General features: G+C 68.2%; 56 protein-coding genes (2 of these 56 running past the window's edge). 36 read left to right on the forward strand and 20 right to left on the reverse strand.

All coding sequences use genetic code 11. From position 1 onward, the window contains the following. A protein-coding gene (mazG, locus tag BW990_RS11940) for a nucleoside triphosphate pyrophosphohydrolase (protein WP_076448269.1) crosses the window boundary here: on the reverse strand, positions 1-172 show its start. Its footprint begins 638 nt before the window's first position; only the first 172 of its 810 coding nucleotides appear in the window; its start codon is at positions 170-172; its stop codon lies beyond the left edge, outside the window. Positions 173-236: 64 nt separating this feature from the next. On the opposite strand from mazG, the gene BW990_RS11945 reads away from it, so the two are divergent. The 3 genes from BW990_RS11945 to BW990_RS11955 all read left to right on the forward strand — a co-directional run bounded on the left by BW990_RS11945 (position 237) and on the right by BW990_RS11955 (position 2,934). Continuing rightward, positions 237-1,418, forward strand: a complete 1,182-nt coding sequence (locus BW990_RS11945) for a M20 aminoacylase family protein (RefSeq protein WP_076448270.1) — start codon at positions 237-239, stop codon at positions 1,416-1,418. Between the two features lie 90 nt (positions 1,419-1,508). Further along, the gene (gene speB / locus BW990_RS11950) at positions 1,509-2,474 is read left to right on the forward strand and encodes an agmatinase (protein WP_076448271.1); all 966 of its coding nucleotides are present in this window, start codon (positions 1,509-1,511) and stop codon (positions 2,472-2,474) included. A gap of 46 nt (positions 2,475-2,520) precedes the next feature. Beyond that, positions 2,521-2,934 (forward strand): DUF1499 domain-containing protein, encoded by a 414-nt coding sequence (locus BW990_RS11955; RefSeq protein ID WP_327214039.1) that lies wholly within the window; start codon positions 2,521-2,523, stop codon positions 2,932-2,934. 71 nt (positions 2,935-3,005) lie between these two features. On the opposite strand, the gene BW990_RS11960 is transcribed toward BW990_RS11955, so the two are convergent. Continuing rightward, a complete protein-coding gene (locus BW990_RS11960; RefSeq protein ID WP_076448272.1) occupies positions 3,006-3,311 on the reverse strand; it encodes a hypothetical protein in 306 nt (101 codons plus the stop codon). A gap of 108 nt (positions 3,312-3,419) precedes the next feature. Here BW990_RS11960 and prfA point away from each other — a divergent pair, with 108 nt between their 5' ends. The 4 genes from prfA (at position 3,420) to BW990_RS11980 (ending at position 7,173) form a co-directional block, all read left to right on the forward strand. Next, complete coding sequence (gene prfA, locus BW990_RS11965) at positions 3,420-4,469, forward strand: peptide chain release factor 1 (protein WP_076448273.1); 1,050 nt, start codon at positions 3,420-3,422, stop codon at positions 4,467-4,469. Next, positions 4,466-5,311, forward strand: a complete 846-nt coding sequence (gene prmC, locus BW990_RS11970; RefSeq protein ID WP_076448274.1) for a peptide chain release factor N(5)-glutamine methyltransferase — start codon at positions 4,466-4,468, stop codon at positions 5,309-5,311. The genes prfA and prmC overlap by 4 nt, the downstream gene beginning before the upstream one ends. 12 nt (positions 5,312-5,323) lie before the next feature. Then, a complete protein-coding gene (locus BW990_RS11975) occupies positions 5,324-6,181 on the forward strand; it encodes an EamA family transporter (RefSeq protein WP_076448275.1) in 858 nt (285 codons plus the stop codon). Between the two features lie 257 nt (positions 6,182-6,438). Then, positions 6,439-7,173, forward strand: coding sequence for a DUF4167 domain-containing protein (locus BW990_RS11980; protein WP_076448276.1), 735 nt, complete (start codon positions 6,439-6,441; stop codon positions 7,171-7,173). A gap of 88 nt (positions 7,174-7,261) precedes the next feature. Here BW990_RS11980 and rsmA read toward each other — a convergent pair whose 3' ends face one another. The 6 genes from rsmA to BW990_RS12010 all read right to left on the reverse strand — a co-directional run bounded on the left by rsmA (position 7,262) and on the right by BW990_RS12010 (position 14,986). After that, the gene (gene rsmA, locus BW990_RS11985; RefSeq protein ID WP_076448277.1) at positions 7,262-8,116 is read right to left on the reverse strand and encodes a 16S rRNA (adenine(1518)-N(6)/adenine(1519)-N(6))-dimethyltransferase RsmA; all 855 of its coding nucleotides are present in this window, start codon (positions 8,114-8,116) and stop codon (positions 7,262-7,264) included. 175 nt (positions 8,117-8,291) lie between these two features. Next, positions 8,292-9,284, reverse strand: a complete 993-nt coding sequence (pdxA, locus tag BW990_RS11990; RefSeq protein ID WP_076448278.1) for a 4-hydroxythreonine-4-phosphate dehydrogenase PdxA — start codon at positions 9,282-9,284, stop codon at positions 8,292-8,294. Next, positions 9,281-10,525, reverse strand: coding sequence for a peptidylprolyl isomerase (locus BW990_RS11995; protein ID WP_076448279.1), 1,245 nt, complete (start codon positions 10,523-10,525; stop codon positions 9,281-9,283). The genes pdxA and BW990_RS11995 overlap by 4 nt, the downstream gene beginning before the upstream one ends. Next, a complete protein-coding gene (locus BW990_RS12000; protein ID WP_083950578.1) occupies positions 10,510-12,756 on the reverse strand; it encodes an LPS-assembly protein LptD in 2,247 nt (748 codons plus the stop codon). The genes BW990_RS11995 and BW990_RS12000 overlap by 16 nt, the downstream gene beginning before the upstream one ends. Then, entirely contained in the window at positions 12,753-13,850 is a 1,098-nt protein-coding gene (gene lptG / locus BW990_RS12005) for an LPS export ABC transporter permease LptG (RefSeq protein ID WP_076448280.1), read from the reverse strand. Before lptG ends, BW990_RS12000 begins: the two co-directional genes overlap by 4 nt. After that, positions 13,847-14,986 carry an LptF/LptG family permease gene (locus BW990_RS12010; RefSeq protein WP_083950579.1) on the reverse strand — a complete coding sequence of 380 codons (1,140 nt, stop codon included), beginning with the start codon at positions 14,984-14,986 and terminating at the stop codon, positions 13,847-13,849. The genes lptG and BW990_RS12010 overlap by 4 nt, the downstream gene beginning before the upstream one ends. 132 nt (positions 14,987-15,118) lie before the next feature. Here BW990_RS12010 and BW990_RS12015 point away from each other — a divergent pair, with 132 nt between their 5' ends. Further along, on the forward strand, positions 15,119-16,588 hold the full coding sequence (locus BW990_RS12015; protein WP_076448281.1) for a leucyl aminopeptidase: 1,470 nt from the start codon (positions 15,119-15,121) through the stop codon (positions 16,586-16,588). Between the two features lie 4 nt (positions 16,589-16,592). After that, positions 16,593-17,051 carry a DNA polymerase III subunit chi gene (locus tag BW990_RS12020; RefSeq protein WP_076448282.1) on the forward strand — a complete coding sequence of 153 codons (459 nt, stop codon included), beginning with the start codon at positions 16,593-16,595 and terminating at the stop codon, positions 17,049-17,051. A gap of 83 nt (positions 17,052-17,134) precedes the next feature. On the opposite strand, the gene BW990_RS12025 is transcribed toward BW990_RS12020, so the two are convergent. The 3 genes from BW990_RS12025 to BW990_RS12035 form a co-directional block, all read right to left on the reverse strand. After that, positions 17,135-17,716 carry a retropepsin-like aspartic protease family protein gene (locus BW990_RS12025; protein ID WP_076448283.1) on the reverse strand — a complete coding sequence of 194 codons (582 nt, stop codon included), beginning with the start codon at positions 17,714-17,716 and terminating at the stop codon, positions 17,135-17,137. A 39-nt stretch (positions 17,717-17,755) separates the two neighbouring features. Next, entirely contained in the window at positions 17,756-18,388 is a 633-nt protein-coding gene (locus tag BW990_RS12030; RefSeq protein ID WP_076448284.1) for a MarC family protein, read from the reverse strand. Positions 18,389-18,738: 350 nt separating this feature from the next. Beyond that, positions 18,739-20,595 carry an ABC-F family ATP-binding cassette domain-containing protein gene (locus tag BW990_RS12035; protein ID WP_076448350.1) on the reverse strand — a complete coding sequence of 619 codons (1,857 nt, stop codon included), beginning with the start codon at positions 20,593-20,595 and terminating at the stop codon, positions 18,739-18,741. A gap of 211 nt (positions 20,596-20,806) precedes the next feature. Here BW990_RS12035 and ndk point away from each other — a divergent pair, with 211 nt between their 5' ends. Next, positions 20,807-21,229, forward strand: coding sequence for a nucleoside-diphosphate kinase (ndk, locus tag BW990_RS12040; RefSeq protein ID WP_076448285.1), 423 nt, complete (start codon positions 20,807-20,809; stop codon positions 21,227-21,229). 152 nt (positions 21,230-21,381) lie between these two features. Here ndk and BW990_RS12045 read toward each other — a convergent pair whose 3' ends face one another. Beyond that, a complete protein-coding gene (locus tag BW990_RS12045; protein ID WP_076448286.1) occupies positions 21,382-21,717 on the reverse strand; it encodes a TfoX/Sxy family protein in 336 nt (111 codons plus the stop codon). Beyond that, positions 21,714-22,910, reverse strand: coding sequence for a pyridoxal phosphate-dependent aminotransferase (locus tag BW990_RS12050; RefSeq protein ID WP_076448287.1), 1,197 nt, complete (start codon positions 22,908-22,910; stop codon positions 21,714-21,716). The genes BW990_RS12045 and BW990_RS12050 overlap by 4 nt, the downstream gene beginning before the upstream one ends. 243 nt (positions 22,911-23,153) lie before the next feature. On the opposite strand from BW990_RS12050, the gene cysS reads away from it, so the two are divergent. From cysS to BW990_RS12065, 3 genes are all read left to right on the forward strand, one after another. Continuing rightward, positions 23,154-24,596 carry a cysteine--tRNA ligase gene (gene cysS, locus BW990_RS12055; RefSeq protein WP_076448288.1) on the forward strand — a complete coding sequence of 481 codons (1,443 nt, stop codon included), beginning with the start codon at positions 23,154-23,156 and terminating at the stop codon, positions 24,594-24,596. Between the two features lie 244 nt (positions 24,597-24,840). Next, positions 24,841-26,481: a citramalate synthase gene (gene cimA, locus BW990_RS12060; RefSeq protein WP_076448289.1), complete on the forward strand. Its 1,641-nt coding sequence runs from the start codon at positions 24,841-24,843 to the stop codon at positions 26,479-26,481. Between the two features lie 10 nt (positions 26,482-26,491). Then, entirely contained in the window at positions 26,492-27,268 is a 777-nt protein-coding gene (locus BW990_RS12065; RefSeq protein ID WP_076448351.1) for a squalene/phytoene synthase family protein, read from the forward strand. 32 nt (positions 27,269-27,300) lie between these two features. Here the strand turns inward: BW990_RS12065 and BW990_RS12070 are convergent, their stop codons facing one another. After that, positions 27,301-28,506: an MFS transporter gene (locus BW990_RS12070; protein ID WP_076448290.1), complete on the reverse strand. Its 1,206-nt coding sequence runs from the start codon at positions 28,504-28,506 to the stop codon at positions 27,301-27,303. Positions 28,507-28,598: 92 nt separating this feature from the next. Between BW990_RS12070 and BW990_RS12075 the strand changes: the two genes are divergently transcribed. The 4 genes from BW990_RS12075 (at position 28,599) to BW990_RS12090 (ending at position 31,301) form a co-directional block, all read left to right on the forward strand. Next, a complete protein-coding gene (locus tag BW990_RS12075; RefSeq protein ID WP_076448291.1) occupies positions 28,599-29,264 on the forward strand; it encodes a precorrin-6A/cobalt-precorrin-6A reductase in 666 nt (221 codons plus the stop codon). Next, positions 29,240-29,875 (forward strand): DNA-3-methyladenine glycosylase family protein, encoded by a 636-nt coding sequence (locus BW990_RS12080; protein WP_076448292.1) that lies wholly within the window; start codon positions 29,240-29,242, stop codon positions 29,873-29,875. The genes BW990_RS12075 and BW990_RS12080 overlap by 25 nt, the downstream gene beginning before the upstream one ends. Beyond that, positions 29,872-30,537: an alpha/beta hydrolase gene (locus tag BW990_RS12085; RefSeq protein WP_076448293.1), complete on the forward strand. Its 666-nt coding sequence runs from the start codon at positions 29,872-29,874 to the stop codon at positions 30,535-30,537. The genes BW990_RS12080 and BW990_RS12085 overlap by 4 nt, the downstream gene beginning before the upstream one ends. Before the next feature lie 179 nt (positions 30,538-30,716). Then, positions 30,717-31,301 (forward strand): HNH endonuclease, encoded by a 585-nt coding sequence (locus BW990_RS12090; protein ID WP_076448294.1) that lies wholly within the window; start codon positions 30,717-30,719, stop codon positions 31,299-31,301. A 289-nt stretch (positions 31,302-31,590) separates the two neighbouring features. Here BW990_RS12090 and BW990_RS12095 read toward each other — a convergent pair whose 3' ends face one another. The 4 genes from BW990_RS12095 to BW990_RS12110 form a co-directional block, all read right to left on the reverse strand. Then, positions 31,591-32,118, reverse strand: a complete 528-nt coding sequence (locus tag BW990_RS12095) for a bactofilin family protein (RefSeq protein ID WP_076448295.1) — start codon at positions 32,116-32,118, stop codon at positions 31,591-31,593. Further along, on the reverse strand, positions 32,108-33,418 hold the full coding sequence (locus tag BW990_RS12100) for a M23 family metallopeptidase (protein WP_076448296.1): 1,311 nt from the start codon (positions 33,416-33,418) through the stop codon (positions 32,108-32,110). Before BW990_RS12100 ends, BW990_RS12095 begins: the two co-directional genes overlap by 11 nt. Before the next feature lie 179 nt (positions 33,419-33,597). Continuing rightward, the gene (locus BW990_RS12105; protein WP_076448297.1) at positions 33,598-34,428 is read right to left on the reverse strand and encodes a ferritin-like domain-containing protein; all 831 of its coding nucleotides are present in this window, start codon (positions 34,426-34,428) and stop codon (positions 33,598-33,600) included. Positions 34,429-34,458: 30 nt separating this feature from the next. Next, positions 34,459-34,923, reverse strand: coding sequence for a peroxiredoxin (locus BW990_RS12110; RefSeq protein ID WP_076448352.1), 465 nt, complete (start codon positions 34,921-34,923; stop codon positions 34,459-34,461). Positions 34,924-35,028: 105 nt separating this feature from the next. Between BW990_RS12110 and BW990_RS12115 the strand changes: the two genes are divergently transcribed. The 4 genes from BW990_RS12115 to BW990_RS12130 all read left to right on the forward strand — a co-directional run bounded on the left by BW990_RS12115 (position 35,029) and on the right by BW990_RS12130 (position 41,492). Next, on the forward strand, positions 35,029-38,343 hold the full coding sequence (locus BW990_RS12115) for a YhdP family protein (protein WP_143526165.1): 3,315 nt from the start codon (positions 35,029-35,031) through the stop codon (positions 38,341-38,343). A gap of 35 nt (positions 38,344-38,378) precedes the next feature. Then, complete coding sequence (queA, locus tag BW990_RS12120) at positions 38,379-39,437, forward strand: tRNA preQ1(34) S-adenosylmethionine ribosyltransferase-isomerase QueA (RefSeq protein WP_076448299.1); 1,059 nt, start codon at positions 38,379-38,381, stop codon at positions 39,435-39,437. 97 nt (positions 39,438-39,534) lie between these two features. After that, a complete protein-coding gene (locus BW990_RS12125; protein WP_076448300.1) occupies positions 39,535-40,803 on the forward strand; it encodes an MFS transporter in 1,269 nt (422 codons plus the stop codon). A gap of 110 nt (positions 40,804-40,913) precedes the next feature. Further along, on the forward strand, positions 40,914-41,492 hold the full coding sequence (locus tag BW990_RS12130; RefSeq protein ID WP_076448301.1) for a DUF924 family protein: 579 nt from the start codon (positions 40,914-40,916) through the stop codon (positions 41,490-41,492). A gap of 253 nt (positions 41,493-41,745) precedes the next feature. On the opposite strand, the gene BW990_RS12135 is transcribed toward BW990_RS12130, so the two are convergent. Beyond that, positions 41,746-41,994, reverse strand: coding sequence for a hypothetical protein (locus BW990_RS12135; protein WP_076448302.1), 249 nt, complete (start codon positions 41,992-41,994; stop codon positions 41,746-41,748). 12 nt (positions 41,995-42,006) lie between these two features. Next, positions 42,007-42,660 (reverse strand): alpha/beta hydrolase, encoded by a 654-nt coding sequence (locus tag BW990_RS12140; RefSeq protein WP_076448303.1) that lies wholly within the window; start codon positions 42,658-42,660, stop codon positions 42,007-42,009. A 180-nt stretch (positions 42,661-42,840) separates the two neighbouring features. Here BW990_RS12140 and iscR point away from each other — a divergent pair, with 180 nt between their 5' ends. The 15 genes from iscR to BW990_RS12210 all read left to right on the forward strand — a co-directional run. Continuing rightward, on the forward strand, positions 42,841-43,302 hold the full coding sequence (gene iscR, locus BW990_RS12145; RefSeq protein ID WP_076448304.1) for a Fe-S cluster assembly transcriptional regulator IscR: 462 nt from the start codon (positions 42,841-42,843) through the stop codon (positions 43,300-43,302). A gap of 121 nt (positions 43,303-43,423) precedes the next feature. Beyond that, the gene (locus BW990_RS12150) at positions 43,424-44,467 is read left to right on the forward strand and encodes a cysteine desulfurase family protein (protein WP_076448305.1); all 1,044 of its coding nucleotides are present in this window, start codon (positions 43,424-43,426) and stop codon (positions 44,465-44,467) included. 45 nt (positions 44,468-44,512) lie between these two features. Then, positions 44,513-46,036, forward strand: a complete 1,524-nt coding sequence (gene sufB, locus BW990_RS12155) for a Fe-S cluster assembly protein SufB (RefSeq protein WP_076448306.1) — start codon at positions 44,513-44,515, stop codon at positions 46,034-46,036. A 29-nt stretch (positions 46,037-46,065) separates the two neighbouring features. Further along, on the forward strand, positions 46,066-46,839 hold the full coding sequence (locus BW990_RS12160; protein ID WP_076448307.1) for an FkbM family methyltransferase: 774 nt from the start codon (positions 46,066-46,068) through the stop codon (positions 46,837-46,839). Beyond that, on the forward strand, positions 46,836-47,012 hold the full coding sequence (locus tag BW990_RS21860; RefSeq protein WP_159441644.1) for a hypothetical protein: 177 nt from the start codon (positions 46,836-46,838) through the stop codon (positions 47,010-47,012). The genes BW990_RS12160 and BW990_RS21860 overlap by 4 nt, the downstream gene beginning before the upstream one ends. After that, positions 47,009-47,221, forward strand: coding sequence for a hypothetical protein (locus tag BW990_RS12165; protein WP_234990241.1), 213 nt, complete (start codon positions 47,009-47,011; stop codon positions 47,219-47,221). Before BW990_RS21860 ends, BW990_RS12165 begins: the two co-directional genes overlap by 4 nt. Continuing rightward, a complete protein-coding gene (locus BW990_RS12170) occupies positions 47,218-47,541 on the forward strand; it encodes a heavy metal-binding domain-containing protein (RefSeq protein ID WP_076448308.1) in 324 nt (107 codons plus the stop codon). Before BW990_RS12165 ends, BW990_RS12170 begins: the two co-directional genes overlap by 4 nt. Next, positions 47,538-48,431 carry an FkbM family methyltransferase gene (locus BW990_RS12175; protein ID WP_076448309.1) on the forward strand — a complete coding sequence of 298 codons (894 nt, stop codon included), beginning with the start codon at positions 47,538-47,540 and terminating at the stop codon, positions 48,429-48,431. Before BW990_RS12170 ends, BW990_RS12175 begins: the two co-directional genes overlap by 4 nt. After that, entirely contained in the window at positions 48,428-49,030 is a 603-nt protein-coding gene (locus BW990_RS12180; protein WP_076448310.1) for a hypothetical protein, read from the forward strand. Before BW990_RS12175 ends, BW990_RS12180 begins: the two co-directional genes overlap by 4 nt. Positions 49,031-49,062: 32 nt before the next feature. Continuing rightward, complete coding sequence (gene sufC / locus BW990_RS12185) at positions 49,063-49,818, forward strand: Fe-S cluster assembly ATPase SufC (RefSeq protein ID WP_076448311.1); 756 nt, start codon at positions 49,063-49,065, stop codon at positions 49,816-49,818. Next, the gene (locus BW990_RS12190) at positions 49,818-51,101 is read left to right on the forward strand and encodes a SufB/SufD family protein (protein ID WP_076448312.1); all 1,284 of its coding nucleotides are present in this window, start codon (positions 49,818-49,820) and stop codon (positions 51,099-51,101) included. Before sufC ends, BW990_RS12190 begins: the two co-directional genes overlap by 1 nt. Positions 51,102-51,105: 4 nt before the next feature. Then, positions 51,106-51,594, forward strand: a complete 489-nt coding sequence (locus BW990_RS12195) for a YIP1 family protein (protein WP_076448313.1) — start codon at positions 51,106-51,108, stop codon at positions 51,592-51,594. Continuing rightward, positions 51,591-52,181 carry a YIP1 family protein gene (locus BW990_RS12200; protein WP_076448314.1) on the forward strand — a complete coding sequence of 197 codons (591 nt, stop codon included), beginning with the start codon at positions 51,591-51,593 and terminating at the stop codon, positions 52,179-52,181. The genes BW990_RS12195 and BW990_RS12200 overlap by 4 nt, the downstream gene beginning before the upstream one ends. Then, positions 52,174-53,394, forward strand: a complete 1,221-nt coding sequence (locus BW990_RS12205) for a cysteine desulfurase (protein WP_076448315.1) — start codon at positions 52,174-52,176, stop codon at positions 53,392-53,394. The genes BW990_RS12200 and BW990_RS12205 overlap by 8 nt, the downstream gene beginning before the upstream one ends. Before the next feature lie 90 nt (positions 53,395-53,484). Next, a protein-coding gene (locus BW990_RS12210) for a methyltransferase (protein ID WP_076448316.1) crosses the window boundary here: on the forward strand, positions 53,485-54,308 show its 5' portion. It continues 196 nt past the right edge of the window; 824 of the gene's 1,020 nt are visible here — the first part of the coding sequence; its start codon is at positions 53,485-53,487; its stop codon lies beyond the right edge, outside the window.

Below are 54,308 nucleotides of genomic sequence, written 5' to 3' on the forward strand. Positions count from 1 at the left end.
GTTCGATCACGTCGGCGACCTCGAAGGCCTCCTCGATCGTGTAGGGGGCGATGGTGGCGAAGCTCTGCTCCAGGTCCCAGGGACAGCCGCGGTCGGGATCGCGCAGCGCGGCCATGATCGCCAGAAGCCGTGGCATCCCGCCTTGCGGATCGTGGATCAGCGCGTCATCCATGGGGCATCCCTTCGGTCGTGTCTCGTCGAGAGGGATGGCCGAAGCCCCAGGAGGAGTCCAGCACATGCCGCCCGTCAACCGCATCGCCGAGTTCGCCCCGGACATGAAGACCTGGCGCCGCCACCTGCACGCCCATCCCGAGCTGGGCCTCGACTGCGTCGAGACCGCGGCCTTCGTGGCCGCGCGGCTGCGCGAGTTCGGCGTCGACGCGGTGCATGAGGGCATCGCGCGGACCGGCGTGGTCGCCGTTATCGAGGGGCAACAGCCGGGGCCCGTCACCGGGCTGCGCGCCGACATGGACGCGCTGCCGATGAGCGAGGAGACCGGCGCCGAACATGCCTCGACCAATCCGGGCCGGATGCATGCCTGCGGCCATGACGGGCATACCGCGATGCTGCTGGGCGCCGCGCGCTACCTTGCGGAGACGCGCAACTTCGCGGGCCGCGTCGTCCTGCTGTTCCAGCCCGCCGAAGAGACGATCGGCGGCGCGCGGATCATGGTCGAGGAGGGCGTGATGGACCGCTTCGGCATCGAGGAGGTCTACGCGCTTCACACCAACCCGTCGCTGCCCGAGGGCGCCTTCGCCACGCGGCCCGGCCCGATCATGGCCGCGGTGGACGATTTCACCATCACCCTGAGGGGGAAGGGCGGGCACGCGGCGCGGCCGCATATGTGCACCGATCCGATCCCGGCGGCGATGGGCCTCGGTCTGGCCATGCAGACCATCGCGTCGCGCAACACCGACCCGCTGGGGCAGATCGTGGTGTCGATCACCCAGGTCCATGCGGGCTCCGCCTGGAACGTCATCCCCGAGACGGCGATGATCGCGGGCACCGTGCGCACCTTCGATGCCGAGGTGCGGGACATGGCCGAGGCGCGCATCCGCAAGCTCGCCGAGACCCATGCGGCGGGCGCCGATCTGAGCGTCGAGATCACCTATGACCGCTCCTACCCCGCGACGGTGAACCACACCGCCCAGACCGCCTTCGCGGCAGAGATCGCGCGCGAGATCGCGGGTGCGGAGGCGGTGGATACGGACGCGCCGCCGGTCATGGGGGCGGAGGATTTTTCCTACATGCTGGAGGCGCGGCCCGGCGCCTATCTCAAGCTGGGCCAGGGGGTGGGTCCGGGCGTGCATCACCCGAAATTCGATTTCAACGACGCGGTGGCGCCCCTCGGGGCCTCGTTCTTCGTCCGGTTGATCGAGCGGCGGCACGCGCTGGCGCATGCGCGGGCGGCGGAGTGACGCGCCGCCCCTGACCCTTCACCTTTCCGAAAAAACGCAAAAGCGACGCCGGCAGAGGCGCATCGCCCGGGGAAAAGGACAAAGCCCGCCATGGCGCTCGAAGATGCCAAGACCCAGATCGACCACGCCTTCACCCGCGGCGACCCGCGCGGCCTGTCCTATGAAAACGCCTTCGCGGGCGCCACGTCCTTCCTGCGGCGCCGCTACACCAAGGATCTCGCGGGCATCGACATCGCGGTGACCGGGCTGCCCTTCGACCAGGCGGTCACGAATCGTCCCGGCTGCCGTTTCGGACCGCGGGCGATCCGCGAGGCCTCCAGCCTGCAGACCTACGACCCGCCCTATGGCTGGGACGGCTTCGATCCCCTGAGCGCCTTCGCGGTCGCGGATTACGGCGACATGGCCTTCGATTACGCCAATGTGGCCGAGGTGCCGGGCCGGGTGGAGGCGCATATCGCCTCGATCCTCGATCAGGGCGCCGCGGCGCTGAGCCTCGGCGGCGATCACTTCCTGACGCTGCCGATCCTGCGCGCCCACGCGGCGAAATACGGGCCCCTCGCGCTCATTCAGTTCGACGCCCATTCCGACAGCTGGCAGGACGACGATCCCACCCGGATCGATCACGGCACCTTCGTCTACAAGGCGGTGCGCGAGGGGCTGATCGACCCCGCCCGCTCGGCGACCATCGGCATCCGCACGACCAATCCCGACATGCTGGGGATCGCCAATCTCGATGCGCGGTCGGTGCATGAGACCGGGCCCAATGCCACGGCGGCACGGGTGCGCGAGATCGTGGGGGATGCGCCCGCCTACCTGACCTTCGATATCGACTGCCTCGATCCGGCCTTCGCGCCGGGCACCGGCACGCCGGTCTGGGGCGGGCTCAGCTCGGGGCAGGCGGCGATCTGTCTGCGGGAACTTGCCGGTTTGAACGTCGTCGGCGGCGATGTGGTTGAGGTCAGCCCGCCATACGATACGACGGGCGCGACCGCCATCGCGGGCGCGCATGTGGCGACGGAAATTCTTTGTCTCTGGGGATGGACCCGGAGAAGATAACACCGCGTTCCGGAACGACGTGCTCCAATCACAAAGGCCTGTATCAGTGCTGAAATTCATCTTCTGGCTCATCATCCTGCTGATCGTCGCGGGCGTCGCCTATATCCGCTTCGCTCCCTCCGATCCGGAGGTCTGGCATGTCGATCCGCAGGTCACCGCCGATCAGGACCTCGCAGCGGGTGTGCGACGGCGCCTCGACGCGGGCGAGGACACGCTGGCCGATCTCGACCGCATCATCCTGTCGACCCCGCGCACGGAGCTGGTCGCGGGCAGCGTCGCAGAGGAGCGGATCACCTATGTCACCCGCTCCAAGTGGATGGGCTTTCCCGATTACACCACGGTGCAGCAGGTCGAGGACCGCATCGAGATTTATGCGCGCGCGCGGTTCGGCCAGTCCGATCTCGGCGTGAACAAGGCGCGCGTCGAGGGCTGGCTGGCGGAATTGCCGCAATCGGAGTGAGGGGCGCTGGCCTGTCATGACCTGCGCGATCCGGTGCCCCCTTCGACCTGGGGCGCGCGCGGGATCGGCGCCTAACCGGCGCGGTCCGGCGCCGGGCTCATCGGCGGCGCGGGCCCGGGCTCGGGGTCGAGCGCGCTCGACAGGCAGCCCTCGTTCAGTTCGCGCCACATCGGGTTGTTCAGCGACATCTGGCATTGCGCGTTGAAGCTGCGCCCGCCCACATGCAGGCAGATCACCTCACCGAGCTCCACCCGGTCGCCCTGCGTGTCGGTGCAATAGCAATCGATCGTGGTCCCGTCGGGGCGCAGCAGATCGGCCATCGCCGGCGTGGCGGAGAGACCTGCTGCCAGAAGCGCTATGGCGGCCCGATGCATCATGTCGGAAGGTTAGGCGGTCCGCCTCCGGTCGATCAAGGGCCTCGTTGCCGCGGCCGGGCCGCGCCGGTGCCCTTGACCGCGCCGCGGCGGGTCGGCAAGACCGCGTGCATGATCCCGAATGACCGCCTTTTGCAGATCACCGAACGGTTCGAGTATCTCGAGGCGCGCATGGCGACGGGCGACGGCGACATCGCCGCCCTGGGCCGCGAATATGCCGAACTGAAACCCGTGGTGGACGTGATCGCCGATTGGCGCGCGCTGACGGACGAGATCGCCGAGGCCGAGGCGATGCGCGCCGATCCCGAGATGCGGGAAATGGCGGAGGAGGAGCTGGGCACGCTGCGCGCGCGCCTGCCCGAGGCCGAACATGCGCTGCAACTGGCGCTGTTGCCGCGCGACGCCGCCGATGCGCGCCCGGCCATCCTCGAGATCCGGCCGGGCACGGGGGGCGAGGAGGCCGCGCTGTTCGCGGGCGATCTGCTGCGCATGTATCAGCGCTACGCCGAGGCGCGGGGCTGGCGCGTGGAGATCATCGAGGAGCAGACGACCGAGCTGGGCGGGATCAAGGAGGTCACCGCGCGGATCGAGGGCGACGGCGTCTTCGCGCGGCTGAAATACGAATCGGGCGTGCACCGGGTGCAGCGGGTGCCAACGACGGAATCGGGTGGGCGCATCCACACCTCGGCGGCCACCGTCGCGGTGCTGCCCGAAGCCGCCGAGGTCGATATCGCCATCGACCAGAACGACATCCGCATCGACACGATGCGCGCCTCGGGCGCGGGCGGCCAACACGTCAACACCACCGATTCGGCGGTGCGGATCACCCATATCCCGAGCGGCATCGTCGTGACCTCGTCGGAAAAGAGCCAGCACCGCAACCGCGAGATCGCCATGCAGGTGCTGCGCACGCGGCTCTTCGATGCGGAGCGGCAGAAGGCGGCGTCGGAGCGTTCGGATCTGAGGCGCGCGCAGGTGGGCTCGGGCGACCGGTCCGAACGCATCCGCACCTACAACTTCCCGCAGGGGCGGCTGACCGATCACCGCATCAACCTCACGCTCTACAAGCTCGACCAGGTCATGGCCGGCGATCTCGACGACATCATCGACGCGCTGATCCAGGACGCGCAGGCGACGCTTCTGGCCGAGATGGGCGCGTGACCACCGGATCGGCGATCCTCGCCACGGCGACGCGGCGGCTTGCGGCGGCGGGCATCCCCGATCCGGGCCGCGACGCGCGGCGCCTCCTGGCGCATGTGCTGAAGGTGCCGCCCGGCCGCCTGACCCTGTTCCTGCCCGAGCCCGTCGCACCGGACCTGACGGTGATCTACAACGTCATGGTCGAACGCCGGGCGGAGCGGGTGCCGGTGTCGCACCTGACCGGGCGGCGGATGTTCTACGGGCGCGAATTCCTCGTCACCAAGGACGTGCTCGACCCCCGGCCCGAGACCGAGACGCTGATCGAGGCCGCTTTGGCCGGGCCGGTCACGCGGTTTCTCGATCTCGGCACCGGGTCGGGCGCCATCGCGCTGACGCTCGCCGCCGAACTGCCCGAGGCGACGGGCGTGGCCACGGACCTGTCGCGCGCGGCGCTGGAGGTGGCGTTCTGGAACCGCAACACCTTCGGGCTGACTGACCGGGTGGCGCTTCTGGAAGGGGCGTGGTTCGCGCCGCTGGCCCAGGGGCAGCGTTTCGACCTGATCGTGTCGAACCCGCCCTATATCGCGGCCTCGGAGATGGACGGGCTCGACCGGGACGTGGCCGAGTACGAACCGCGCATGGCGCTGACGGACGAGGCGGACGGTCTGAGCGCCTACCGCGCGATCGCAAAGGGGGCGGGGGCGCATCTGGCCCGGGGCGGGCGTGTTCTGGTCGAGATCGGCGCCGCGCAGGGCGCCGCGGTGTCGGAGCTTTTCGCCGCGGCGGGCTTTGCGGAGGTGCGCGTTCTGCCCGATCTCGACGGGCGCGACCGCGTCGTCGCCGCCGCCGACCCGGCGCCCTGAGCCGCGCCCGGGATGTCGCTTGCGGGATTTCTCCTCGTTCTCTCGGCCGCGATCTGCCACGCGACCTGGAACCTCTTCGTCAAGCGGCTGAACGCGGGCGCGGAGCTTGTCTGGCTGTTCTCGCTCGTCTCGGTGGTGATCTACGCGCCGCTCGGCCTCTGGATCGCGGCGGGCTGGGCGACCTTCGCGCTGACCGATCTGTGGTTCATCGCCGGCAGCACAATGCTGCATCTGGCGTATTTCCTGCTGCTGCAGAAAGCCTACAGCGTGGGCGACCTTTCGGTCGTCTATCCCACCGCGCGGGCCACGGGGCCGGTCCTGTCGGGCAGTTTCGCGGTGCTCGTCCTCGGCGAGGCGTTGAGCCCGCAGATGGCGGTGGGTGCGGGCATCATCGTCTTCGGGGTCTTCATGCTGACCGGCGGGCGGCGCAGCTTTTCCGGCGGGGCAGGGGCGACCTCGCTGCTGTTCGGGATGGCCACCGGCGCGCTGATCGGCGCCTACACGGTCTGGGATGCCTATGCGGTCACCGCGATCCTGATCCCGCCGCTTCTGCTGGAATATGCCTCGAACCTGTCGCGGCTGGTGCTGCTGACGCCGGTGGCCTGGCTGCGCCGGGCGCGGGTGGCGCGGCTCTGGCGCGAGGAGCGGCTGGGCGTGATGGTCATCGCGGTGCTGAGCCCCCTGGCCTATATCCTCGTGCTGATCGCGATGCGCTTCACCCCGGTGGTCTACGTAGCGCCGCTGCGCGAGGTGTCGGTGCTTCTGTCCGTGCTCGCGGGCAGCCTGATCCTCGGCGAGGGCGATCTGCGCCGCCGGCTGTCCTGGGCGGCGGTGATCCTGTGCGGCGTGATCCTGCTGGCCAGCGCCTGAGACGGCGCAAATCCGCAAAATCCGGGGGATTTTCGCCGCAAGACGCGGTTTTCCCGCGAATTTGCCGCTTTTTGCGCGATCAGGCCTTGTGAAACGCGGACAGCCATGTTTACTCAAGCGCACCGGGCAATGGTTCGGACGGGATATCCCGTCGCGCCCGGTACCAAGCCACAAAGCAACCGTGATCCTGTGAGGCGGGCGCAGAAAAGCGCCGGAGGATCACGAACCACAGTCAGATACAGGACTGAAACCGCGCTATGAGATCTTCCAAGTCACGGTCCCGTCCCAAGGGCAACCGCAACCGGAACACGATGGGCAACGTCGTCAACCGTGTATTCGACAGCTCCGGCCCGGACGGCAAGGTGCGCGGCACGCCGCAGCAAATCATCGACAAGTACAACCAGCTCGCCCGCGACGCGCAGCTCGGCAATGATCGCGTTGCCACGGAAAACTTCCAGCAGCACGCCGAGCATTACCAGCGCATGCTGAGCGAGGCGCAGCGCGAGCAGGACCAGAAGCGCGAACAGCAGGAGCGGGAAAACCGCGAACGCCAGGCGCAGCGGGACCGCGAACGCAACGACCGCGACGGCGACGACAAGAGCCAGCATGGCGGGCATGACAGCGGCGACGACCAGCGTGGCCATGACGGCAACGATCCGGGCCGCGCGCCCCAGCCCGAGACCGCTGGGAACGGCGATGGCGGCAATGGCAACGATGGCGGCCAGTCGAACAACGGCGGCAATGGCGGCGGCAACGGCAACCAGGGCGGCAGCAACCGCCGTCGCCGGGGCAAGTCCGCGGGCGGCGAGGGCGGCAGCCAGGACGCCGACGTGGTCGATCTGAACGCCGATGACGACGAGTCGCATCTCGTCGAGACGCCGGAGAATGCCGAGAAGCCGAAACCGAAGCGCAAGCCGCGCCGCAAGCCCGCGGAGGCCCAGGAAAGCGGCCAGACGCCGGCCCCGGCCGAGGATGCCGCCAACGAAGGCTAGGCCGCGCGCGCGACGATCATGGAATTGAGAAGGCCGGTCCCGGGACCGGCCTTTTTTCGTGGCGTGTCAGCCCGCGCGCGATCCGCGGCTAGCCCGCGGCACGGGCCGCGGCGATCGCGCGGGCCAGGGCGCAGAAGCCCTCGAGGGGAATTTGTTCGGCCCGCTCGGTGGGCGCGATCCCGGCCTCGCGCAGAAGCGTCTCGATCGCGGGATGCAGGCCCTTCAGGCTCGCGCGCAGCATCTTGCGGCGCTGGTTGAAGGCGCGGGCCACGACCTCTTCGAGGATTTTCGCGTCGGCCGGGAATCGCGGCTCGGGCAGGGCCGTCAGATGTACCACGGCCGAGGAGATCTTGGGTGGCGGGGTGAAGGCCTCGGGTGGCAGGGTCATGACGATGCGCGCCTCGCTGCGCCATTGCGCCAGGAGCGCCAGCCGCCCGTAGGTCTTGGAGCCGGGGGCCGCCACGATCCGCTCGGCCACCTCTTTCTGGAACATCAGCGTGAGGCTCTGCCAGAAGGGCGGCCAGTCTTTCGGCGTCAGCCAGCGCACGAGCAGTTCGGTGCCGATATTGTAGGGCAGGTTGGCCGCCACCGCGATGGGCGGGGTCAGATGCGCCAGCGGGTCCACGTTGAGCGCGTCGCCCTCGATCACCTCGAGCCGCCCGGGATAGGCTGCGGCGATCTCGGCCAGCGCGGGCAGGCAGCGGCTGTCCTTCTCGATGGCGAGAACGCGGCGCGCGCCGGAGGCCAGAAGCCCGCGGGTGAGCCCGCCGGGCCCGGGCCCGACCTCGAGCACGTCCATATTGCTCAGATCGCCCGCCGCGCGCGCGATCTTGGCGGTGAGGTTCAGGTCGAGCAGGAAATTCTGGCCAAGCGCCTTCTTGGCGCGCAGATCGTGGGTGGCGATCACCTCGCGCAGGGGCGGCAGCGTGTCGAGACCGCTCATGGCGCTTCATCCATTGCGTGAAGAGGGCGGTGCAACGCCTTGTTGCAGAATAACAAAAGTGCATACGAAGGGCGCGATGCGCGCCGCCTCTGCGCTTCATCTTTCCCGAAAAACGCAAACGCGCCATAACCGGATGCGCCGTATTCAGAATATCGCGCCCCGGTGCCGCCCCGCCTCATTCCGCGCCGCCCGCCATGCGCCAGGCGAGCCGCAGCGCCACCACGGTCGAGGACGGATTGGCCACACCCTGTCCCGCGATATCGAGCGCGGTGCCGTGATCGGGCGAGGTGCGGATGAAGGGCAGGCCCAGCGTCACGTTCACGCCCCGGTCGAAATCGAGCGTCTTGATCGGGATCAGCGCCTGGTCGTGATACATGGCGATCGCCACGTCGTAGCGCGCCCGGGCCGCGGCGTGGAACATGGTGTCGGCGGAAAGCGGGCCCGCGATCTCCATGCCCTCGCCGCGCAGGCGGTCGAGCACGGGGGTGATGACCTCGATCTCCTCGCGGCCCATCTTGCCGCCTTCGCCCGCATGGGGGTTCAGGCCCGCCACGGCGATGCGGGGGCGGGGGATGGCGAATTGCGCGATCATCGCGGCATGGGTGATGCGGATGCGGCGTTCCAGAAGCTCGGCGGTCAGCGCGGCGGGCACGTCGGACAGCGGGATGTGGATCGTCGCGGGCACGACGCGCAGCTGGTCCGAGGCGAGCATCATCACCACCTCGTCGGCCTCGGCCAGATGGGCGAGAAACTCGGTATGGCCGGGAAAGGCGAAGCCCGCGCCGTCGGCCAAAGCCTGTTTGTGGATGGGCAGCGTGCAGAGCGCCGAGGCCTTGCCGGTCGCCACGAGATGCACGCCGCGTTCGATGGCCGCGATCACCCCGCGGGCCTGCGCGGCCTGCGGGGTGCCCGGCGTGCGCGCGCCCGCCATCTCAAGCGGCAGGACCGGCAGCCCGTCGCGGGCGGCCTCGGCGGCATCCTGCGGCTGGGTGATCGCCACGATGGGCGCCATGTCGTCCGGCACATGGGCCGGATCGCCGATCAGGAAGAACGGCACCTCGGCGCCGAGGATGCGCCACGCGGCGGGCGCAAGCTCGGGTCCGATGCCCGCGGGCTCGCCGCAGGAGACCGCGATCGGGCCGGGGCGCGCATTCCGGGCAGGGCTCATTCTTCGACGATATAGGCGTCGGCGCGCAGCTGGGCGAGATAGCCGTCCGCCAGCGCGCTGAGGCGGCGGTTGCGCAGCCCGAGGGCGAGGTCCTCCCGGTCGCGGCCCTCGACCACGGCGCGCGTGCGCCCGCAGAGCATCAGCACCATGAGGTTGTCGCCGCGGGTCAGCGCGCTCGACACCTCGCCGGCATCGAGCTTCGACAGCTCGAAGGCGATGTCGGTGGGCAGGTCCGACGGCGGCAGGCTTTCGCGGTTGAGCCGGCTTTCGGGCTGGCCCTGCGCGATGCCGTAGAGGTCGTCGCAGCGGTCGGTCTGGCTGTCGATGACACGCGCCCGGGCGAGGTTCTCGGGCGTGCGCCCTCCGGGCAGGTAATAGGCGGCGTATTCGACGGCGGCATATTCGGGCGCGCTGTAGCCGGTCTCCTCGATGCCGCGCAGCTGGAAGAGGGCGATGGCGTTCGGGATCGGCAGCGGCTCGCTCACCTCGCCCGGGGACAGGCCGAGGATGATCGGGCGCAGCTGCGGAGGCAGGTCGGTCAGGTCCTGCCAGGGCAGGCGGCCGCCGGCATTGCGCGTGGCGGTCGCGGAATATTGCCGCGCGAAGGCCGAGAATTCCCCCTCGGAGGTCGATTGCGCGATCCGGTTGGCGCGCGCGCGCACCGCCTCGGCCTGCGGTGGCGGGGCGGGCATGATGATCTCCGACAGGAGCACGCGCACGTTGGAGCCGTCGGCACCGCCCGAGATCGCGCGGTCCACCTCGGTCTCCGAGACATTGGCGCGGCCCGCGAAGCGCTGCTGCACGAGAATGCGCCACGACAGGCCCGCGCGGACGAAATCGCGGAAGGTCTCCTCGGCCACACCGGCCTGGGCCAGCGCGCCGATGAATTCCTCGCGGGTGAGATTGGCGCGTCCGGCGAATTCGCCCTGCGCCGCGATGATGTCCTCGGACGAGGGATCGATGCCCGCCGCGCGCGCGGCCTGCAGCCGCAGCCGGTCCTCGATCAGCGCCTCGCGGGCGGCCTCTTCGGAATTGCCGGGCGCGTTAAGCGCCTGCAGCATCCGGGCGCGCTGGTCGATCTCGTAATTGGTGATGACCGCGTCGTTGACCCGGATCGCGGGGGCGAAGAGGTTCTGCGCGGGGGCCGCGGCAGGTGCCAGGGCCACCGTCAGCGCCACCAGCGCCACGGATACGATCGCGCCGATCTTGGGGGTCGGGATGCGGGTCAGAAGCTCGAGCATGTGCGGCGGTACTCCTTCGCGCTGCCGCCGGTGCTGAAGCCTTTCAGCAGGACGGTCAGGCCGATATCTGTGGACGGCTCAAGGTTAGTGGATGAGGCGAAGCGGCGCGAGACCGAAATCTCCGCCGAGACGCATTCGTTCTGCCAGGTCACGCCGAGCCCGGCGCGGTCCGAGCGGTTGTCGCCCAGATCGTAGCGCCAGAACCCGTCGGCGGACCATTGCGGCGTGAAGATGTAGGATCCGTCGACCGTCCATTCCGACTGGGTATCGCTGCGATCCTCGTCCGGATCGGCGCGCAGGAGCAGGTAGGCGGCCCCCAGGTCCATGCGCGTCGTCTCCCATTCGGCGCGGGCCTCGACCTTGGTCCAGGCGCGGTCGTCGATGTCGAGCAGCCCGCGCCCGGTGAAGAGGAACCCGCCCCGGGTTTCGAAATGCGAGGCGATCAGCAGATCCGAGGTGGAAAAACCCAGGCCCGAGGAGCGCGTGAAGGCAGCGTCGTCATCGGCGCGCCAGACCTGGCCCATGGTGAGCCCGGCCTGCCAGCCGATCGGGTTGCGGTGATGCCAGCGCAGGCCGAGCGCGGTGACCCGGCCGCGTTCGCGCCGGTCGGTCGCGGGAAAGCGCGACAGCGACAGAAGGTTGCCCTCGTCGAATTCCTGCCGCGTGCTTTCATCGGCGGCGGTGGTGGGCCGGTCGCCGCCCGACCAGGCGATCTGTGCCAGCGGCTCCACCAGCGTGGCGCTGCCGCCCGGGCCCCGGCGCAGCCAAGGCCAGCGCAGCTCCAGCGCGGCGGCGGGGGTCAGCACGTTGGCCTCGGGTTCTGAGAAGGCGTCCTGCTCGATGCGGATGTGATCGGCGCTGATCTGCCCCAGCAATCCTGCGCGCAGGCCCGCGGGCAGCGTGTAGCGGTCGCGCCAGGACAAGGTGGCGGACAGCCGGCTCACGTCGCGGCCATCGACCACGCTGTCGGCATCGTCGCCGTCGGTGTCGCGGTCGGAGGGACGGTAATGGGTATGCGCCTCGGTGCTGAGCCGCAGCTCGCCGCCGATCGCGCGGGGAAAGAAGCGCCGTTCGAAATCCACGTCGAGAATGGCCGAGGGCCGCGTCTCGGTCGTGTCTTCGTCGCGCAGGGATTCGTAGTAATCCACCCCGGCGGCGAAGGCGGTGTCGCGGCTGTAGCGGCTGACGGTGGCGAAATTGCGCAGCCGGTCGGCCGAGGAATAGCCGTAAAGGTCGAGATAGGCCTCGTCGGAGACCGATTGCAGGCCGAAATTCAGCTTGTAGTCGCGGGGCAGGTCGAAGCTGCCGTCGACGAAGGCATAGGCGCGGATCCCGTCGAAGAGCGAATCGCGGCTGGCGGCGGTGTTCACCTCGATGTCGCCGTAGCGGAAGGCGCGGCGGTAGCGCAGCTCAAGCGTGGAGCTTTCGGTCGAGAGATACGGCGTGACGGTGACGTCCTGATGGGCCCCCAGCGGGATGAAATACGGCACCTTGATCCCAAACCCCAGAAGCGAGGAGGTGCGGAACTCGGGCGGCAGGAAGCCGCGGGCGCGCGTCAGCGTCGGATCGGGAATGCGCAGCTGCGGGAAATAGAGCACCGGCACGTTGAGGACGTGGAAGGTCGCGTTGTCGAAATAGATCTGGCGGGCCTCTTCGTCATGCACGACCCGGGCGGCGCGGATCTGCCACAGCGGGGTCTGGTTGCGGCCGCAGACCTGGCAGGAGGTGACGGCGACCTTCGACAGCTGCGTGTAGCGTCCGCCGAGCCGCCGGGCCTCGACCGCGGCCAGTTGCAGCTGCTCGTCGAGCACGATGCGCGCGCCCGCGAGAATGCCGTTGCGGAACCCGTCATCGAGCGTCGCGGAGGTCGCGGTCAGCACGTCGCCATTGGGCTCGACGATGCGGATCGGCCCGTCGAGGCTCAGCGTGCCGGCCTCCTGGTCGAAGACGATCCGCTGGGCGGTCAGGCGGCGGCCCTGGTAGATCGCCTCCACGTTGCCTTCGGCGACGAGGATGCTGTCGGCCTCCACATAGACGATATCGGCCACCAGGAGCGCGGTGTCCTGCACCGTCGCGGCGCTGCCGGCAGAGGCGGGCGGCGGCAGGGTCTGGGCGTGGAGCGGCGTCACCGCAAGACAGGCGGCGAGCCACGCGGCGGCGATGCCGGCGGAAAACGCCGCCGGGCGCAGGCGCAGAGACTGGCGGAAACGACGAGACGGCACCGGTTTCATCCGTCCTCCCGCTGCAACAGGAACCCCAGCGCCAGCAGCAGCGAGGCCGCGGGCGGCACCCAGGCCGCCACGAGTGGCGCAAGCTGGCCGCTTTCGCCGAGGATCTGCGCGAAGTTGCGGATGTAGAACAGCCCGAAGCCGATGAGCACCGCCGAAAGCACCGCCACGCCCGTCCGCGCGATGCGGGCATGTTCCATGGTGAAGGCCGCCCCCACGAGAATGAGCGAGACGAGGAAGATGGGCCGCGCCAGTTCCATCTGGAACCAGACCGCGTGGCGCCGGGCGGAAAAGCCCGCCTGTTCGAGATCGGAGATGAAGCGCGGCAGGTTCCAGATCGAGATCGCCGAGGGCTGGCCGAAGCGGTCGCGGATGCGTTCCGGCGTCAGCGATGAGGGAATGTCGATCGTGTCGTAGAGCTGCGCATTGGCCTCCGCATTGACCCCGGGGCCGAGCGGCCAGGTCTTCACGTCGCGCAGCGTCCAGGCGCCTTCGACCAGCTCGGCCTCGCGGGCCAGAAGCCGGCGCACGGGGCCGATCTCGGCGCGGTATTCGAGGAAGGAGACGTCGTAGAGCAGAGTCGCATCGGCGTTGGCGCGGCTGGCGCGGATCACCGTCTGGCCGGTCTCGTCGCCCTGGCGCAGCCACAACCCGCCCGAGCCGATGGAGATGACCGAGCGGCGGCCATCCTCGTAAAGCTCCTTCAGCTCGCTATAGCGCTGCGAGGTGGCGGCGACGATGGGATTCATCGCGGCCACTGCCACGCCACCCACGGTGAGCGCCACCAGCATCGGCCCGATCAGCGACACGATGCCCGAGCGGCCCGCCGCCCGCGCGATCACCAGCTCCGAAGACCGCGACAGCGCCAGAAAGAGCGCGATGGAGGACAGGATCATGATGAGCGGCAGCATCTCGTAGAGCGAGCCCGGCAGGTTCAGAAGCGTGAGCTGCACGATGGGGCCGAAGGCCACGCCCTCGTCGTCGAAACGGCGGATCTGTTCCACGAGGTCGAGGATGAAGACGAAGGCGGCGAAGCCCGCGAAGATGCCGAGGAAGGTCATCAGGAAGCGGCGCGCGAAATAGAGATGCAGGATCATGCGGCGGCTCCGGACGGTGTTGCGGCGCGCCGTTTCGGTTTGCGCGGCCGCGCGGCGGACCGCAGCAGAAGCGCCGTCATGGTCAGTCCGATGACGCTGGGCAGGAAGATCAGGAAGGCCGAGGCGACGGAATTCTCCGACGGGCCCTGCACCGCGCTTTCGAAGACGTAGACCAGCACGACGAGCGCCACCGCGACGAACATCTGCCGGGTGACGCCGAAACGCGAAAATTCGCCGGTGAGCAGCGTCGCAAAGCCCAGGGACGCCGCGACCAGCGCCAGAAGCGGCTGCTGGATGCGGCTGAAGACCGCGACCAGAAGCTCCGCCGGCCGCTCGCCGGTGCGCGCCATCACGCCGCTGAAATCGCTGACGATCTCCCAGGACGTGGTGGATTCGAGCCGCTGGCGGTCGGCGGTGGAGCGGTCGATCAGGCTTGCCACGCTGTAGGTCAGATCGGCGAAGGTGGTGGTCGAGAGCCGCCCGGATTCGAGATCGAGCGTCTGGGCGAGGCCGCTCATCATCACGATATTGGCCTCCTCGGGAGTGTCGCCCACGACGAAGGCCCGTTCGGCGGTATAGGTCACCTCGCGGCCCTCCTGGCGGCGGTCGGACAGGAAGATGTCGCGCAGCTCGCCGGTCTCGGTGATCTCGCGGATATAGAAGGTGAGGTCCGAGGAGGGGCTGAGAAAGACGCCCTCGCGCAGCAGCCGCGCCGAGGCGGCGTTGGAGATCTCGGCCTCGCGCAGGCGCAGCTGTTCGAGGCTTTGCGGCACCAGCAGATGGGTGAGGATCATCATCATCGTGGCCACCACCGCGCCGAACAGGATCACCGGGCGCGCCAGCCGCCAGGGCGAATAGCCGGTGGCCTGCACCACGGTCAGCTCCGAGTCGCCGATCAGCCGCTGGGTGAGGTAGAGGGCCGCCACGAAGGCCGAAAGCGGCAGCACCCGGGCGATGGTGCCGGGCAGCGACAGCGCGGTGAATTCCAGGAAGACCCGCGCCGAATGCCCGTCCGAGATCAGCTGTTCGAACAGGATCACCGCCTGGTTGACCCAGTACACGGAGACCAGGACCAGCGCGAAAAAGCCAAACAGCACCATGAGGCGTGACAGCAGGTATCTGTCGAATCTCGCCACCGATCCCCCCAGATCGCCTATCGATTTTGCGCGACCCTAGCGGATGTGGCGGGGGCGCGAAAGGTGCCTCTGGCCAAGCGCGCGCCCGCCCGCTACCTCTGGTCCGACATGGAATTCAGACAGGAGAGTGGCATGACCGAATTGCGCGGGATCACGGTGGAACAGACGGATCTCGAGGTCCTTGGCGATGCGGAGGGCCGCATCGCGGTCTGCGTCAGCCCCGATGGCAAGATGAGCCCCGGGGCGCGGCGTCTGAACCGCCTGTCGAAGGGCGCGGTCAAGCGTGCGGTTGAAAGCGAGGCCTTCGAGAAGGCCAAGCCCGGCGAGGCGATCTCGCTGGCCTATCCGGCGGGCATGGCGGCGGAGGCCATCGACCTCGTGAAGCTGCCGCGCAACCCCGCGCAGGACGTCGCGCGCCGCGCCGGCGCCAATCTTGCCAAGCTGTCGCGCAGGCAAGTCATCCTGCTCGCGGAGACCACCAGGCGCGCCGCGGATATCGCGCTCGGGCTGATCCTGCGCTCCTACGCGTTCAGCGATCACAAGACCGACAAGGGCGACGCCTACGGCGCGGTCACGCTGATGGTCTCGAAGCCCGAGGAGGTCGCGCCCGAGGTCGAGACGGCGCAAGCGCTCGCCTCGGGGGTGATATTCACTCGCGATCTCGTGTCTGAGCCCGCCAACGTGCTGACCACGACGGAATTCGCCGCGCGCCTGTCGGCCCTGTCGAAGCTCGGCGTCGAGGTCGAGGTGGTCGAGGAGGACCGCATGGCCGAGCTCGGCATGAACGCGCTGCTCTGCGTCTCGCAAGGCTCCGAATCGCCGGCGAAGATGGTCATCATGCGCTGGAAGGGCGGCGCCGAGGGCGAGGCGCCGCTGGCACTGGTGGGCAAGGGCGTCGTGTTCGACACGGGCGGCATCTCGCTGAAACCGGCGGCGGGCATGGAAGACATGACCATGGATATGGGCGGCGCGGGCGTCGTCGCGGGGGTGATGCAGGCGCTGGCCGCGCGCAAGGCCAGAGCCAACGTCACGGCGCTGGTGGGTCTGGTGGAAAACATGCCCGACGGGCGCGCGACCCGGCCCGGCGATATCGTGACCTCGATGAAGGGCGACACGATCGAGGTGATCAACACCGATGCGGAGGGGCGGCTCGTCCTGGCGGATGTGCTCTGGTACGCGCAGGAGCACGAAAACCCCGCCGCCATGGTCGATCTGGCGACGCTGACCGGGGCCTGCATCATCGCGCTCGGCCATGAAAACGCGGGCTATTTCTCAAATGACGACGATTTCCACCGCGCCTTCGAGGCGGCGGCGGCGGCCGAGGGCGAAGGCGCCTGGCGGCTGCCCTTCGGCGCGGGATATGCCAAGCAGATCGAGACGCCGCTGGCGGATATCAAGAATACCGGCGGGCGGCCCGCGGGCACGATCACCGCAGCCGAGTTCCTCAAGGTCTTCGTCAAAGACGAGGTGCCGTGGATCCATATCGACATCGCGGGCGTGGCCAAGGTGTCGAAGGACACTCCGCTTGCGCCCAAGGGCGCGACGGGCTGGGGGGTGCTGGCGCTGAACCGGCTCGTGGCGGACCGGTTCGAGAAGGCGTGAGCCCTTGGGTGCCGCCTATTTCTATCACCTGACGCACCACCCGCTGGAGGAGACGCTGCCGCTCCTGCTCGAGAAGGCGCGCGGCGCGGGCTGGCGGGTCGCGGTGCGGGGCGTGGAGGCGGCCCGGCTCGACTGGCTGGACGAGAAGCTGTGGCTGGGGCCCGAGGACGGCTTCCTGCCCCATGGCCGTTCGGGCGGGCCGCATGACGCGGCGCAGCCCATCCTGCTGACCGATGCGGCGGAGGCGCCCAACGCGCCCGATTGCGTCATGGCCATCGACGGCGCCGCGGTGGCGGCGGAGGAGGTGCAGGCGCTGGCCCGGGTCTGCGTGCTCTTCGACGGCAACGACCCGGCGGCGGTGCAGGCCGCGCGGGTGCAGTGGAAGACGCTGACCGATGCGGGCTGTTCGGCGCAGTACTGGTCCGAGGATTCGGGCCGCTGGGAGAAGAAGGCCGAACGGTAGGGGGCTGATTTTTCCAAAAAAATCAGGTGACCGCGGGCGGTGGCATTTTCTTGCGAGCAAGAAAATGGCGCGCCTGCCCGGGCTCAGCGCGTCAGGATCAGCTCGTTATCCGCGATCTCGATCCGCGAATAGCGCTGCAGGTAGCTCATGCCGAGAAGCGACTGCCCCAGCGCGCCTTCGTTGACATAGGCGCGCACATCCCGGTCGGTGAAGGGGCCGAGCGCCACATCGTCGAGCGTGACCGGCGCGGTGCGCACCAGCCCATTCGCGGTCTGCGCCGTGCCGATGTAATCGAGCGTATCGGGGCTCATGCCCAGCCGGGCCGCATCCTCGGCGCTCAGGATCGTGCCGGTGGCGCCGGTATCCACGAGGAAGGAGACGGGCGTGCCGTTCACCGAAAGACGCGCGTGGTAATGCCCGTCGGGCTGGCGCGGCAGGATGATCCGGCCCTCGGTCTGCATCACCTGCTGCTGCGGCGCCACGGTGCCGCGGATATCGTCCCAGAGCCCGATCACCGCGATCGTGCCGAGGAAGATGAAGCCCCAGGCCGCCAGCGCCTTGACCTTCTGGCCGAGCCCCGCGCGGTCCTGCACGAAGAACCAGAACACGAGCACCGCGCCCAGAAGGACGAGATAACCCAGTTGTCCGTATGAAATGCTGTCCATGGGAGTGAGATAGGCAGGCGCGCGCGGTTTTGGAAGGGATCAGCCGGGCGGCGTGCCGAAGCCGAAGGCCAGAAGCCCGTCCGCCACGAATTGCACCGAGAGCGCGGCGAGCAGGAGGCCCAGGAGCCGGGTGATGACCGTGATGCCGATCTTGCCCAGCGCGCGTTCGATCCAGCCCGAGGCCAGCAGCAGCAGGAGCGCGATGAGCAGCACGCCGAAGAGCATGCCCATCACGCTGGCGAGCGCCAGCGCATCCCGGGCCTCGCTCGTCAGCAGGATCACCGAGGTGATCGCCCCGGGCCCGGCCAGAAGCGGGATCGCCATGGGAAAGACCGACGGGTCGGGCATGTCCTCTTCCGCCCCGTGGGCCTGATCCGCGCGGCGCTTCGTGCGCCGTTCGAAGAGCATGTCGAGCGCGGTGAGGAACAACAGGAGTCCGCCCGCGATGCGGAAGGCGGGCATGGTGATGCCGATGAAGGACAGCACCGCCTCGCCCGCGAAGGCGAACAGGCTCAGGATCGCGGCGGCGATCAGGCAGGAGCGCAGCGCGATGGCGCGCTTCATCTTCGCGGGCATGCCGCGGGTCAGCGCGATGAAGACGGGCGTCGTGCCGACGGGGTCGATGACCACGAAGAGCGTCGTGAAGGTGGCGATGAGAAGCGCGATATCCATGGCCCGGGCGTAATCGGGGCCGCGCGGCGCGGCAAGATGTTTCCGCGGGAGAGATGCTTTGGAGGGCAGGGCGTGCGTCCGGTGCCTTGGCCCCGGGATGGGGCGCGGGTGGCAGGCGTCGCGATGCGTTTGTCTGGAAAGGTGAAGGGAGGGCGGGGCGCGTCGGTGCGGCGGCTCGCTTGGTTTGGAGAGGGGGGCCGGGGCGGCGGCGCGCTGGTCGGGACAGCGGGCCGTTCAGTTCGGCGGGACGATCAGGATGGTTGAGAGCTGTGGTCGGCGGGCCGTCGCGCTAGGTCCGCAGGAAGGCCCGCGCGTTCGCGCGAGCCGCCGGAGCGGGCGCGGGCGCGCGGTCAGGCGGCCTCGGCGGCGTCGAGTTTCGCCTGCGCCTGCAGCCAGAGCGCCTCGGCCTTTTCCAGACCTTCCATCACCTCGGCGTATTTCTTGTTCCAGGTGGCGAGCTGGTGCTTCTGCGCATCCTCGTAGAGCGCGGGATCGGCCAGTTTCTTGGCGAGCTTGTCGCGCATCTCCTCGATCTTCTGGACCCGGGCCTCGCATTTGCGCAATTCCGAACGCAGGGCGAGGATCGCGTCGCGCGACGGGCGCGCGGGTTTCGGCGCCTCGGGCTTCGCCGCGGCACGGGCGGGTTTGGCGGGCTCCAGCAATTCGCGGCGATAGGCGTCGAGATCCTGGTCGTAGGATTTCACCGTGCCGTTCTTCACGATCCAGAGCCGGTCGGCCACGAGGCTGAGAAGGTGCATGTCGTGGCTGACGAGGATGACCGCGCCGGTATAGGCGTTGAGCGCCTCCATCAGCGCCTCGCGGCTCTCGATATCGAGGTGGTTCGTGGGCTCGTCGAGGATTAGCATATGCGGCGCGTCGAGCGTCGCGAGCAGGAGCGACAGCCGCGCCTTCTGTCCACCCGACAGCCGCCCGACCTCGGTCTCGGCCTGCGCCGCGAGCAGACCGAAGCCCGCGAGCTTCGCGCGCAGCTTCGACGGGTGCATGTCGGGGCGTTCGCGCATCAGGTGCTGCAGCGGCGTCTCGTCGATATGCAATTCGTCGACCTGGTGCTGGGCGAAATAGCCCACCCGCAGCTTGGTCGCCTGGGTGCGGTTGCCGGTAAAGAGCGGCAGGCGGCCGGAGAGCAGTTTCGACAGCGTGGACTTGCCCTCGCCGTTGCGGCCCAAAAGCGCGATCCGGTCGTCCTGGTCGATCCTGAGGTCGAGCCGCGACAGGATCGTGGTCTCGCCATATCCGGTGGACCCGCCCTCGATATGCACGATGGGCGGCGACAGCTCCTCGGGTTCGGGGAAGGTGAAGACCTGGCTCGCGGCATCCTCGGGCAGGCGGATCGTGTCCATCTTCTCGATCATCTTCACGCGGCTCTGGGCCTGCTTGGCCTTCGACGCCTTGGCCTTGAAGCGGTCGACGAAGCTTTGCAGATGGGCGCGGCGGGCATCCTGCTTCTTGGCCTGCGCCATGAGGTTCGCGCGGCGCTCGGCGCGCTGGCGGGCGAACTGGTCGTAGGGGCCCTGGTAATAGGTCAGCCGCTTTTCCGACAGGTGCAGGATGCCGCCCACAGCACGGTTCAGAAGCCCGCGATCGTGCGAGATGACGATGACCGTATGCGGATAGCGCGCCAGGTAGCTTTCGAGCCAGAGCGCGCCTTCGAGGTCGAGATAGTTGGTGGGCTCGTCGAGCAGCAGCAGGTCCGGCTCGGCGAAGAGCACGCCCGCCAGCGCCACGCGCATCCGCCAGCCGCCCGAAAAGGCCGAGCAGGGCATCTGCTGTTCCGCCTCGTCAAAGCCCAGCCCCTTGAGGATGGCGGCGGCGCGCCCCTCGGCGGACCAGGCGTCGATATCGGCGAGCCGCGCCTGCACCTCGGCGATGCGGGTGGGATCGGTTGCGGTCTCGGCCTCGGCCAGAAGGCCCGCGCGTTCGGTATCGGCCTCGAGCACGGTATCGAGAAGCGAGGTCTCGGATGAAGGCACCTCCTGCGCCACGCCGCCCACGCGCGCGCCGCGCGGCACCGCGATCTCGCCGCCATCGAGGGTCAGCTCGCCGCGGATGAGGCGGAACAGCGTCGTCTTGCCGGTGCCGTTGGCGCCCACGAGACCGACCTTGTGGCCGGTGGGAATCGTCGCCGAGGCCTCCTGCAGGAGCGGGCGGCCTTCGACGGAATAGGAGATGTCCTGGATCTTCAGCATGGGGGCGCGGATAGCAGAGGCCGCGCGCCGCGAAAAGCCGCGATCGGCCATTATCGGCTTGGGCGGATCGGGGTAGGCGCGCGCCGGTGCGTGACCGACCGTCCCGGCGCGCGCTTCACGTGTTTTCAACCCGGCAAGGCCGTGATATGCGCGCCGCCAGACTTATCCCGGGACGGCCCTGCGGCCCTTCCGCCAGACCAAGAGGCATGACATGGCAACCGAACGCACCCTTTCGATCATCAAACCCGACGCCACCAAGCGCAACCTCACCGGCAAGATCAACGCCAAGTTCGAGGAAGCGGGCCTGACCATCGTCGCGCAGAAGCGCATCCAGCTGACCAAGGCGCAGGCGGGCGAGTTCTACAAGGTCCATGCCGAGCGTCCCTTCTACGACGAGCTGTGCGAATTCATGGCCTCCGCGCCGGTCGTAGTGCAGGTCCTCGAGGGGGAGGGCGCCATCGCCAAGAACCGCGAAGTCATGGGCGCGACCAACCCCGCCGATGCCGAAGCGGGCACCATCCGCGCCGAGTTCGCCGAGTCGGTCGGCGAGAACTCCGTGCACGGCTCCGACGCGCCGGAGACCGCCAAGGAAGAGATCGCGTATTTCTTCTCGGGTCTCGAGATCGTCGGCTGAGCGCATCCTTCAGATGTTCGAAAAGGGGCACCTCCGGGTGCCCCTTTGTTTTTGCGTATTTGGAAAGAGGCAAGCACGGGGGTGCGGCGCTTTGGGTCTTGCCTCTTTCCAAATACGCCACCTCGACGCGGACGGCCCGCGCCCGCTTCGGGTCAACGCACCCCGAACCGGTCGAGGGCGGCGCGCAGGTCGGGCGGCAGATCGCCGTCGCCGGGGCGGCTTCGCGCCTCCGACATCAGCGCGTCGAAGCGGGTGCGGAACGCGGCTTTCTCTTCCGTCCCGAGATCGTTCCAGGGACGCCCCTGCAGCGCCATGTGCAGCGCGTAATAGCCGATGAAATGCGGGCGGGTCCCGCTGGTCACGAGGCGCAGATAGGCCGCGTCGCCGCCGAGCGCCCGCAATTCCTCGGCGCTGTGGATGCCGGCGCGGCTGCAGGCCGTCTCCATCGCCGGGCCGAGGCCGCGGATCGCGGAAACGGGCGTGCTCATGCGCGCGCCGCGCGCGTGGAACGGTCCGCGGCAAAGCTCGCCAGGCGCCGCAGCGCATCCTCGAAGGCCGCATCGGGGACCGTCATCGCCACCCGGACATGGCCCGCCGCCGCGCGTCCGAAGCTTTCGCCCGGCATCACCGCGATGCGCTGCGTCTCGAGCAGGCCTTGGGCGAAGGCCGCGCCCGAGAGGCCCGTCGCGCGGATATCCAGCATCAGGTACATCGCGCCCTCGGCGGGCAAGAGCCGCAGCCCCGGCGCGTCCCGCAGCACCGCCTCGGCGATGCGGCGGCGGCGGGCGAAGGGCGCCGCGACCTGCGCCTCGTGGGCCGGGCCTTCGCGCAGGGCGAAGAGGGCGGCGTCCTGGATGAAGCCCGGCACGCCGTAGGTGGTCACGGTGGCAAGGTCGATCAGATGCGCGACGGCGGCCTCGGGCCCGACGATCCAGCCCAGCCGGGCGCCGGTCATGGCATGGCCCTTCGACATCGAGCCGATCACCAGCGTGCGCTCGGACATGCCGGGCAGGGCGCGGGGGCTGAGATGGGTGCCCTGCCAGACCTGGCCTTCATAGACCTCGTCGGAGATCAGCCAGAGATCGCAGGCGCGCGCCACCCGGGCAATGCCCATGAGCGTGGCGCGGGGATAGACCGCGCCGGTGGGATTGTTGGGCGTGTTGACGAGAAGCGACCGCGCGCCCGTTTGCGCCGCGGCGGCTTCAAGCGCGTCGGCGTCGGGCAGAAAGCCCGCCTCGGGGCGCGTTGCGACCGGCACGGCGCGGGCGGACGCCGCGCGGATCGTGCCGGGATAGGTCGTGTAACAGGGATCGACATAAAGGGCCGCCGCCCCGGGCGGGCAGGCCAGCATGTGCGCGGCGAAAAGTGCGGCCTGCGCGCCCGGCGTGACCAGCACGTTGTCGGGCCCTGTGGCGATGCCGGTCCGCGCCTGCACGCGCTCGGCGATGGCGGCGCGCAGCTCGGGCGTGCCCGGCACCGCCGCATAGCCCGTATGCCCGCCCATCGCCGAGGCGTGCATCGCGTGCAGGATCGCGGGATCGGTGCGTATGTCATGCTCGCCGATGGTCAGCTCGGTCACCGGCAAGCCGGAGGCGGCCATGGCGCGGGCGCGGTAGAACACCTCCCAGCCGTCGCTGCCGCCTGCGTTCATCTCGGCGATGCGGGGGGCGATGGGGGGCATGGGGCGTCCTTTGCTGGCCTCGCCCCGTTCTGCCGTGCCGCGCGGCGCGGCACAACACTGACCGCGCGCGAGACTTGCCAAAACGCGTCCGCGCGGTTACGCCCGTGCCATGACCACGGCAGGCATCATCATCTGTTGCATTATCCGCTGATCCACCGGCGGGCCGTCTTTTCCTTTCCCAGAAACATGACGCGACCTGGACCCGCCCCACGGCAAGATGGGACCGCAAGGTTTGAGGCACGTATGGAACTGAGTTTCACCAATACCCGCACGCGAAAAAAGGAACGCTTCGTTCCGCTCGATCCGAAGAATGTCCGGATGTATGTCTGCGGGCCCACGGTCTATGACCGGGCGCATCTGGGCAATGCGCGCCCCGTGATCGTGTTCGATCTGCTCTACCGGCTTTTGCGGCATGTCTACGGGGCCGAGCACGTGACCTATGTGCGCAATTTCACCGACGTCGACGACAAGATCAACGCGCGCGCCGCCGAGAGCGGGCGGTCGATCGGGGAAATCACCGAAGAGACGATTGGCTGGTATCTCGACGATATGGGCGCAGTGGGCGCGCTGGAGCCCACGCATATGCCGCGCGCCACGCGGTATATCCCCGAAATGGTGGCGATGATCGAGGACCTGATCGAGAAGGGCCACGCCTATGCCGCCGAGGGGCATGTGCTTTTCGCGGTCGACAGCTACGACGATTACGGCAAGCTTTCGGGCCGCGCGGTCGAGGACATGATCGCGGGCGCCCGGGTGGAAGTGGCGCCCTACAAGCGCAATCCGATGGACTTCGTGCTGTGGAAACCGTCGGAGGAAGGCCTGCCCGGGTGGGACTCGCCTTGGGGGCGGGGGCGTCCGGGCTGGCATATCGAATGCTCGGCCATGGCGGATGCGCTGCTGGGGGCCGAGTTCGACATCCATGGCGGCGGCAACGACCTGATGTTCCCGCACCACGAGAACGAGATCGCGCAGAGCTGCTGCGCGCATCCCGAAGGCGGCTTCGCGCGTGTCTGGCTGCACAACGAGATGCTTCAGGTCGAGGGGAAAAAGATGTCCAAGTCGCTGGGCAATTTCTTCACCGTAAGGGATTTGCTGGATCAGGGCGTGCCGGGCGAGGTGATCCGCTTCGTGATGCTGTCGACGCATTACCGCAAGCCGATGGACTGGACCGAGGTGAAGCGGAAAGAGGCGGAGCGTGAGATCGACACTTGGATCAACTTGGTATCGGTCGATTCTGAGCTAATGGACTCCGAAATCAATCCCGCAAAGGCGGATCAGCAAATCGTTAAAGCTCTGGCGGACGATCTCAACACCTCATTGGCTTTATCGAAGCTCAAGCATGTTGCTCGTTTCGTTGACAATAGCCCCGAGTTCTTGAGCCTATCCGATGACAAACAGCTCGACGAGCGTCGGACTTTCGTGGCAAGTGCCGCCTTGCTTGGCTTCGACTTGATTGAGTTGGCGCAATCCAGACCGGCGCAAACTTCACGGATCGATTTGGAGTATTGGGAGATGTCTCTCATCGATGCGCGATCTGAGGCACTGGAAACCAAGGATTTCACCGAAGTGGACCGGCTCAAGGCCGCGCTGGTTGCGGCGGGCGTCGAGGTGCGGATGTCGAAGGCGGGGGTGGAACTTGTCCCCGGGCCCGAGTTTGACGCGGCCAAGCTGGAGGGGATCGGATGAGCGCAACATCGGACCCGCGATGCGCCCGGCCCGCGCGGGGCGGGGTTGGGCTGCGCGCATCGGCATTCGAAAACGCCTGTGTCGCGGCGGCAGAAACGTCTTTGCCGGAAGCGCCCGCCCCGTGGGGGGGCGGGACGGGCGCTGACCGGATTGCAGGCGATCCGGTCTTGGATGCGGATGGGTCGAGCCCGAGAATGACATCTCGCCACAAGGTCTGCCCAAATATCCTGTCGGAGGCCCGCCCATGACCGACCGCCTCTATCTCTACGACACCACGCTGCGCGACGGGCAGCAGACGCAGGGCGTGCAGTTCTCCACCCCCGAAAAGCTGAAGATCGCCGCCGCGCTCGACGCGCTCGGGCTCGATTACATCGAGGGCGGCTGGCCCGGGGCGAACCCCACGGACAGCGCCTTCTTCGAGGCGGCCGAGACCACGCGCGCCACCATGACGGCCTTCGGCATGACCAAGCGCGCGGGCCGCTCGGCGGAGAATGACGACGTGCTCGCCGCGGTGCTGAACGCGGGCACCAGGGCGGTCTGCCTCGTCGGCAAGAGCCACGAATACCATGTCGAGGCCGCGCTCGGCATCAGCCGGGAGGAGAACCTCGGCAATATCCGCGCGAGCATCGCCCATTGCGTGGCCGAGGGGCGCGAGGCGCTCTTCGATGCGGAGCATTTCTTCGACGGCTTTGCCTCGGATCCGGGTTATGCGCGGGCCTGCCTCGAGGCGGCGCTCGAGGGCGGGGCGCGCTGGGTCGTGCTCTGTGACACCAATGGCGGCACGCTGCCCGCGCGCATCGGCGACGTGGTGGCGGCGCTGATCGCCGACGGTATTCCGGGCGACAGGCTCGGCATTCACACCCATGACGATACCGGCACGGCGGTGGCCGGATCGCTGGCGGCCGTCGATGCGGGGGCGCGGCAGATCCAGGGCACGCTGAACGGGCTGGGCGAGCGCTGCGGCAATGCCAATCTCGTCTCGCTCCTGCCGACGCTGCTGCTGAAGCTGCCCTATGCCGGCCGGCTCGAGACGGGAGTGACCCGCGAGGCGCTGCAGGGGCTCACGCGGATCAGCCGGATGCTGGACGATGTGCTGAACCGCGTGCCTATGAAGCAGTTGCCCTACGTGGGCTCCTCGGCCTTCGCGCACAAGGCGGGGCTGCATGCCTCGGCGGTCATCAAGGCGCCGGACCTTTACGAGCACATCGATCCGGGCGCGGTGGGCAATGCCCGCATCGTGCCGATGTCGAACCAGGCCGGGCGGTCGAACCTGAAGCGGCGGCTCGCCGAGGCGGGGATCGAGGTGGCCGAGGACGATCCGCGCCTGCCGCGCATCCTCGAGCGGGTGAAGGAGCGCGAGGACGAGGGCTATGCCTATGACACCGCGCAGGCCTCGTTCGAGCTTCTGGCCCGCGAGGAGCTGGGCCTGATGCCCGAGTTCTTCGAGGTCAAGCGCTATCGCGTCTCGGTCGAGCGGCGGAAGAACAAGCGCAACCGCATGGTGTCGCTGTCCGAGGCCGTGGTCGTGGTGAAGGTCGATGGCGAGAAGAAGCTGTCGGTCTCCGAATCGATGGACGAGACCGGATCGGATCGCGGCCCCGTCAACGCGCTGTCGAAGGCGCTTGCGAAGGACCTGGGGCGCTACCAGGAGATGATCGAGGACATGCAGCTCGTCGATTTCAAGGTGCGCATCACCGAAGGCGGCACCGAGGCCGTGACCCGCGTCATCATCGACAGCGCGGACGGGCAGGGGCGGCGCTGGTCCACGGTGGGCGTGTCGGCCAATATCGTCGATGCCTCCTTCTCGGCGCTGATCGACGCGGTCAACTGGAAGCTCTGCCGCGATGTGGCCGATGCGCCTTCCCGCGCGGCGGTCCCGGCCTAGCTGGGCCCTCATGGAGTTCGATGACGACCTCATTGCCTGCGCGCAAGCGGTCGAACGCGGCGACCCGGCGCGGTTCCGCGCGGTCATGGCCGCGCCGGTGCCCGCGCGGGCGCAGCTCTTTCCGATCTACGCCTTCAATCTCGAAGTGGCGCGTGCGCCCTGGGTCACCTCCGAGGCGATGATCGGCGAGATGCGGCTGCAATGGTGGCGCGACGCGCTGGCGGAGATTGCCGCGGGCGGGTTGGTGCGGCGGCACGACGTGGTGACCCCGCTGGCGCTGGCGCTGGCGCCGGGCATCGCCGAGAAGCTCGATCTGCTGGTGGGCGCGCGGCGCTGGGATCTCTACCGCGACGCCTTCGAGGACCAGGCGCATCTGGAGCGGTATATCGAGGAAACCGGTGGGCTGCTGCTGGAAGCCGCGGCGACGTCGCTCGGGCCGGCCGATCCGCAGGTGGCGCGGGACGCGGGTTATGCCGCCGGGCTGGCGGCCTTCCTGCGCGCGGTGCCGGAGCTCGAGGCCAAGGGCCGCCGTCCGCTGGTCGATGGCCGCCCGGCCGCGGTGGCGGTGCTGGCCGAGGGCGGGCTCGACCGGCTGGCGCGGGCGCGGAAGGGCCGGGGCGCCGTGTCCCCCGAAGCCATGCCCGCCTTCCTTGCGACATGGGAGGCCGAGCCGATCCTGAAACAGGCCGCGCGCGAGCCCGCGCGCGTAGCGGATGGGACCCTCGCGATCAATCCCGCGCGGTCCGCGGCGCGGCTGGCGCTGATGCGCGCGACGGGGCGCTGGTAGCGGCGCGCTGGTGGGCCGGGCGGACCCCGGGCCTATTCCGCCGGGCTGGTCCGCGGGCGCAGGGCGAGCCATATGAGCGCGGCCCCGGCCAGCGTCAGAAGCGGGATCATCGCGATATTGACCGCGGCCCAGCCCGCCTCGGGCGTACCGCCCGAGCAATTCATCAAACCGCCCGAAGAGAGCGAGGCGAGCGTCACGCCGCCGAAGACGATCACGTCGTTGAGGCCCTGCATGCGGCCGCGCTCTTCGGGGCGGTGGCTGCCGGCGAGCATGGTGGTCGCGCCGATGAAGCCGAAATTCCAGCCGATGCCGAGCAGTACGAGTGCGACGAAGAAATTCTCCAGCTCGATCCCCGCAAGCGCCACGATGCCGGCGGCGGCGAGGATCGTGAGGCCCGTGCCCATGATCTTCTCGACCCCGAAGCGCGCGATCAGGTGACCGGTGAAGAAGGACGGCACATACATCGCCAGCACATGCGCCGAGACGATATTGGCCGCATCCGCCTTGTCGTAGCCGCAGCCCACCACCGCCAGCGGCGTCGAGGTCATCACGAGGTTCATCAGAGCGTAGGAGACCATCGCGCAGATCACCGCGACGGCGATGCGCGGGGTCTTCAGAAGCTCCATCCGGGTGCGGCCCACGGGGCTGTCGGGCGCGGGCGGCGCGGGTTTCGGGATGTCGAGGAAGATGAACAGGAACGCGCCCAGCACGTTGACCGCGATGACCGCGAGATAGGTGCCGATGAAGGGGATCACGTAGGCATCGGCGGTCAGCTTGACGACCTGCGGGCCGATGATGGCCGAGACGAGCCCGCCCGCCAGCACGTAGGAGATGGCCTTGGGGCGGAACGCCTCGGAGGCGGTGTCGGCGGCGGCAAAACGGTAGAAGTTGTGCGCGGCGAAATAGATGCCGGTGAAGAGCGATCCGACGAGAAAGACCGGGAAGGAGGCGAGGTAGAGCCCGTAGGCGCCGATCAGACCGCCCGTGGCCCCGCCCGCCGCGCCCAGCACGAAGCCTGCCCGGCGTCCGAAGCGCTGCATGAAGGACGACAGCGGCGAGGCCGACAGCATCGAGCCCAGGATGATGAGTGAAATGGGCAGCGTCGCGAAGCAGATATTGGAGGCCAGCGATTGCCCGGCCAGCCCGCCGATGGTGAAGATCATCGGCATCTGCGCGCCGAGCAAAGCCTGGGCGGCGACGAGGACGGCGACGTTGCGTTTGGCGCGGGACTGTTCCATCCCGTCTTGCTAGACGGGGCGCGGGTCGGCGGCAAGAGTGCAGCGCCGCGCGGCAGTTTTGCGAATTTGCGTGCAGGGACGAGCAGGCGGGCATGAGCGGGCAGGAGCGGATCGGTGTCGTGACCGGCAGCGCCGAGGCGGCAGCGCTTCTGGCGCGCTTGCCGGCGGCGCGGGCCATTCGGCCGGAGGAGATGGACGCGGCGGATCTGACAGGGCTCGACCGCGTCGTCGATGCGGCGCATCCCTTCGATGCGCGGGCGCATTGGCGGCTGCACCGTCTGGCCGGGGCGCGGGGCGTGCCGGTCCTGCATCTGCGCCGGCCGGGCTACCGGCGGCAGCGGGGGGACCTTTGGACCTATCTGCCCGACGTGGCGTCGGCGGCGCAGCTCATCCGCGCGGATGCGCGCGTCTTCGCGACGACCGGCGGCGAGGATCTGCCCGCGCTTCGACGGCTGAAAGCGCGGCTTTTCATCCGGCGCCGCGCCGCGCGGCCCGGGCTTTGTCCCCTGCCGGGCGCGGTCTATCTGGGCGGGGCGGGCCCGTTCAGCGTCGCGCAGGAGATGCGACTCATGCGCCGGCTCGGCATCGATTGGCTGGTGACCCGTGACGCGGGCGGCGCGGGCAGTTATCCCAAGCTTGTGGCGGCGCGGCGCCTGAAGATACGCGTGGCGCTGATCGCGCGCCCGCATGCGCCGCCGGGACCGATCGTGCGCACGCCCGAGGAGGCAGTGGAATGGCTTATCAGGGCCGGATCATAAGAACCGAGGATTGCGTCGCGGAGGGCGCCGCCTTCCTGTGCCGCGCCGAGCCGCGCTTCGCGGCGGCGCTGGCGCAGACCGGGCCCCTGCCGCTCAGGCGCAATCCCGACGGGTTCGGCCAGCTGCTGTCGGCCATCGTTAGCCAGCAGGTCTCCGTCGCCTCGGCGCGGGCCATCCGGGGCCGGCTGGAGGCGGCGGGATATCTCGACAAGGCGGCGATCCGGGCGGCGACCGAGGACGCGCTGCGCGCCCAGGGCCTGTCGCGCCAGAAGGCGCGCTATGCCAAGGCGCTGGCCGAGGCGGAGATCGACTTCGACGCGCTGCGCGACGCGCCCACCGACGAGGTCGTGGCGACGCTGACGAAGGTGAAGGGGATCGGCGTCTGGACCGCCGAGATCTACGCGATGTTCTCGCTCGGCCATGCGGATGTCTTCGCGCCGGGGGATCTGGCCTTGCAGGAATCGGCGCGCATCCTCTTCGATCTGCCCGAGCGCCCGCGCGAGAAAGGATTGCGCGAGATGGCGGAGGCCTGGTCGCCCTGGCGGGCGGTTGCGGCCCGCGCGCTCTGGGCCTACTACCACGTGGCCAAGGATCGGGAGGGAACTCTATGACACGCGTGCTGCAAGCCGGACGCAAAGCGCCGCAATCGGGATCGACCCGGTCCGTCGTCGTCTTCCTGCACGGCTACGGGGCCAATGGCGCCGACCTTCTGGGGCTGGCCGATCCGCTGGGGGAGCATCTGCCCGACACGCTTTTCGTGGCCCCCGACGCGCCCGAGGCCTGCGCCGGCGCGCCTTTCGGCTTTCAATGGTTTCCCATCCCCTGGATCGACGGATCGAGCCAGGAGGACAGCGAGGCGGGCCTTCTGGCCGCGGCCGACGACCTCAACGCCTTTCTCGACAAGCTGATGGTCGACGAGGACGTGCTGCCCGAGCAGGTCGCGGTGCTGGGCTTCAGCCAGGGCACGATGATGAGCCTTCAGGTCGTGCCGCGCCGCGAGGACGCGCTTGCGGGCATCCTGGGCTTTTCCGGGCGGCTTCTGCGGCCCGAATTGCTGGTCGACGAGGTGGTGGTGCGCCCGCCGGTTCTGCTGGTGCATGGCGACCGCGACGACTTGGTGCCGCCGCAATCGCTGCCCGAGGCCGCCGAGGCGCTGCAGAAGGCCGGCTGGAGCGAGGTCTACGCCCATGTGATGAAGGGCACCGCCCATGGCATCGCGCCCGATGGGCTGGGCGTCGCGCTGGCCTTCCTGCGGGACAAATGCGGGTTCTGATCCGCGCCTCATCTGCCCGTCACATGAGCGTTGCAAAGCCGCGCTAGGTCTTTGATGCGACACTAGGCATGCGAGGCTTGCCAGATCAAAGACGCGATATATAGTGGTTGAGAAGACTGGGGCGGGTTCCCCGCTCTGGTGCTTGAGACGGGCAGACAGGGCGGGAGACGAGTCAGGCCATGGATGGCGATTTCAGAACGCATTTCGTACGTGAACCGGGCAGCCTCAGGCAGCATCCCGCGCTGGTGCTGAACGCGGATTACAGGCCGCTGTCCTATTATCCGCTGAGCCTCTGGCCCTGGCAGGAGGCGGTGAAAGCCTCCTTCCTCGACCGGGTGGACATCATCGCCGAATATGACGAGGTGGTGCGAAGTCCCTCGATGACGCTGCGGATACCCAGCGTCGTGGTGCTGAAAGATTACGTCAAACCCCAAAAGCGCGTGGCCTTCACGCGCTTTAATTTATTTCTGCGGGACGAATTCCGCTGCCAGTATTGCGGATCGAAAGGCGAGCTGACCTTCGATCACGTGGTGCCGCGGGCGAGCGGAGGGGTGACGAGCTGGGAGAACGTGGTGGCGGCCTGCGCGCCCTGCAACCTCAAGAAAGGCGCCAAGGCGCTGCACCGCTCGGGCCTGTCGCTCAGGCGGCCGCCGCGCCAGCCGGGGGCGGAGGAGCTGCGCAACATGGGGCGGAAGTTCCCGCCGAACCACCTGCATGAAAGCTGGCTCGATTTCCTTTACTGGGACGCGGAATTGCAGGCCTGAGGGTCCTGCGCCGGGGGAGCGGCGCGTGCCCGGCATCGAGCCGGGCCCACGCCGACGAGAGGCCAGCCTCTCGTGCTCTCCGACGTTTTTTCGAAAGGTGAAGGGGGATGCGGGGGCGCGCCCCGGGACGGGGCGGCGCGGGGTGTTGGCTCCGGGGTCCGAAGGCGGCAAAACGAGTCGCATCGAAGCGCGCGGCGGTCCGGGTCGTCGGTCCGGGCCACCCTTCCGGACATGGACAAGGCCGCCCCGTCGGGCGGCCTTGTCCATGTCTCGTCCGGGAAAGGCGGGATCAGCTTTGCTGCTGGGCCTTCTGCGGCGCGGGCGCGGCGGCCGGGGCCGGGGCGGCGCCGGTCTTGCCCTTGGTCGACAGCGGGTCGTCCTGGCGCTGCACGGAGCCTTCGAAATGCGCGCCCGACTCGATCGCGATGGTCTTGTGGATGATGTCGCCCTCGACCCGCGCGGTGGCGGTCAGGCGGACCTTGAGGCCGCGGACCCGGCCCACGATGCGGCCATTGATCACGACGTCATCGGCGATCACTTCGCCCTTTATCGTGGCGCTCTCGCCGATGGTCAGCAGATGCGCGCGGATGTCGCCCTCGACCGTGCCCTCGACCTGGATGTCGCCCGTGGTCTTGAGGTTGCCGGTCACGTGCAGATCGGCGGACAGGGTGGATGCGGGCGGCTTGGCCTTGGGCGCCGTCGGTTTGAAATCCGACTTGTAATCGGGCGCCGCGGGGCGCGCGCCCTCGGCCGATGCCGCGGGCTTGGCATCCTCTGCCTTCGGGGCAGGGTCGTTGATCTTGCTCTTAGAAAACATCGTTCGCAGCCTTGATGTAGGTCATGGGGTTCACGGGTTTCCCACCAACGCGCACTTCGTAATGCAGATGCGTGCCGGTGGACCGTCCGGTGTTCCCCATAGCAGCAATCTTCTGACCGCGCGAGACCCTTTGGCCGACCTCGACGTAGAGTTTGGAATTATGCGCGTAGCGCGTCTCGATGCCGAACTCGTGCTGGATCTTCACCAGCCGCCCGTAACCCGACTGCCAGCCGGCATGGACCACCACGCCATCGGCGGTGGAATAGATCGGCGTGCCGTGGGGGGCGGCGAAATCCGTGCCCGCATGCAGGCGGCCCCAGCGGTAGCCGAAGCCCGAGGTGAAGCGGAACGCATCCTTGAGCGGCGAGGCGAAGGGCGCCTTCTCGGCGGCGATGCGGTAGAGGTTGAGCCGGTCCATCTGGTTCAGGATGCGGTTGGCGCGCTCGGCCTCCTCGGAGGGTTCTTCGCCGCGGGTCGAGAAGGAGAGCGGCGTCAGCGGGCCGCCCTGGCCGGAATAGCCGCGGCGCACCTGGTTCAGCACATTGTCGGGATCCATGCCCGCGGCCTTGAACATCTTGTCGAGCGGCTTGACCGAGACGGTCATCGCCTCTTCGAGCTGGCGGAAGATCATGTCGTTCTTCTCTTCCATCAGCCGGATCTCGGTGGCCATCTCGTCGGCGCGCACCAGCGCGTCCTGCGCATCGGCGACGACCTGGTCGCGTTCCTCGGCGGTGCGCGACAGCGCGTCGGTCAGGAAGGCCACGGTCTCGTTGCCGGCATCGTCCTCGGCCAGAAGCGTGCCGCCTTCCTCGATCTGGTTGCGCAGGGCGGCGTATTTGTCGCGCACGCTCTCGCGTTCCTTGATCGTGGTACCGAGCGTCGACTGGACCACGTCGAGCCCGGTGCGCAGTTCGCGGACCTTGTTCTGGGCCGCCAGAAGCTCGGATTGCATGATCGAGACCTGTTCGAGCGCGGCGTTGAAGCGCTCCTGCGCGGCGCGCGCCTCGGCGGCGCGGGCATCGCGTTCGCCGGACAATTCGTTGAGCCGCTGTTCGTAGCTCTGCTGGTCCCTGAGCGCCTGGTCGCGGAAGCTGCCGGCACCGATCGAATCCATCAGGAGCACCGCCGTCGCGATGATCGTCCAGGCGATCACCCCGGCCCCGCCGAGCGCGGCCACCGCCTGCGTTTCCGACCGCAGCCGGATGAAGCGGGTATCGGTCTCCGATTTCAGAAAGAGTCTACGTTCAGGAAAATAGCGCTCCATCACTGAATGGAGCTTTATCGCAAGCTGCGTCCGCACGTGTCTATCCTCTATCCCGTCCCAATCGCGGCGCTCGCTTCCCCAACCGGCACCTTGGCAACGGGGGTACTTAGTCCGTCACGGTTTCGCAACTTTTTCGGTCATGGATTGGTGCGAATCAGCCCAAAATGGATCGTATTGGCGATAATCCGCCGATCTTGTCGGGGTTTAACGGGATGTTAGCGGTCCCGGCCCGTGCCCGATTGCTGGGCAAGCGGCCAGTAGAAATCCGGCGCGAGCCCCGCCTCGGCGCGCTTTTCCTCGTTGAAGGGCGGCTTCAGCGCACCCTTGAAATAGTGCCGCACGAGGCGCTGGAATTCCGGCGTGGGGTCGATGCCGCCCGCGCCGCACAGATAGTGGAACCATTTCGAGCCATAGGCCACATGGCCCACTTCCTCGGCATAGATCGTCTCCAGCGCCGCCACCGCATCCTGCGCGCCGGCCTTGCGGAAGACCTCGATCATGCCCGGGGTCACGTCGAGGCCGCGCGCCTCGAGCACCATGGGCACGACCGCGAGGCGCCCGGCCAGATCGTCCACCGTATCCTCCGCCGCGCGCCACATGCCCGCATGGGCCGGCAGCGCGCCGTAATGCGATCCCGCCGCTTCAAGACAGTCGCACATCAGGTTGAAATGCTTGGATTCCTCGTCCGCGGCCTTCACCCAGTCATCGTAGAAGCCGGGCGGCATCGCGATATGCGCAAAGCGCGGAATGATGTCCCAGTGCAGGTCCACGGCGTTGAGCTCGATATGCGCGACGGCATGCAAGAGCGCGATCCGGCCTTCGGGGCTGCCCGGACGGCGGCGCGGCACGTCGCGCGGATCGAGGAGCGCCGGCGCTTCCGGCCGGGACGGGCGCAGGGGCGGCATCGCGCGGCCCACCGGCAGGGGCGCGCCGGCCGCGCGGGCGGCGAACCAGCGCGCGGCGTAATCGCGGGATTTCGCGGTCTTGGCGCGACCATCGGCGGTGGTCAGGACGTCGACCGCCATCTCGGCCAGGGTGTCGGGCATCGGGCGTCTCCTCGGGGTGACGCCGTCCGTCTAGCCCAGCGCGCGCACATGCTCCAGCACCGCGTCCGCATGTCCGGGCACCTTCACCTTAGACCAGACCTCGGCGATGGTGCCGTCGCCATTGATGAGGAAGGTCGACCGCTCGATTCCCATGAAGGTCTTGCCGTACATCTTCTTTTCCTTCCAGACGCCGTAGCGCTCGCAGACATCGGATTCTTCGTCGGACAGGAGCGGCACCGACAGCGATTTCTTCGCCATGAACTTGTCGTGGCTGGCGATGCTGTCCTTGGAGATGCCGAAGACCTTCACGCCCGCAGCCTCGAATTCCGGCAGGAGGCGGGTGAAATCCTCGTTCTCCCTGGTGCAGCCCGACGTGTCGTCGCGCGGATAGAAGAACAGCACGACGGGGCTGCCGCGCAGGGCGGACAGGCTGACATCGGTGCCGCCGGTGGCGGGCAGGGTGAAATCGGGGGCGGTGTCTCCGGGGGTCGGCATCATGTGTCCTCTTTTCATTCTGCGCATTGCCCGGTTTCCATGATCCGGGCGGATGGGGTAGCTGTTGGACATGAAGGGTAACGCAGCCGGGGCGCGCTTCCAGTGGTGAAACGCGCAGGTCAGACAAGACGGCGCGGCGCGGGCGCGCGGGCGGCCCGGATGGGCGGCTGGACGCTGGGGCTTCTGGCCTCGGCGGCGACGCTTGTCGCCTTGCTGGTCTGGTCCGCGCTCGACCGGCCGCTCGATGCGCCGGACTGGCTGCGCAAGGAGGTGGAGGCGCGGATCGACCGGGCCTTGCCGGGCCTCGATATCGGCTTTTCCGACCTGCGGGTGCAGGTGCTGAGCGCGGGGCTCGTGCGGATCGGGCTGAGCAACCTGCGGGTGTCGACCGAGGATGGCCGCCCGGTCGCGGCGCTGACCGAGATGCGCGCGGGGCTGTCGGCGCGGGCGCTTCTGTCGCGGCAGCTCGCGCTGCGCGAGGCGCAGGCCTCGGGGCTTTTCCTGAGCCTCGAGCGGGACCGCGACGGGGCGCTGAGCCTCGGCTTCGGGCTCGAGCCCGGGCAGGCGCGCCCCGACCTTCCGACGGTACTGGCGCGGATCGACGCGGCGCTCGGCACGCCGCTGCTGGAAGGGCTCGACGCGGTGACGCTCGACACGATCACGCTGCGCTACGACGATCTGCGCGCGGGACGGGGCTGGACCGCCGATGGCGGGCAGCTTGTCGTGCGGCGCGAGGACGGGCGGCTGCGGCTCGAGGGGGACGTGGCGCTGCTGGGCGGGGCCGCGGGGCTTGCCACGGTCACGCTGGGCGCCGAGAGCGATATCGGCGCGCAGGATCTCAGCTTTTCGGTCAGCCTGGAGAACCTCGCCTCGGGCGATATCGCCACCCAGAGCCCGGCGCTGGCCTGGCTGGGCGCGCTGCGGGCGCCGATTTCGGGCGCGCTTGGCGGCTATCTGGACACCGACGGCACGCTGGGCGGGCTCGACGTGACGCTGTCGATGGGCGCGGGCGCGCTGCAGCCCAATCCGCGCGCGGAACCGGTGAGCTTTGCAGGCGCGCGCACCGCCTTTTCCTATGCGCCCGACCGGCAGACGCTGCGCTTTTCGGAGATCGCGGTGGATACGGCGGTGGGCCGGGCGCGCGCCGAGGGGCAGGTCGCGCTGGTGGGCGGGGGCGCCGCGCCGGAGGGGGCGGCCCCCGAACCGGCGGCGTTCGTGGGCCAGTTCACGCTGTCGGATCTGGCGGCCAATCCGCGGAACCTCTTTGCCGCGCCGGTGGAGATCGCCGGCGCCGAGACCGATCTGCGCCTGACCCTCGACCCCTTCACGCTGGAGATCGGGCGGCTGCGCATCATGGATGCGGGAACGCCGCTGCGCGCCACGGGCCGGGTTCAGGCGGGACCCGAGGGCTGGTCCGTGGCCCTCGATGCGGCGCTGGCCGAATCCGATCCCTCGGTCGTCGCGCGCTACTGGCCCGCGGCACTGGCGCCGCGCAGCCGCGACTGGTTCGTGACCAACGTGCTGGGCGGCATCGTCCACGACGCGCGGCTCGCCCTGCGCATCGATCCAGCGCGGCCCGGCCCGCCTGCCCGCCATATCGATCTGCGCTTCGAGCGGGCGAAGGTGCGCTTTGCGCAGACCCTGCCGCCCATCGAGGAGGCCGCGGGCCAATTGGTCATCGCCGGGAACCGGCTGTCGGTGATGCTGGAGCGCGGCCGCGCCGTGCCGCCCGAGGGCGGTGCGATCGACATCTCCGGGTCGGATTTCATCATCGCCGACACCGATGCCCGGCCCGCCACGGGCGATATCCGCCTCCGGGCGCGGTCGAGCGTCACGGCACTCCTGTCCTTTCTCGACGAGGAGCCGCTGCGCCTCATGGCGCGGGCGAACCGGGCGCCGAGCCTCATCGAGGAAGGGCGCGTCGAAGCGGCGGGGCGGCTGACGCTGCCCCTGAAAAGCGGCATCCGGTTCGACGATCTGACCCTCGATCTTTCTGGTGAGGTGACCGGCGCGGTCAGCGCGAGCGTGGTGCCCGAGCGGACGCTGCGCGCGGAGCGGCTGGAGGTGACGCTGAACACCGAGGCGCTGGAGATCGCGGGCGCGGCCGAGCTGTCGGGCGTGCCCGCCGAGGGCAGCTTCCGGCTGCCGCTGGGCGAAAACGTGACCGAGCCCGCCCGCGTCGCCGCGCGGGTCACCCTGTCGGATGAAGCGGCGCGGGCCTTCGGCGTCGTGCTGCCGGACGGCCTGCTCGCGGGCAGCGGGCCGGGCACCTTCGCGCTCGATCTGCCGCGGGACGGGGCGCGCCCGGCCTTCACGCTCACTTCGGACTTGGCGGGGATCGCGCTCTCGGTTCCGGCGGTGGGCTGGCGGCTCGCCCCCGGGCAGACGGGCCGGTTCACGCTCGAGGGGCGGCTCGGCACGCCGGTCAGCATCGACGGGCTGGCGCTGTCGGGCGCGGGGCTCGAGGCAAGCGGCACCGTGGTGCTGGAGCCCGCGGGCGGGTTCCGGCGGCTCGAATTGCCGCAGGTCGCGCTTGGCGGCTGGTTCGACGGGGGTGTGACCCTGAGCGCGCGGGGCCCCGGGCAGGTGCCGGCGATCGCGGTGACGGGCGGCGCGCTCGATCTGCGGCGGGCGACCTTCGGGACATCGGGCGGCGGCGGGCCGGGCGGCGGGGCGATCCCGCTTGGCGTGGCACTCGACACGCTCACGGTGACCGAGGGCATCGTCTTTCGCGACCTCACGGGCAGTTTCGAGGTCGTGGGCGGGCTCAACGGCCGGTTCGAGACCGGCATCGTCGGCCGGAGCGTGCGCCTGACCGGCGCGGCGCAGGTGCGCAACGGCGGCACCGCGATCCGGCTGCAATCGGAGGATGCGGGCGCGGTCCTCGAGGCGACGGGGCTTTTCCGCAACGTCGATGACGGGGTGCTGGATATGTCGCTGGTCCCGGTGCCGGGCGCGACCGGGACCTATGACGGCACGGTCGTGGTGCGCGAGGCGCGGCTGCGCGACGCGCCCGCACTCGGGGCGATGTTCGACGCGGTCTCCATCGTGGGGCTGCTCGACGAGCTCAATGGTGCGGGCATCTACTTCACCCGGGTCGATGCGGATTTCCGGCTGACGCCGCGCCAGGTGATCCTGCGCCGGTCCTCGGCGACGGGGCCCTCCATCGGCATCTCGGTCGACGGCTATATCGACCTGGCCACCAAGGCGCTGGACCTGCAGGGCGTCTTCTCGCCGATCTATTTCCTCAACGCGGTGGGGCAGGTGCTGACCCGGCGCGGCGAGGGGCTTTTCGGGTTCAACTTCACCATCGGCGGCACCGCGGCGCGTCCGAGGGTTGCGGTCAATCCGCTTTCGGTGTTGACCCCGGGCATGTTCCGCGAGCTCTTCCGGCGCCCGCCGCCGGAGACCGGGAACTGAGCCCATCCACCCGCCGGAGGCCCGGAGACGACCACATGCAGCTGTCCGATTTCGATTTTGACCTGCCCGAGGACCGCATCGCCACGCGGCCCGCGCGGCCCCGCTCCGCCGCCCGGCTTCTGGTGGCCGAGGGCGACCGGGCGATCACCGACGCGGTGGTGCGCGACCTGCCGGACTGGCTGCGCCCGGGCGACCGGCTGGTGCTGAACGACACCAAGGTGATCCCCGCGCGGCTGTCGGGCACGCGCACGCGCGCCGGGGCGAACGGGCCCACCGAGGCGCGAATCGAGGTGACGTTGCTGGAGCCCGCCGCGGACGGGTGCTGGACGGCGCTGATCAAGCCTTTGAAGAAGCTGCGCGACGGCGAGACGGTGGTCTTCTCGTCCGCCCTGTCGGCCGTCCTCGAAGGCCGGGAGGCGGGCCAGGGGCGGCTGCGCTTCAACCTTGCGGGCGATGATTTCGACGCGGCGCTGGCCCAAGCGGGGGCCATGCCGCTGCCGCCCTATATCGCCGCCAAGCGGCCCGCCGATGCCCGCGACCGCGAGGATTACCAGACGATCTGGGCGGAAAACGCCGGTGCTGTCGCGGCGCCCACCGCGTCGCTGCATTTCGACGAAGCCCTGCTCGCGGCGCTTGAGGCGCGGGGCGTGGCCTTCACCCATGTCACGCTGCATGTGGGCGCGGGCACCTTCCTGCCGGTGAAGGTCGACGACGTGACCACCCACAAGATGCATGCCGAATGGGGCGCGGTGAGCGCAGCGGCCGCCGCGGAGATCGCCGCCACGAAGGCGGCGGGCGGGCGGGTGATTCCCGTGGGCACCACCGCCTTACGGCTGATCGAGACCGCCGCGCGCGCCACCGGAGAGATCGCGCCCTTCGAGGGCGAGACCGACATCTTCATCTATCCCGGCTTCACCTTCCGCGTGACCGACGCGCTGATGACCAATTTCCACCTGCCGAAATCGACGCTGATGATGCTCGTTTCGGCGCTGATGGGGCGCGACCGGATCATGGAAATCTACGCCCATGCAGTCGCCCGGAACTACCGCTTCTTCTCCTATGGCGATGCGTCGCTGCTCATCCCCGGGCGCTGAGGTCCGAAAGCGACATGCGGGCGTCGTTATCGCATTGAGGCCGCGCGGAGAATCGCGTTAGGGCGGCCTCAGGCCATGGGCAAGAAGGACGCGCGCGATGCTGACCGTACTGAACAGATCCTGGGCGCTGCTTCTGGGCATGCTTCTTCTGATGGTCGGCAACGGTTTGCAGGGGTCGCTGCTGGGCGTGCGCGGCTCGGAGGCGGGCTTTTCGCCCTTCGTGATGTCGATCGTCATGTCGGCCTTCTTCTTCGGCTTCATCATCGCCTCGCAGACGACGCCGCTGCTGATCCAGCGGGTCGGGCATGTGCGGGTCTTCGCAGCGCTCGGCTCGATCATCTCGGCGGTGCTGATCCTGTTTCCCGCCCTGCCTTACGCGGGGTTCTGGATCGCGGGCCGTGTCGTCCTCGGCTTTGCCTTCTGCGGGCTCTACGTGACCGCGGAAAGCTGGCTCAACAGCGCCTCGACCAATGCCACGCGCGGGCAGGCGCTGTCGCTTTACATCATTGTGCAGATGATCGGCGTGATCGCGGCGCAGGCGATGCTGAACCTGCCCGACCCGACGGGCTTTCTGTTGTTCGTGATCCCCTCGGTGCTGGTGTCGCTGGCCTTCGCGCCGATCCTCTTGTCGGTCACGCCGACACCCGCCTTCGAGAGCACCAAGCGGATGACGATGCGGACGCTTTTCACCTCGTCGCCGCTGGGCTGCGTGGGCATGGCGCTGATGGGCGTGGTCTTTGCGCTGCAATACGGCATGGCGGCGGTCTTCGCGGTGGAGGCCGGGCTGACGCTGGCCCAGACCTCGATCTTCGTGGCGGCCTTCTACGTCGGCGCGCTGTTGTTCCAGTACCCGCTGGGGATGCTGTCGGACCGGATCGACCGGCGGATCGTGATCGCCTTCACCGCCGCGATGGGCGGGGCGGCGGCGGTGGTGGCCGCGCTTTTCTCCGGCAATTTCCAGGTGCTCGTCGCCGCGGCGTTCCTGGTCGGCGGATCGGCGAACCCGCTCTATTCGCTGCTGATCGCCCATACGAGCGACTTCCTTGAATACGAGGACATGGCGGCGGCGTCGGCGGGGCTGCAATTCCTCAACGGGGTCTTCGCGGTGATCGGACCGATCGTGACCGGCTATTTCATGGTGCAGGCGGGGCCGCAGGCCTTCTTCGTGCTGATCGCCGTGCCGATGCTGCTGCTGATGAGCTATGCGCTTTACCGGATGACCAAGCGCCCGCTGGTCGAGGATCCGAACGATTACGTGCCGATGATGCACACGTCGTCGGTGATGTCCCTCGAGGCCGCCGCCGAGGTCTGGCACGGCCAGTCCGAGGACGAGGAGAACGCCGGGGCGAAGCGCGTTCCGGCCTGATCGCGGGCCGCCCCTGAAGGGCGGTGACACAAAAGGTGATTTGCGCCGGAGAGGGGCGTTCTTACCTTCGAAGGCATGGTTTGGGGAGTATGAGTGCGAGGAGCGTGCGTATGACGGGACCGGATGAGATACTGAATTTCTGGCTCGACGAGGTCGGGCCCAAGGGATGGTACGAACAGGACGATGCGCTCGACGCGTCGATCCGGGAGCGGTTCCTGCCGGTCTGGGAAGAGGCGATGGAGGGCCGCTTCGCGCTGTGGCTCACGCATCCCTCGGGCGTTCTGGCCTATATCATCCTGCTCGACCAGTTCCCGCGCAACATGTTCCGCGGCAGCCCGCGCGCCTTCAGCTCGGATACCGTCGCGCGCGCGGCGGCCAAGCAGGCGGTGCGGCGCGAATGGGACCGCAAGATCGACCCGCCGGCGCGGCAATTCTTCTACCTGCCGATGATGCATTCGGAAAACCTGAGCGATCAGGAGCAATGCATCCGGCTGGTCAAGGAACGGATGCCCGAGGCGGAGAGCACTCTCTTGCATGCGCGCGTGCATCGCGAGGTGATCCGGCGGTTCGGGCGGTTCCCCTATCGCAACGACGCCCTGTCGCGGACCTCCACCGCGGCGGAGACCGCCTTCATCGAGGAAGGTGGTTACGGGGCGATCCTGCGGGATCTGCAGAAGGAAGCGGCCTGACAGTCGCAGCGTCGCGCGGTCCCGACGGGACGCGTTGAGCGCTGTGATGGCGGAAGACCTGCGCGCCGGGGCGGGGGGTCCGGTGCCTGCCCGGCGGGCATGGCGCGCATCATTCTTTAGGGGTTCCAGTGGGCGTGGTCGGCGGGCGATGACCACTCCGTCCGAGCTGGCCGCTCATCGCCTGATTTCACACGCTGCCGCACACCACCCGACAGTCAATTCAGATGCCCGACGCGGCCGCGCGGCCTGCACGCTATTCGGGCGCCTTGGTGCCGTCGACGGCGCGCGACCGGGCTTCCTTGGCCAGCTTGGTCAGGAAGGCGCGCCCGCGCCGTTCGGCGAGCCGGACGCGGATGCAGGTGAGGTATTCCTCTTCCATCGTGGTCGATGCGGCGGCGAGCACCTCGGCCACGTCCATGAACAGCCGGTCCTGGCCGGTCGCATCCATGACCTTCAGCGTGTCGCGCGCCAGCTCGTCGGCGAGATCGGTAATGAAGGACATGTCCGGATGTCCCTACCGCGAGGTCTCGGTCAGGCGCCGCTTCACGTATTCGGTCACGTTGCCGATCATCGTGTCCATGTGCGGCTCTTCGAAGAAATGGCCCGACCCCTCGATCTCCTGGTGGGTGATGGTGATGCCCTTCTGGTCCTGCAGCTTGCCGACCAGCGTCTGGGTATCGGCGGGCGGCGCCACGCGGTCTGCGGTGCCGTTGATGATCAGGCCCGAGGCGGGGCAGGGGGCGAGGAACGAGAAGTCGTACATGTTGGCGGGCGGCGAGACCGAGATGAAGCCGGTGATCTCGGGCCGGCGCATCAGCAGCTGCATGCCGATCCAGGCGCCGAAGGAAAAGCCCGCGACCCAGCAATGCTTGGAATTGGCATTGAGCGATTGCAGGTAATCGAGCGCGGCGGCGGCATCGCTGAGCTCGCCCACGCCCTGATCGTATTCGCCCTGGCTGCGCCCGACGCCGCGGAAATTGAACCGCAGGACGGTGAAGCCCATGTTGTAGAAGGCGTAATGCAGGTTGTAGACGACCTTGTTGTTCATCGTGCCGCCGAATTGCGGATGCGGATGCAGCACGATGGCAATGGGCGCATCGCGGTCCTTCTGAGGATGATACCGGCCTTCGAGGCGGCCTTCGGGTCCGGGGAAGATGACCTCGGGCATATGCGACACGGCTCCTTGAGGTGCGGAATTCTTGACGAATTCGATCAAGCACTTTAGAACAATTCTAAACCCGGCCAGGCATTGCGCCCCGGGCTTGCCCGCAGATATGCAACTGGGCGGTTAAGGTCAATCGTTTAAGGCGGTTGCGCAGGCGGCGCGCCGCGATCGGGAGGGCGGGGAATGAAGCTCAGCACCAAGGGCCGGTACGCGATGGTGGCGCTGGTCGATATCGCGCTGCAACCCGAGGACGGCCTGGTGACCCTGTCCGACATCGCGCGGCGGCAGGATATCTCTCTGCCCTATCTCGAGCAGCTCTTCGTGAAGCTGCGCCGCGCCGAACTCGTGACCTCGGTGCGCGGGCCCGGCGGCGGCTACCGGCTGTCCCGGCCCACGACCGAGATCCGCGTCGTGGATATCCTGAGCGCGGTGGACGAGACGGTGGACGCGATGCACAAGGGCGCGGGGGCGTCGGGCGGCGCGTCGGGATCGAAGGCGCAATCGCTGACCAACCGGCTCTGGCAGGGGCTCTCGGCGCAGGTCTACGTCTTCCTGCACCAGACGCGGCTGTCGGACGTGGTGGGCAACGCGATGGTGCCGTGCCCTGCCGTGCCGTCACTGTTTTCGGTGGTGGACGAGGGGTGAGCCGCTTGTCCATCCCTTACGGGCTGTCCGCGCGGGCGCCGGGCCGTGCCAATCGGGCGGCAGCACCGGTGGCCACCGCGGGGCTGCGTATTTGCAAAGAGGCAAGACAGGATTGGGGCGCATGAGCCAGACCTATCTCGACTGGAACGCGACCGCGCCTTTGCGGCGCGAGGCGCGCGAGGCGATGATCGCGGCGATGGATGTGGTGGGCAACCCGTCCTCGGTCCATGCGGAGGGACGCCGCGCCAAGGGTCTGATCGAGCGCGCGCGCCGGCAGGTGGCGACCGCCTTCGGGGCGGACGGCGCGGATGTGGTCTTCGTCTCGGGCGCCACAGAGGCCGCGACGCTGGCGCTGGCCGGGCGGGCGCTTCATGGTGCGCCGGTGGAGCATGACGCGGTGGCGGCCTGGACCGACGGCAGCCTCGCCGTCGATGCCGAGGGCCGGGTCGCGGTGCCCGATCCGGGCCGGAGCGTGCTGCAGGCGGCCAACAGCGAGACTGGCGTCCTGCAGACGTTGCCGGAGGGGCTCGTGCTGACCGATGCGACGCAGGTCTTCGGCAAGCTGCCCTTCGCCTTCAACTGGTCGGGGGCCGAGATGGCCATCGTCTCGGCGCACAAGCTGGGCGGGCCCAAGGGCATCGGCGCGCTGGTGATGAAGCGCGGCACGGAGATCGCCGCGCAGATCCGCGGCGGCGGGCAGGAAATGGGCCGCCGCTCGGGCACCGAGAACGTCATCGGCATCGCCGGGTTCGGCGCCGCGGCCGAGGCCGCGATGCGGGATCTGGATGCGGGCCGCTGGGCGGCGGTCGAGAAACTTAGAAACATTCTAGAAAATGTTATTGCAGCGGGCGCCAAAGAAACTAAATTTGTCGGGAATGGCGCGGCGCGGCTGCCCAACACCTCCTGCATGATCGCGGAAGGCTGGAGGGGCGAGACGCAGGTCATGGCAATGGACCTCGCGGGGTTCGCGATCAGCGCGGGCTCGGCCTGTTCGTCGGGCAAGGTCCGCGCCAGTGGCGTGCTGACGGCGATGGGCTACAGCCCGGCCGAGGCGCAATCGGCCATCCGGGTCAGCCTGGGGCCGGAAACGACGGAAGACGACGTGATGCGCTTTGCCGAATGCTGGCTGCGGCATCTGAAGAAACACCGCGCGAAGGCGGCCTGAGGCCGCTCACCGCGCCGCAGGATCGAACACGAAAAGGGTCGGACAATGGCAGCTCTGGACAATCCCGAAGTCAAGGAAGGCGTCGATCAGGACACGGTCGACAAGGTCCGCACCTTGGGCGGCAAGTACAAGTACGGTTGGGCAACCGACATCGAGATGGATTACGCGCCGAAGGGTCTGAACGAGGACATCGTGCGCCTGATCGCGGAGCGCAACGGCGAGCCTGAATGGCTGCTGGAATGGCGCCTCGAGGCGTTCCGCCGCTGGCAGGAACAACCCGAGCCCGACTGGGCCATGCTGAACATCGAGCCGATCCCCTATCAGGAGCAGTATTACTACGCGCGCCCCAAATCGATGGAGGAAAAGCCCAAATCGCTGGACGACGTCGATCCGAAGCTGCTGGAGACCTACAAGAAGCTGGGCATCCCGCTGAAGGAGCAGATGATCCTCGCCGGTGTGGAGGGCGCCGAGGACGCGCCCGCCGAGGGCCGCAAGGTCGCCGTGGACGCCGTCTTCGACAGCGTGTCGGTGGGCACGACCTTCCAGGCGGAGCTGAAGAAGGCGGGCGTCATCTTCTGCTCGATCTCGGAGGCGGTGCGCGAGCATCCCGATCTAGTGAAGAAATACCTGGGCTCGGTCATTCCGAATTCCGACAACAAGTTCGCGACGCTCAACGCCGCCGTCTTCTCGGACGGCTCCTTCGTCTACATCCCGCCGGGCGTGCGCTGCCCGATGGAGCTGTCGACCTATTTCCGCATCAACGCGGAGAATACCGGCCAGTTCGAGCGCACGCTGATCATCGCCGACAAGGGCTCCTACGTGTCCTATCTGGAGGGCTGCACGGCGCCCCAGCGCGACACCTCGCAGCTGCACGCGGCCTGCGTCGAGCTGATCGCGCTCGAGGATGCGGAGATCAAGTATTCCACGGTGCAGAACTGGTATCCCGGCGACGAGGACGGCAAGGGCGGCATCTACAACTTCGTCACCAAGCGGGCCGATTGCCGCGGCGACCGGTCGAAGGTGATGTGGACGCAGGTGGAAACCGGCTCGGCCATCACCTGGAAATACCCGTCCTGCATCCTGCGCGGCGACGACAGCCAGGGCGAGTTCTACTCGATCGCCATCACCAACAACTGGCAGCAGGCCGATACCGGCACCAAGATGGTGCATCTGGGCAAGAACACCCGCTCGCGGATCGTCTCCAAGGGCATCTCGGCGGGGCAGGCGCAGAACACCTATCGGGGCCTCGTCTCGATGCACAAGAAGGCCACCAATTCGCGCAACTACACCCAGTGCGACAGCCTTCTGATCGGCGACAAGTGCGGCGCGCACACGGTTCCCTATATCGAGGTGAAGAACAACTCGTCCCGGGTGGAGCACGAGGCCACGACCTCCAAGGTCGACGACGACCAGATGTTCTACTGCCAGAGCCGCGGCATGGACGAGGAAGAGGCCGTGGCGCTGATCGTGAACGGTTTCGCGAAGGAAGTGCTGCAGGCGCTGCCTATGGAGTTCGCGATGGAAGCCCAGCAGCTTGTCGCCATCTCGCTCGAGGGGTCGGTGGGCTGAGGCCTGTCGCGCACTGAAGGACGCTTGCAATGGCTGAGGCGCTGGCCGCAGACCAGGACAGTTTCGACGCCGCCGCGGCCCTCGCGGCGGTGGCTTCGGGCAGTCCGGTCAACTTTTCCGACCTGACCATCACCAGGGCCACGCTGTTCGGCCGCCCGATGTGGTTCGCGACCGATACCTGGCGCGATCCGATCCAGCGCAACCACCGCCGGGGGGCCTTCTACGAGCAGCCTGAGCTGGAAGCGCTGCGCCGCTACGTGCCGATGGGCGCGACCTTCGTGGATATCGGCGCCAATGTCGGGAACCATTCGCTGTTCGCCGCGACGTTCCTCAACGCTGCCTGCGTGGTGCCGGTGGAGCCCAATCCGCGCTGCCTGCGGCTGATGCTGCTGACCGCGATGCTGAACGGCGTGCTCGAGCGCTATGATACGCGCGGGCTCGGCATCGGGATGTCGGACACGCCCTCGGGTTCGTTCGGGCTGGAAAAGCGCGACCGCAATATCGGCGCGACCCGCATGCTGGAGGGCGAGGGCGACATTCCCGTGACCACCGCCGATGCGGCGCTGGCGGATCTGACACCGGACTTCATCAAGGTCGATGTCGAGGGCATGGAGATGCGCGTGCTGAACGGTCTGCGCGGCACGCTGGCACGGGCGCGGCCGCGCATGATGGTCGAGGTGGACCAGGAAAACTACGCCGCATTCGACGCCTGGGTGGCCGAGGTCGGCTACGTCGAGACCGAGGTCCACCAACGCTACAAGACCAACAAGAACGTGCTGATCGAACCGGGAGACCCGGCATGAAACTCGCCCTTCTGCCCGCCGTGCTGACCGGCGTGTTCTGCGTCTTTTTCTCGATCGTCGTCAGTGCCTTGGCGAGCGCGCTTGATATGATCGTCTTTCTGGGCGTGTCCTTCGTATCGGGCTTTCTCGGCAACCTTTTCGCCCAAATCGTAACCGGGGGACGCGGACGATGAGCGCGGAGCTGCTGGTCTTCCTGGTGATGAAAAGCGCGGGCGCGGCCGTCGGCGTCTTTCTCGGCACCTTCATCGGCTTCGTGATCCGCGACCGGAAGGGCAAGACCGAGGGGATGATCGGCGGGTCGGTCACGTTGACCGCGCTGGCGGCGGCGGGGCTGGCGCTTCTTGTCATGATGGTCGTCACGTATCTGAGGTTGCCGGCATGATCATTTCCACCACCAACAGCCTCGACGGCTACCGGGTCATCGATTACCGCGGCGTCGTCGTGGGCGAGGCGATTATGGGGGCCAATGTCTTCCGCGATATCTTCGCCTCGGTGCGCGACATCGTCGGCGGCCGGGCCGGGGCCTACGAGGCCAAGCTCGGCGATGCGCGCGACACCGCCATGCGCGAGCTGGAGGAGCGGGCCGCGGCACTGGGTGCGACGGCGGTCCTGGGGGTCGATATCGACTACGAGGTCGTGGGCGATTCGATGTTGATGGTGTCCGTTTCGGGCACGGCCGTCGTCACGGAGAAGGTCGGATGAGCGAAGCCGCACGCGCAAGACGCATCGAAACCCTGCGCGGTCTGCTGGCGCCCGCGCGGCTCACGGAAATCGTGGATGTGGGCGCGAACCCGACCGAATTGCCGCTCTACATGCCGCTCATCGACGCCAAGGCCGCCCGGGTCACCGGGTTCGAGCCGCAGCCCGCCGCCTTCGAGGCGCTGGGGCCGCGCCAGACGACGCATGAACGCTACCTGCCTTACGCGGTGGGCGACGGTCAGCCCGGCACGCTGCATATCTGCCGCAAGGACGGCTTCACCTCGCTGCTGGAGCCCGAACCGCTGACCCAGACCTATCTCTGGCGGCCGCGCTGGAGCCGGATGACCACGGTGATGGACACGATCCCGGTCGAAACCCGGCGGATGGACGACATGGACGAGATCGACGCGCTCGATCTTCTGAAGATCGACATCCAGGGCGGCGAACTGGCGGTCTTCCAGAACGGGCGCGAAAAGCTCGGCGGCGCGCTGGCGGTGGTGACCGAGGTCGCCTTCATGCCGCTTTACAAGGATCAGCCGCTGCTCGATCAGCAGATGGGCGAGCTTCTGGCGCAGGGCTTCCTGCTGCATTCGTTCCGTACCGTCGTGGATGCCGCGCTCTACGACGCGCAGGGGCTGCACGTGCCGCGCGGGGCGCACAAGCACGGCCAGCTGATCGACGGCGACGCGATCTTCCTGCGCGACCCGCGCCGGATGGAGGCGTTCAGTGACGAGCAACTCAAGCATTACGCGCTTCTGGCCGATGGCGCGCTCGACCTGCAGGATCTGGCCGCGCGCTGCCTCACGGAACTGGTCCGGCGCGAGGCGATCCCGGCCGCGGCGCTCGATGCCTATCGTCAGATGCTGCGCGAAAGCGAGGGCCAGCCGGCATGAGCGAGACGGCCGTCAAAACCCGGCCCGAGCTGACCCTGCCGGAGGCCGAGGCAGCGCTGGTGCGTGCGGAGTATTCGCGCGCCGACGTGATCCTCGAATACGGGTCGGGCGGATCGACGGTGATGGCCGCGGAAATGCCGGGCAAGCACGTCTTCACGGTGGAATCCGACCGCGCCTGGGCCGAGATGATGCGCGCCTGGTTTTCGGCGCATCCGCCCGCGTCGGGCTCCGAGGTCGACGTGATCTGGTCCGATATCGGCCAGACGCGGGAATGGGGCCAGCCGGTCGATGACAGCGAATGGAAGCGCTATCCGCGCTATCCGCTGGAAGTGTGGGGCCTCGAGGAGTTTCGCCAGCCGCAGGTGGTGCTGGTCGACGGACGCTTCCGGCAGGGCTGCGCGCTTGCGGCGAAATACCTCGCCCGTGCCCCTGTCACGGTGCTCTTCGATGATTACCTCCATCGTAAGCATTACCACCAGGTCGAGGCCTTCCTCGGCCGACCAGAGATCACCGGCCGCATGGCCCGGTTCGACGTCACACCCGAGCCGATCCCGCCGGATCGCCTGCTTCGGATCATGCAATTGATGGTGCGCCCCTGAGCCCGCCGAGACGAGACACGAAAGGAAGAAATATGCTGGAAATCAAGAACCTGCACGTCAAGCTTGAGGAAGAGGACAAGCAGATCCTCAAGGGCGTCGACCTCACGATCGAGGCCGGCAAGGTGCATGCGATCATGGGTCCGAACGGGTCGGGCAAATCGACGCTGTCCTATGTCCTGTCGGGTCGCAACGGCTACGAGGTGACCGAGGGCGAGGCGACGCTTCTCGGGCAGGATATCCTTGAGCTCGACCCCGAGGAGCGGGCCGCGGCGGGTCTTTTCCTCGCGTTCCAGTACCCGGTGGAAATCCCCGGTGTCGGCAACATGACCTTCCTGCGCACCGCGGTGAACGCGCAGCGCAAGGCGCGCGGCGAGGAGGAGATGTCCTCGACCGAGTTCCTCAAGGTCGTGCGCGAGAAGGCTAAGGAGCTGGAGATCGGTGCGGACATGCTCAAGCGTCCGGTCAATGTCGGCTTCTCGGGCGGCGAGAAGAAGCGCAACGAGATCCTGCAGATGGCCATGCTCGAGCCCAAGCTCTGCATCCTCGACGAGACCGATTCCGGCCTCGACGTGGACGCGATGAAGCTGGTTTCGGATGGGGTGAACAAGCTGCGCGCGCCGGATCGTGGCTTCCTTGTTATCACGCATTATCAACGGCTTCTGGACCATATCACACCTGATGTCGTGCATATCATGTATGACGGCCGGATCGTGAAGACCGGTGGGCCCGAGCTCGCGCTCGAGGTCGAGAAGAACGGTTATGCCGACATCATGGCGGAGAGCGCGTAATGGCGGCCCTGCAACGCAAGTTCGACGATACCGAAGCGCGGCTTTCGGGCCTGACCCTGCCCGAGGGCGGCTGGAGTGCCGCGACGCGGCGCGATGCGCTGTCCCGGGTGCGGTCCATGGGCCTGCCGCATGCGCGCGACGAGTACTGGAAATACACCAAGCCCGCGACGCTGGTGCAGCCCGAAGCGCCGGCAGCAGCCTTGTTCGCCGGTGAGGAGACCCCGATCTTCGACGACGTGGACCGGCTGAAGGTCGTCTTCGTGGATGGCGTCTTCGATCCCGAGGCTTCGGACGCTCTGTCGATGTCGGGCATCACGATCGAACGGCTGGCCGACAGCAATGCCGATATCCACTGGGCGCGCGACCTTTACGGCAAGCTCGAACTGGCGGGTCAGAGCCCGGTGGAGCGCCCGCTGGCCGCGCTCAACACCGCCTTCGCCACGGATGGCGTGCTGATCCATGCCACGGCCAAGGCGGAGAAGCCCGTCAACCTGATTTACATCCATAATTCAGAGACTTCCGACGCGATCCTGCATCATTGCATCAAGCTTGATGAGGGTGCGGAACTGACCGTGCTGGAAAACGGCCCGGCCGCGGCGCGGTTCAACAAGGTGATGGAAGTGGATGTCGCCGACAAGGCCACGTTCCACCATATCCGCACCCAGGGGCGCGATCACGAACGCCGCGCGGCGACCAATATCTTCGGGCGCCTGGGCCGCGAATCGATCTTCAAGTCCTTCACGCTGACAGCGAACGGCGTGCTGACTCGCAACGAATGCGTGCTGGAGCTAACCGGCGACGACGCGGTCGCGCATGTGGCGGGCGCCTGCATGGGCGACGGTGATTTCCACCATGACGACACCGTCTTCATCACCCATGACGCGGTGAATTGCGAAAGCCGCCAGGTCTTCAAGAAGGTGCTGCGCAACGGCGCGACGGGCGTCTTCCAGGGCAAGATCCTCGTCAAGAAAGGGGCCCAGAAGACCGACGGGTACCAGATCAGCCAGTCGCTGCTTCTGGACGAGGACAGCCAGTTCCTCGCCAAGCCGGAGCTGGAGATCTACGCCGACGACGTGGCCTGTTCGCATGGCTCGACCTCGGGCGCGATCGACGAGGAGGCGCTGTTCTACCTGCGCTCGCGCGGGGTGCCGCAGGGCCATGCGGAGGACCTGCTGACGCTCGCTTTCCTGGCCGAAGCGGTGCTTGAGATCGAGGACCAGGACCTCCAGGACGCCGTCAACGGCCGCATCGAGGCGTGGCTGATGCGACGGCGGACCGCCTGAGCCGATGCCGGTCTCGAGCGATATCGTCGCCTCCTATCGCGGCCCCGGCAAGGTGCTGCGCCGTCTTCTGTCGCATGGCCGACGGGAGGAGCGGGCGCTTGCCATCCTGATGGCCGCCTGCCTGCTCTACTTCCTCTCGCGCCTGCCGTCGCTGGCGCGGGAGGCGCATTTGCGGGGCGAGGAACTGAACCCGTTGCTCGGGGGTGCGCTTTTCGGCTGGCTGTTCATCGCGCCGCTTCTTCTCTACGCCGTCGCGGGGGTCAGCCACATGCTGGCACGGGTGCTGGGCGGCAGGGGCACGTGGTACGGCGCGCGGATGGCGCTGTTCTGGGCGCTTCTGGCCTCGTCCCCGCTGGTGTTGCTGAACGGGCTGGTGGCGGGTTTCATCGGGCCGGGACCGGGGCTGACGGCGGTCGGCATTCTCTGGGTCGGCGTCTTCCTGTGGTTCTGGATCGCCGGACTGCGCGTGGCGGAGCGGGGCCAACCGGCATGAGCCCCGCGGGCTATCTTCGCCTTGCGTGGCAAAGCGTGCTGGCCCCGCGCGACGTGGCGCGGCTGCTGCTGTCGCTGCGGCTCGGGCATGAGGCGCTGTTGCTGTCCGCGGCGTTGGTGCTGGTGCTGAACACCGCGCTGGTGCGCGCCTCGGCGATGATCACGCCGCCCGACCCGGCCATCGCGGCCTTCGTCGAGCAGCCGCTGACCTTCTTCATGGGCCTGGGCGGAGTCCTCGCGATCATGGCGCTCGTGCTTACCTGGTGCGGTCGCGCCGTCGGCGGCACCGGCCGGATCGAGGATGTCGGCCTGATGATGATCTGGCTGCAGGGGCTGCGGGTGCTGGTGCAGCTTGCGATGCTGGTCCTCGCGCCGGTGGCCGCGACGCTGGCGGCCTTCGTCTCGGTCGGGGCGTCGCTGCTGGGGCTGTGGTTGCTCGTCAATTTTCTGGCCGAGGCGCATGGCTTCGCCTCGCTCGGCAAGGCCGCCCTGGTGCTTCTGCTGGCCGTCACCGGCCTCGCACTGGGGATCTCTTTCTTTTTCACACTGATCGGGGCCACCGCCTCGGGGATGACCGCAAATGTATGATGTTCATGAGATCCGAAAGGACTTTCCGATCCTGTCGCGGCAGGTGAACGGCAAGCCGCTCGTCTATCTCGACAACGGGGCCTCGGCGCAGAAGCCGCAGGTCGTGATCGACGCGGTCACGCGGGCTTATGCTGAGGAATATTCGAACGTTCACAGGGGTTTGCATTACCTGTCCAACCTGGCGACCGAGAAGTACGAAGGCGTGCGCGGCACCATTGCACGGTTCCTCGGCGTGGCCGACGAAGAGCAGATCATCCTCAATTCCGGCACCACCGAGGGCATCAACATGGTCGCCTATGGCTGGGCGATGCCGCGGATGGAGGCGGGCGACGAGATCGTCCTGTCGGTGATGGAACACCACGCCAATATCGTGCCCTGGCATTTCCTGCGCGAACGGCAGGGCGTGCAGCTGAAATGGGTGGATGTGGACAGCCGCGGTGCGCTCGACCCGCAGGCGGTGATCGACGCCATCGGCCCGAAGACAAAGCTTGTCGCAATCACTCATCTTTCCAACGTTTTGGGAACCGTTGTTGATGTGAAGTCCATCATCGACGGCGCGCATGCGAAGGGCGTGCCGGTGTTGGTCGACGGCAGCCAGGCGGCGGTGCACATGCCGCTCGACCTCGATGCGCTGAACCCCGATTTCTATGCCATCACCGGACATAAGCTATACGGACCAAGCGGTTCCGGGGCAATCTTCGTGCATCGCGACCGCCTGGCCGAGATGCAACCCTTCATGGGCGGCGGCGACATGATCCGCGAAGTGCACAAGGATCAGGTCATCTACAACGACGCGCCGATGAAATTCGAGGCAGGCACGCCCGGCATCGTGCAGACCATCGGGTTGGGTGTCGCGCTCGATTACATGATGGGTCTCGGGATGGAGAACATCGCGGCGCATGAGGCGGTATTGCGCGATTACACGCGCAAGCGGCTCGACGGGCTCAACTGGCTATCGGTTCAGGGCACCACCGACGACAAGGCCGCGATCTTCTCGTTCACCATGAACGGTGCCGCGCATGCCCATGATATCTCGACGATTCTCGACAAGAAGGGAGTCGCGGTCCGGGCCGGTCAGCATTGCGTTGGGCCGCTCATGGATCACATGGGCGTGGCGGCGACCTGCCGGGCGTCGTTCGGGCTCTACAACACCGAGGACGAGGTCGACGTGCTGATCGACGCGCTGGAACTGGCGCACGATCTCTTCGGCTGAGCGGGCTGATTGCCGACCGGGCCGGCGGTTGTGCCCGGCGGCCCGGTCCGTACCATGGCGGCGATGTTCACCACGAGGGAGCCGCCCGCCATGTCCACCGACCTTCTGACCGACGCCGACCAGATCTCCGATATCGCCTTCGGCTTCATGGGATCGAAGGCGCTTTTCGCGGCGCTGGATGTCGGGCTGTTCACGGCGCTGGCGGACGGCGCAAAGACCGCCGAGGAGGTCGCGGTGGAGACCGGGCTGCATCCGGCGCGCGCCGAGACGCTGCTGACGGCGCTGGCGGGGCTGGGCCTGTTGTCGGTCGCCGAGGGCCGCTTCGCCAATGCGCCCGCGGCGACGGATTTCCTGGTGGCGGGCGCGCGCTACGATTTCGGCGATTACCTGCGGCTGCAGGTGGACAAGCAGATGTACCGGCTGCTGGGGCAATTGACGCCCGCGCTGACCGGAACGCTGCGAAAGGACGCCACCGACAGCTACGAGACCTGGTTTTCGGATGCCGAGGAGGCGCGGCTTTACTCGGAAAGCCAGCATGCGGGCTCCACCGGCCCGGCGCGCCAGCTTGCCCGGCGGCTCGATCTGGAGGGCGCGCGGCGCATGCTCGACGTGGGCGGCGGCACCGGCGCCTTCGCGATCGGTCTCTGCCAGGCCAATCCCGACCTGCAGGTCACCATCCTCGATTTTCCGAATGTCGCGAAGCTCGGGCGGGATTACATCGCCGCGGCGGGGCTCTCGGACCGGATCGGCTACCAGACCGGCAACGCGCTGGAGGCCGAGTGGCCCGGAGGCGTCGACGCGGTGCTCATGTCCTACCTGTTCTCGGGCGTGCCGGGGGATGCGCATGCGGCGCTGCTCGCAAAGGCGATGGCGGTCCTGACGCCGGGCGGCCGGGTCATGGTGCATGACTTCAT

The organism is Roseivivax lentus (assembly GCF_900156805.1).
GTDB classification, from domain to species: domain Bacteria; phylum Pseudomonadota; class Alphaproteobacteria; order Rhodobacterales; family Rhodobacteraceae; genus Roseivivax; species Roseivivax lentus.

What these genes read in the sequence shown, in the direction of transcription:
- BW990_RS12160 (WP_076448307.1), top strand. Translation starts at nt 46,066, where the DNA reads ATGGCTGAGGCGCTGGCCGCAGACCAGGACAGTTTCGACGCCGCCGCG.
- BW990_RS12015 (WP_076448281.1), top strand. Translation starts at nt 15,119, where the DNA reads ATGACCGAATTGCGCGGGATCACGGTGGAACAGACGGATCTCGAGGTC.
- sufB (WP_076448306.1), top strand. Translation starts at nt 44,513, where the DNA reads ATGGCAGCTCTGGACAATCCCGAAGTCAAGGAAGGCGTCGATCAGGAC.
- BW990_RS12135 (WP_076448302.1), bottom strand. Translation starts at nt 41,994, where the DNA reads ATGTCCTTCATTACCGATCTCGCCGACGAGCTGGCGCGCGACACGCTG.
- BW990_RS12110 (WP_076448352.1), bottom strand. Translation starts at nt 34,923, where the DNA reads ATGCCGACCCCCGGAGACACCGCCCCCGATTTCACCCTGCCCGCCACC.
- BW990_RS12000 (WP_083950578.1), bottom strand. Translation starts at nt 12,756, where the DNA reads ATGAAACCGGTGCCGTCTCGTCGTTTCCGCCAGTCTCTGCGCCTGCGC.
- cysS (WP_076448288.1), top strand. Translation starts at nt 23,154, where the DNA reads ATGGAACTGAGTTTCACCAATACCCGCACGCGAAAAAAGGAACGCTTC.
- BW990_RS11960 (WP_076448272.1), bottom strand. Translation starts at nt 3,311, where the DNA reads ATGATGCATCGGGCCGCCATAGCGCTTCTGGCAGCAGGTCTCTCCGCC.
- BW990_RS12050 (WP_076448287.1), bottom strand. Translation starts at nt 22,910, where the DNA reads ATGCCCCCCATCGCCCCCCGCATCGCCGAGATGAACGCAGGCGGCAGC.
- BW990_RS12080 (WP_076448292.1), top strand. Translation starts at nt 29,240, where the DNA reads ATGGCTTATCAGGGCCGGATCATAAGAACCGAGGATTGCGTCGCGGAG.
- BW990_RS12170 (WP_076448308.1), top strand. Translation starts at nt 47,218, where the DNA reads ATGATCATTTCCACCACCAACAGCCTCGACGGCTACCGGGTCATCGAT.
- speB (WP_076448271.1), top strand. Translation starts at nt 1,509, where the DNA reads ATGGCGCTCGAAGATGCCAAGACCCAGATCGACCACGCCTTCACCCGC.
- BW990_RS12150 (WP_076448305.1), top strand. Translation starts at nt 43,424, where the DNA reads ATGAGCCAGACCTATCTCGACTGGAACGCGACCGCGCCTTTGCGGCGC.
- BW990_RS12200 (WP_076448314.1), top strand. Translation starts at nt 51,591, where the DNA reads ATGAGCCCCGCGGGCTATCTTCGCCTTGCGTGGCAAAGCGTGCTGGCC.
- queA (WP_076448299.1), top strand. Translation starts at nt 38,379, where the DNA reads ATGCAGCTGTCCGATTTCGATTTTGACCTGCCCGAGGACCGCATCGCC.
- BW990_RS12195 (WP_076448313.1), top strand. Translation starts at nt 51,106, where the DNA reads ATGCCGGTCTCGAGCGATATCGTCGCCTCCTATCGCGGCCCCGGCAAG.
- BW990_RS12205 (WP_076448315.1), top strand. Translation starts at nt 52,174, where the DNA reads ATGTATGATGTTCATGAGATCCGAAAGGACTTTCCGATCCTGTCGCGG.
- BW990_RS12035 (WP_076448350.1), bottom strand. Translation starts at nt 20,595, where the DNA reads ATGCTGAAGATCCAGGACATCTCCTATTCCGTCGAAGGCCGCCCGCTC.
- BW990_RS11975 (WP_076448275.1), top strand. Translation starts at nt 5,324, where the DNA reads ATGTCGCTTGCGGGATTTCTCCTCGTTCTCTCGGCCGCGATCTGCCAC.
- BW990_RS12105 (WP_076448297.1), bottom strand. Translation starts at nt 34,428, where the DNA reads ATGCCCGACACCCTGGCCGAGATGGCGGTCGACGTCCTGACCACCGCC.
- prfA (WP_076448273.1), top strand. Translation starts at nt 3,420, where the DNA reads ATGATCCCGAATGACCGCCTTTTGCAGATCACCGAACGGTTCGAGTAT.
- BW990_RS21860 (WP_159441644.1), top strand. Translation starts at nt 46,836, where the DNA reads ATGAAACTCGCCCTTCTGCCCGCCGTGCTGACCGGCGTGTTCTGCGTC.
- BW990_RS12030 (WP_076448284.1), bottom strand. Translation starts at nt 18,388, where the DNA reads ATGGATATCGCGCTTCTCATCGCCACCTTCACGACGCTCTTCGTGGTC.
- BW990_RS12180 (WP_076448310.1), top strand. Translation starts at nt 48,428, where the DNA reads ATGAGCGAGACGGCCGTCAAAACCCGGCCCGAGCTGACCCTGCCGGAG.
- BW990_RS11995 (WP_076448279.1), bottom strand. Translation starts at nt 10,525, where the DNA reads ATGCTCGAGCTTCTGACCCGCATCCCGACCCCCAAGATCGGCGCGATC.
- lptG (WP_076448280.1), bottom strand. Translation starts at nt 13,850, where the DNA reads ATGATCCTGCATCTCTATTTCGCGCGCCGCTTCCTGATGACCTTCCTC.
- BW990_RS12085 (WP_076448293.1), top strand. Translation starts at nt 29,872, where the DNA reads ATGACACGCGTGCTGCAAGCCGGACGCAAAGCGCCGCAATCGGGATCG.
- pdxA (WP_076448278.1), bottom strand. Translation starts at nt 9,284, where the DNA reads ATGAGCCCTGCCCGGAATGCGCGCCCCGGCCCGATCGCGGTCTCCTGC.
- rsmA (WP_076448277.1), bottom strand. Translation starts at nt 8,116, where the DNA reads ATGAGCGGTCTCGACACGCTGCCGCCCCTGCGCGAGGTGATCGCCACC.
- BW990_RS12065 (WP_076448351.1), top strand. Translation starts at nt 26,492, where the DNA reads ATGGAGTTCGATGACGACCTCATTGCCTGCGCGCAAGCGGTCGAACGC.
- BW990_RS12025 (WP_076448283.1), bottom strand. Translation starts at nt 17,716, where the DNA reads ATGGACAGCATTTCATACGGACAACTGGGTTATCTCGTCCTTCTGGGC.
- BW990_RS12045 (WP_076448286.1), bottom strand. Translation starts at nt 21,717, where the DNA reads ATGAGCACGCCCGTTTCCGCGATCCGCGGCCTCGGCCCGGCGATGGAG.
- BW990_RS12190 (WP_076448312.1), top strand. Translation starts at nt 49,818, where the DNA reads ATGGCGGCCCTGCAACGCAAGTTCGACGATACCGAAGCGCGGCTTTCG.
- BW990_RS11980 (WP_076448276.1), top strand. Translation starts at nt 6,439, where the DNA reads ATGAGATCTTCCAAGTCACGGTCCCGTCCCAAGGGCAACCGCAACCGG.
- BW990_RS12090 (WP_076448294.1), top strand. Translation starts at nt 30,717, where the DNA reads ATGGATGGCGATTTCAGAACGCATTTCGTACGTGAACCGGGCAGCCTC.
- BW990_RS12070 (WP_076448290.1), bottom strand. Translation starts at nt 28,506, where the DNA reads ATGGAACAGTCCCGCGCCAAACGCAACGTCGCCGTCCTCGTCGCCGCC.
- BW990_RS12125 (WP_076448300.1), top strand. Translation starts at nt 39,535, where the DNA reads ATGCTGACCGTACTGAACAGATCCTGGGCGCTGCTTCTGGGCATGCTT.
- iscR (WP_076448304.1), top strand. Translation starts at nt 42,841, where the DNA reads ATGAAGCTCAGCACCAAGGGCCGGTACGCGATGGTGGCGCTGGTCGAT.
- BW990_RS12075 (WP_076448291.1), top strand. Translation starts at nt 28,599, where the DNA reads ATGAGCGGGCAGGAGCGGATCGGTGTCGTGACCGGCAGCGCCGAGGCG.
- BW990_RS12140 (WP_076448303.1), bottom strand. Translation starts at nt 42,660, where the DNA reads ATGCCCGAGGTCATCTTCCCCGGACCCGAAGGCCGCCTCGAAGGCCGG.
- BW990_RS11945 (WP_076448270.1), top strand. Translation starts at nt 237, where the DNA reads ATGCCGCCCGTCAACCGCATCGCCGAGTTCGCCCCGGACATGAAGACC.
- BW990_RS12130 (WP_076448301.1), top strand. Translation starts at nt 40,914, where the DNA reads ATGACGGGACCGGATGAGATACTGAATTTCTGGCTCGACGAGGTCGGG.
- BW990_RS12095 (WP_076448295.1), bottom strand. Translation starts at nt 32,118, where the DNA reads ATGTTTTCTAAGAGCAAGATCAACGACCCTGCCCCGAAGGCAGAGGAT.
- cimA (WP_076448289.1), top strand. Translation starts at nt 24,841, where the DNA reads ATGACCGACCGCCTCTATCTCTACGACACCACGCTGCGCGACGGGCAG.
- BW990_RS12165 (WP_234990241.1), top strand. Translation starts at nt 47,009, where the DNA reads ATGAGCGCGGAGCTGCTGGTCTTCCTGGTGATGAAAAGCGCGGGCGCG.
- sufC (WP_076448311.1), top strand. Translation starts at nt 49,063, where the DNA reads ATGCTGGAAATCAAGAACCTGCACGTCAAGCTTGAGGAAGAGGACAAG.
- BW990_RS12175 (WP_076448309.1), top strand. Translation starts at nt 47,538, where the DNA reads ATGAGCGAAGCCGCACGCGCAAGACGCATCGAAACCCTGCGCGGTCTG.
- ndk (WP_076448285.1), top strand. Translation starts at nt 20,807, where the DNA reads ATGGCAACCGAACGCACCCTTTCGATCATCAAACCCGACGCCACCAAG.